The sequence below is a fragment of the Kineococcus xinjiangensis genome (assembly GCF_002934625.1).
GTDB classification, from domain to species: domain Bacteria; phylum Actinomycetota; class Actinomycetes; order Actinomycetales; family Kineococcaceae; genus Kineococcus_A; species Kineococcus_A xinjiangensis.
Genome location: NZ_PTJD01000003.1, coordinates 341,322 through 398,992, shown reverse-complemented (window position 1 = coordinate 398,992; position 57,671 = coordinate 341,322). Strand labels below are relative to the sequence as shown.

The 57,671-nt window shown below is 76.0% G+C and carries 50 protein-coding genes and 1 tRNA gene (1 of these 51 only partly in view); 20 read left to right on the top strand and 31 right to left on the bottom strand.

Features of this window, described 5'->3' with window-relative positions; all coding sequences use genetic code 11:
• Both CLV92_RS06575 and CLV92_RS06570 read left to right on the top strand, forming a co-directional pair.
• On the top strand, positions 1-605 hold the 3' portion of the coding sequence (locus CLV92_RS06575; protein WP_104431959.1) for a LysM peptidoglycan-binding domain-containing protein. It extends 124 nt beyond the left edge of the window; only the last 605 of its 729 coding nucleotides appear in the window; its start codon lies beyond the left edge, outside the window; its stop codon occupies positions 603-605.
• A 122-nt stretch (positions 606-727) separates the two neighbouring features.
• Positions 728-1,288, top strand: coding sequence for an Rv3235 family protein (locus CLV92_RS06570; protein WP_211290916.1), 561 nt, complete (start codon positions 728-730; stop codon positions 1,286-1,288).
• Positions 1,289-1,364: 76 nt separating this feature from the next.
• On the opposite strand, the gene secA is transcribed toward CLV92_RS06570, so the two are convergent.
• The 9 genes from secA to mtrA form a co-directional block, all read right to left on the bottom strand.
• A complete protein-coding gene (secA, locus tag CLV92_RS06565; protein ID WP_104431958.1) occupies positions 1,365-4,034 on the bottom strand; it encodes a preprotein translocase subunit SecA in 2,670 nt (889 codons plus the stop codon).
• Positions 4,035-4,109: 75 nt separating this feature from the next.
• A complete protein-coding gene (locus CLV92_RS06560) occupies positions 4,110-6,449 on the bottom strand; it encodes a putative bifunctional diguanylate cyclase/phosphodiesterase (protein ID WP_104431957.1) in 2,340 nt (779 codons plus the stop codon).
• Between the two features lie 54 nt (positions 6,450-6,503).
• Positions 6,504-7,769, bottom strand: coding sequence for a winged helix-turn-helix domain-containing protein (locus tag CLV92_RS06555; RefSeq protein ID WP_104431956.1), 1,266 nt, complete (start codon positions 7,767-7,769; stop codon positions 6,504-6,506).
• A 13-nt stretch (positions 7,770-7,782) separates the two neighbouring features.
• Positions 7,783-8,520, bottom strand: a complete 738-nt coding sequence (locus CLV92_RS06550) for a response regulator (RefSeq protein WP_104431955.1) — start codon at positions 8,518-8,520, stop codon at positions 7,783-7,785.
• Between the two features lie 56 nt (positions 8,521-8,576).
• A complete protein-coding gene (gene hpf / locus CLV92_RS06545) occupies positions 8,577-9,314 on the bottom strand; it encodes a ribosome hibernation-promoting factor, HPF/YfiA family (RefSeq protein WP_104432036.1) in 738 nt (245 codons plus the stop codon).
• A gap of 258 nt (positions 9,315-9,572) precedes the next feature.
• A complete protein-coding gene (locus tag CLV92_RS06540) occupies positions 9,573-10,265 on the bottom strand; it encodes a ComF family protein (RefSeq protein ID WP_104431954.1) in 693 nt (230 codons plus the stop codon).
• A gap of 152 nt (positions 10,266-10,417) precedes the next feature.
• Positions 10,418-12,226 carry an LpqB family beta-propeller domain-containing protein gene (locus tag CLV92_RS06535; RefSeq protein ID WP_146099433.1) on the bottom strand — a complete coding sequence of 603 codons (1,809 nt, stop codon included), beginning with the start codon at positions 12,224-12,226 and terminating at the stop codon, positions 10,418-10,420.
• A complete protein-coding gene (gene mtrB, locus CLV92_RS06530) occupies positions 12,223-13,911 on the bottom strand; it encodes an MtrAB system histidine kinase MtrB (RefSeq protein WP_104431952.1) in 1,689 nt (562 codons plus the stop codon). The genes CLV92_RS06535 and mtrB overlap by 4 nt, the downstream gene beginning before the upstream one ends.
• A gap of 34 nt (positions 13,912-13,945) precedes the next feature.
• Positions 13,946-14,623, bottom strand: coding sequence for an MtrAB system response regulator MtrA (gene mtrA / locus CLV92_RS06525; protein ID WP_104431951.1), 678 nt, complete (start codon positions 14,621-14,623; stop codon positions 13,946-13,948).
• Positions 14,624-14,759: 136 nt separating this feature from the next.
• Between mtrA and CLV92_RS21330 the strand changes: the two genes are divergently transcribed.
• The 6 genes from CLV92_RS21330 to CLV92_RS06500 all read left to right on the top strand — a co-directional run bounded on the left by CLV92_RS21330 (position 14,760) and on the right by CLV92_RS06500 (position 21,887).
• Entirely contained in the window at positions 14,760-15,920 is a 1,161-nt protein-coding gene (locus tag CLV92_RS21330) for a hypothetical protein (protein WP_158257152.1), read from the top strand.
• Complete coding sequence (locus tag CLV92_RS21325; protein ID WP_158257151.1) at positions 15,917-16,570, top strand: DUF4129 domain-containing protein; 654 nt, start codon at positions 15,917-15,919, stop codon at positions 16,568-16,570. Before CLV92_RS21330 ends, CLV92_RS21325 begins: the two co-directional genes overlap by 4 nt.
• A complete protein-coding gene (locus tag CLV92_RS06515) occupies positions 16,567-17,913 on the top strand; it encodes a DUF4350 domain-containing protein (RefSeq protein WP_104431950.1) in 1,347 nt (448 codons plus the stop codon). Before CLV92_RS21325 ends, CLV92_RS06515 begins: the two co-directional genes overlap by 4 nt.
• A gap of 59 nt (positions 17,914-17,972) precedes the next feature.
• Positions 17,973-18,968 carry an AAA family ATPase gene (locus CLV92_RS06510; protein ID WP_104432034.1) on the top strand — a complete coding sequence of 332 codons (996 nt, stop codon included), beginning with the start codon at positions 17,973-17,975 and terminating at the stop codon, positions 18,966-18,968.
• Between the two features lie 41 nt (positions 18,969-19,009).
• Positions 19,010-20,338 (top strand): DUF58 domain-containing protein, encoded by a 1,329-nt coding sequence (locus CLV92_RS22815; RefSeq protein ID WP_104431949.1) that lies wholly within the window; start codon positions 19,010-19,012, stop codon positions 20,336-20,338.
• A 76-nt stretch (positions 20,339-20,414) separates the two neighbouring features.
• On the top strand, positions 20,415-21,887 hold the full coding sequence (locus CLV92_RS06500; RefSeq protein ID WP_245886490.1) for an AAA family ATPase: 1,473 nt from the start codon (positions 20,415-20,417) through the stop codon (positions 21,885-21,887).
• A gap of 22 nt (positions 21,888-21,909) precedes the next feature.
• Here the strand turns inward: CLV92_RS06500 and CLV92_RS06495 are convergent, their stop codons facing one another.
• Positions 21,910-22,908, bottom strand: coding sequence for a stage II sporulation protein M (locus tag CLV92_RS06495; RefSeq protein ID WP_211290914.1), 999 nt, complete (start codon positions 22,906-22,908; stop codon positions 21,910-21,912).
• A 136-nt stretch (positions 22,909-23,044) separates the two neighbouring features.
• On the opposite strand from CLV92_RS06495, the gene CLV92_RS06490 reads away from it, so the two are divergent.
• Entirely contained in the window at positions 23,045-23,911 is an 867-nt protein-coding gene (locus tag CLV92_RS06490) for an RDD family protein (RefSeq protein WP_104431946.1), read from the top strand.
• A gap of 61 nt (positions 23,912-23,972) precedes the next feature.
• Here CLV92_RS06490 and ahcY read toward each other — a convergent pair whose 3' ends face one another.
• On the bottom strand, positions 23,973-25,469 hold the full coding sequence (ahcY, locus tag CLV92_RS06485) for an adenosylhomocysteinase (protein WP_104431945.1): 1,497 nt from the start codon (positions 25,467-25,469) through the stop codon (positions 23,973-23,975).
• 256 nt (positions 25,470-25,725) lie between these two features.
• Here ahcY and CLV92_RS06480 point away from each other — a divergent pair, with 256 nt between their 5' ends.
• Entirely contained in the window at positions 25,726-26,688 is a 963-nt protein-coding gene (locus CLV92_RS06480; RefSeq protein ID WP_104431944.1) for a DUF808 domain-containing protein, read from the top strand.
• Between the two features lie 118 nt (positions 26,689-26,806).
• Here CLV92_RS06480 and CLV92_RS06475 read toward each other — a convergent pair whose 3' ends face one another.
• From CLV92_RS06475 to CLV92_RS06455, 4 genes are all read right to left on the bottom strand, one after another.
• Positions 26,807-27,991 (bottom strand): SIS domain-containing protein, encoded by a 1,185-nt coding sequence (locus CLV92_RS06475; RefSeq protein WP_104431943.1) that lies wholly within the window; start codon positions 27,989-27,991, stop codon positions 26,807-26,809.
• Between the two features lie 229 nt (positions 27,992-28,220).
• Positions 28,221-29,741, bottom strand: coding sequence for a phosphomannomutase/phosphoglucomutase (locus CLV92_RS06465; RefSeq protein ID WP_104431942.1), 1,521 nt, complete (start codon positions 29,739-29,741; stop codon positions 28,221-28,223).
• An 86-nt stretch (positions 29,742-29,827) separates the two neighbouring features.
• Positions 29,828-30,136 carry a hypothetical protein gene (locus tag CLV92_RS06460; RefSeq protein WP_104431941.1) on the bottom strand — a complete coding sequence of 103 codons (309 nt, stop codon included), beginning with the start codon at positions 30,134-30,136 and terminating at the stop codon, positions 29,828-29,830.
• Between the two features lie 127 nt (positions 30,137-30,263).
• Positions 30,264-30,632 (bottom strand): DUF3499 domain-containing protein, encoded by a 369-nt coding sequence (locus CLV92_RS06455; protein ID WP_104431940.1) that lies wholly within the window; start codon positions 30,630-30,632, stop codon positions 30,264-30,266.
• Between the two features lie 140 nt (positions 30,633-30,772).
• Here CLV92_RS06455 and CLV92_RS06450 point away from each other — a divergent pair, with 140 nt between their 5' ends.
• Positions 30,773-31,213: a metallopeptidase family protein gene (locus CLV92_RS06450; RefSeq protein ID WP_170112725.1), complete on the top strand. Its 441-nt coding sequence runs from the start codon at positions 30,773-30,775 to the stop codon at positions 31,211-31,213.
• Between the two features lie 37 nt (positions 31,214-31,250).
• Here CLV92_RS06450 and CLV92_RS06445 read toward each other — a convergent pair whose 3' ends face one another.
• Positions 31,251-31,517, bottom strand: coding sequence for a WhiB family transcriptional regulator (locus CLV92_RS06445; protein WP_170112728.1), 267 nt, complete (start codon positions 31,515-31,517; stop codon positions 31,251-31,253).
• A gap of 348 nt (positions 31,518-31,865) precedes the next feature.
• Here CLV92_RS06445 and cofD point away from each other — a divergent pair, with 348 nt between their 5' ends.
• The gene (gene cofD / locus CLV92_RS06440) at positions 31,866-32,885 is read left to right on the top strand and encodes a 2-phospho-L-lactate transferase (RefSeq protein ID WP_104432030.1); all 1,020 of its coding nucleotides are present in this window, start codon (positions 31,866-31,868) and stop codon (positions 32,883-32,885) included.
• Positions 32,882-33,934 (top strand): coenzyme F420-0:L-glutamate ligase, encoded by a 1,053-nt coding sequence (gene cofE, locus CLV92_RS06435; RefSeq protein WP_211290913.1) that lies wholly within the window; start codon positions 32,882-32,884, stop codon positions 33,932-33,934. Before cofD ends, cofE begins: the two co-directional genes overlap by 4 nt.
• Positions 33,935-34,033: 99 nt before the next feature.
• Here the strand turns inward: cofE and CLV92_RS06430 are convergent, their stop codons facing one another.
• Entirely contained in the window at positions 34,034-35,014 is a 981-nt protein-coding gene (locus CLV92_RS06430; protein ID WP_211290912.1) for a DNA-3-methyladenine glycosylase family protein, read from the bottom strand.
• Positions 35,015-35,144: 130 nt separating this feature from the next.
• Between CLV92_RS06430 and CLV92_RS06425 the strand changes: the two genes are divergently transcribed.
• On the top strand, positions 35,145-35,726 hold the full coding sequence (locus CLV92_RS06425) for an RNA polymerase sigma factor (protein ID WP_104431939.1): 582 nt from the start codon (positions 35,145-35,147) through the stop codon (positions 35,724-35,726).
• Positions 35,723-36,694 carry a hypothetical protein gene (locus CLV92_RS06420; RefSeq protein ID WP_104431938.1) on the top strand — a complete coding sequence of 324 codons (972 nt, stop codon included), beginning with the start codon at positions 35,723-35,725 and terminating at the stop codon, positions 36,692-36,694. The genes CLV92_RS06425 and CLV92_RS06420 overlap by 4 nt, the downstream gene beginning before the upstream one ends.
• Before the next feature lie 167 nt (positions 36,695-36,861).
• On the opposite strand, the gene CLV92_RS06415 is transcribed toward CLV92_RS06420, so the two are convergent.
• The 7 genes from CLV92_RS06415 to CLV92_RS06385 form a co-directional block, all read right to left on the bottom strand.
• On the bottom strand, positions 36,862-38,508 hold the full coding sequence (locus CLV92_RS06415; RefSeq protein WP_104431937.1) for a TROVE domain-containing protein: 1,647 nt from the start codon (positions 38,506-38,508) through the stop codon (positions 36,862-36,864).
• A gap of 541 nt (positions 38,509-39,049) precedes the next feature.
• Positions 39,050-39,547, bottom strand: coding sequence for a GNAT family N-acetyltransferase (locus tag CLV92_RS06410; RefSeq protein ID WP_104431936.1), 498 nt, complete (start codon positions 39,545-39,547; stop codon positions 39,050-39,052).
• Positions 39,548-39,644: 97 nt separating this feature from the next.
• The gene (locus CLV92_RS06405; protein WP_245886486.1) at positions 39,645-40,694 is read right to left on the bottom strand and encodes an ABC transporter ATP-binding protein; all 1,050 of its coding nucleotides are present in this window, start codon (positions 40,692-40,694) and stop codon (positions 39,645-39,647) included.
• A complete protein-coding gene (locus tag CLV92_RS06400) occupies positions 40,691-41,671 on the bottom strand; it encodes an oligopeptide/dipeptide ABC transporter ATP-binding protein (RefSeq protein ID WP_104432027.1) in 981 nt (326 codons plus the stop codon). The genes CLV92_RS06405 and CLV92_RS06400 overlap by 4 nt, the downstream gene beginning before the upstream one ends.
• An 86-nt stretch (positions 41,672-41,757) precedes the next feature.
• Complete coding sequence (locus tag CLV92_RS06395) at positions 41,758-42,672, bottom strand: ABC transporter permease (protein ID WP_425433563.1); 915 nt, start codon at positions 42,670-42,672, stop codon at positions 41,758-41,760.
• Positions 42,673-42,719: 47 nt separating this feature from the next.
• The gene (locus CLV92_RS06390) at positions 42,720-43,661 is read right to left on the bottom strand and encodes an ABC transporter permease (RefSeq protein ID WP_104431934.1); all 942 of its coding nucleotides are present in this window, start codon (positions 43,659-43,661) and stop codon (positions 42,720-42,722) included.
• On the bottom strand, positions 43,658-45,196 hold the full coding sequence (locus CLV92_RS06385) for an ABC transporter substrate-binding protein (protein WP_104431933.1): 1,539 nt from the start codon (positions 45,194-45,196) through the stop codon (positions 43,658-43,660). The genes CLV92_RS06390 and CLV92_RS06385 overlap by 4 nt, the downstream gene beginning before the upstream one ends.
• A gap of 180 nt (positions 45,197-45,376) precedes the next feature.
• On the opposite strand from CLV92_RS06385, the gene CLV92_RS06380 reads away from it, so the two are divergent.
• Together CLV92_RS06380 and CLV92_RS06375 are read left to right on the top strand one after the other, a co-directional pair.
• Positions 45,377-46,171 carry a hypothetical protein gene (locus CLV92_RS06380; protein ID WP_211290911.1) on the top strand — a complete coding sequence of 265 codons (795 nt, stop codon included), beginning with the start codon at positions 45,377-45,379 and terminating at the stop codon, positions 46,169-46,171.
• A gap of 47 nt (positions 46,172-46,218) precedes the next feature.
• Positions 46,219-46,845, top strand: coding sequence for a DUF4166 domain-containing protein (locus CLV92_RS06375; protein WP_104432026.1), 627 nt, complete (start codon positions 46,219-46,221; stop codon positions 46,843-46,845).
• A 31-nt stretch (positions 46,846-46,876) separates the two neighbouring features.
• Here the strand turns inward: CLV92_RS06375 and CLV92_RS06370 are convergent, their stop codons facing one another.
• The gene (locus tag CLV92_RS06370) at positions 46,877-47,302 is read right to left on the bottom strand and encodes an ATP-binding protein (protein ID WP_245886483.1); all 426 of its coding nucleotides are present in this window, start codon (positions 47,300-47,302) and stop codon (positions 46,877-46,879) included.
• Positions 47,303-47,521: 219 nt separating this feature from the next.
• On the opposite strand from CLV92_RS06370, the gene CLV92_RS06365 reads away from it, so the two are divergent.
• Together CLV92_RS06365 and CLV92_RS06360 are read left to right on the top strand one after the other, a co-directional pair.
• On the top strand, positions 47,522-50,137 hold the full coding sequence (locus tag CLV92_RS06365; protein ID WP_245886481.1) for a SpoIIE family protein phosphatase: 2,616 nt from the start codon (positions 47,522-47,524) through the stop codon (positions 50,135-50,137).
• A gap of 32 nt (positions 50,138-50,169) precedes the next feature.
• On the top strand, positions 50,170-50,787 hold the full coding sequence (locus tag CLV92_RS06360) for a TenA family protein (RefSeq protein ID WP_245886480.1): 618 nt from the start codon (positions 50,170-50,172) through the stop codon (positions 50,785-50,787).
• A gap of 63 nt (positions 50,788-50,850) precedes the next feature.
• On the opposite strand, the gene CLV92_RS21320 is transcribed toward CLV92_RS06360, so the two are convergent.
• Positions 50,851-50,933: transfer RNA gene (locus tag CLV92_RS21320), tRNA-His, on the bottom strand.
• 89 nt (positions 50,934-51,022) lie between these two features.
• Positions 51,023-51,706, bottom strand: coding sequence for a class I SAM-dependent methyltransferase (locus tag CLV92_RS06355; RefSeq protein WP_342762204.1), 684 nt, complete (start codon positions 51,704-51,706; stop codon positions 51,023-51,025).
• Between the two features lie 169 nt (positions 51,707-51,875).
• Between CLV92_RS06355 and CLV92_RS06350 the strand changes: the two genes are divergently transcribed.
• A complete protein-coding gene (locus CLV92_RS06350; protein ID WP_104431929.1) occupies positions 51,876-53,114 on the top strand; it encodes an alpha/beta fold hydrolase in 1,239 nt (412 codons plus the stop codon).
• Positions 53,115-53,147: 33 nt separating this feature from the next.
• Here the strand turns inward: CLV92_RS06350 and CLV92_RS06345 are convergent, their stop codons facing one another.
• The 4 genes from CLV92_RS06345 to CLV92_RS22810 are packed head-to-tail and all read right to left on the bottom strand — an operon-like array spanning position 53,148 to position 57,659.
• Entirely contained in the window at positions 53,148-54,143 is a 996-nt protein-coding gene (locus tag CLV92_RS06345) for a lysylphosphatidylglycerol synthase domain-containing protein (RefSeq protein ID WP_104431928.1), read from the bottom strand.
• A gap of 1 nt (position 54,144) precedes the next feature.
• A complete protein-coding gene (locus CLV92_RS21315; protein ID WP_158257150.1) occupies positions 54,145-56,118 on the bottom strand; it encodes a glycosyltransferase in 1,974 nt (657 codons plus the stop codon).
• Positions 56,115-57,164: a glycosyltransferase family 2 protein gene (locus CLV92_RS06335; protein ID WP_104431927.1), complete on the bottom strand. Its 1,050-nt coding sequence runs from the start codon at positions 57,162-57,164 to the stop codon at positions 56,115-56,117. Before CLV92_RS06335 ends, CLV92_RS21315 begins: the two co-directional genes overlap by 4 nt.
• A gap of 60 nt (positions 57,165-57,224) precedes the next feature.
• Positions 57,225-57,659 (bottom strand): helix-turn-helix domain-containing protein, encoded by a 435-nt coding sequence (locus CLV92_RS22810; protein ID WP_104431926.1) that lies wholly within the window; start codon positions 57,657-57,659, stop codon positions 57,225-57,227.
• Positions 57,660-57,671 lie beyond the last annotated feature (12 nt).

Sequence of the window (57,671 nt, the reverse complement as noted above, 5' to 3'; positions counted from 1 at the left end):
GCGGGGCGCGGCCGGAGGACATGCTCGTCGCCGCCTGCGCCATGGCCTGCGCCGCGGTGCTCGCGTGGCTGGCCGTCGCCGTGGCGGCCAGTGCAGCGGTCGACCTTCGGGGCGCACGCCCCGGCGGTCCGCTCGCGCGCTGGGAGGACCGCACCAGCCCGGCGGCACTGCGCCGCCTGGTGGCCGCGGCGATCGGGATCGCCGTCGGCGCGGGAGCCGCGACCTCCCACGCCGCGGCACCGGCCGAGCCCGGCTGGGCCGTCGTCACCACCGCCACCGCCGAGGAGCCCACGGTCGTCGGGACCGCCCCCACCGCGACGGCCACCACCACCGCCCCGGCGCCCGGCCCGGGATGGGCCGGGGCGGAGCGGGCCGCGCAGGCGTCGCGCCCCGGCCCGGACGGGGGCTCGATCGTCGTGCACCGCGGCGACACCCTCTGGGACCTCGTGGCCGCACACCTGGGGGCGGGCTCCGGCACGGCACCCGAGGCGCGCCGCGTCGCGGCCGAGGTGCAGCGGTGGTGGGCGCTCAACCGCACCGTCATCGGTGAGGACCCCGACGTCCTGCGCCCGGGCCAGGTCCTCCGGGTCCCCGCCGTGCCCTGAGCCCACGGAGGCACCCCCCGAGCCCACCCCACCGGCACCACCCCCAGCCGCCCCACCCCCAGCCGCCCCACCCCACCGTCGCCGCCGCCACGAGGCCGGCACGACGCCGCGAGGAGGACCCCGTGACCCTTCCCACCGCACTCGCCCCGCAGAGCCCCGAACCCGCCGGAAGGCTGCGACGCGCTCCCGTGCCCGTCTGCGAACCGCCGTTCGCCGGCGAACCGGGCGCCGTGACCACCTCGGGCCCGCTCGTCGGGCCCGGGCAGGGCGTCCTCCCGCTCAACCTCGGCGGCCCCCGCCGCGGCGCCCTCGACGAGTCCTTCGCCGCCCCCCAGCCCACCGCATCCGACCGGCTGCCCGTGGCCCAGGACTGGGGCCGGCGCTACGTGCAGGTGCTGCTGGAGGTCCTCGCCGGGCAGCGCCCCACCACCCAGCTCCTCCGCTGGAGCTCCACCGACGTCTACGCCTCCCTGCAGAAGCGGGCAGCCCTCAGCGCCCGCCTGCGCCGCGGCGCCCGCCCCGCCCGGCCGCCGGCCGTGCTGTCCGTGCGCGCCTGCTCCCCCCGCGACGGGGTGACCGAGGTCGCCGCGGTCGTCGTCGACTCCGGCCGGGTGCGCGCCTTCGCGCTGCGCCTGGAGGGCTGGGACGGCCGCTGGCGGGTCACCGCGCTCGAGAGCGCGTGAGGCCGCCCCCCGCACGCGCGGAGAACGGCCTCACGACCCGACCGGGCACCGCCCGGACCGGTGGATCCGACGACGGTCAGTCCGACTGGCGCTGCCGGGAGCGGCGCTGGGCGCGGTTGCCCACCTCCGCGTCGGTGCTGCCCGAGTCGCCCGAGTGCACCTCCACGTCGCCCTCGGCCGTCGGCGCGATGTACTGCAGCTGCACGCGCTTGGGCTCCAGGCCCGTCTGCACCTGCGGTGCCTGACCGCCCTGGGTCTGCACCTCCAGGTTGAACAGGTAGCCGACGGACTCCTCCTTGATGGCCTCCGTCATGGCCTGGAAGAGCGTGTAGCCCTCGCGCTGGTACTCCACCAGCGGGTCGCGCTGCGCCATCGCCCGCAGGCCGATGCCCTCCTGCAGGTAGTCCATCTCGTAGAGGTGCTCTCGCCACTTGCGGTCCAGCACCGAGAGGATCACGCGCCGCTCCATCTCGCGGGTGACCTCCGGCCCCAGCTTCGCCTCGCGCTCGTCGTAGCAGTGCTGCGCGTCGGAGGTGAGCTCGCGCACCAGGAGATCGGCGGTGATGTTGCCCCGGCCCTTCGCCGCCGTCTCGACGTCCTCGATCGAGATGGAGACGGGGTAGAGCGCGCGCAGGGCCGTCCAGAGCTTCTCGAAGTCCCAGTCCTCGGCGAAGCCGGACGCGGTGGCCTCGTGCACGTAGCCCGTGACGACGTCGTCGATGAAGTGGCGCACCTGCTCGTGCAGGTCCGCGCCCTCCAGCACCCGGCGGCGCTCGGCGTAGATCACCTCGCGCTGGCGGTTGAGGACGTCGTCGTACTTCAGGACGTTCTTGCGGATCTCGAAGTTGCGGCCCTCGACCTGCGACTGCGCGCTCTGGATGGCGCGCGTCACCATCTTCGACTCGATCGGGACGTCGTCCGGGATGCCCGCCCGGGTGAGGAACGTCTCGACGAGGCCGGCGTTGAACAGTCGCATCAGGTCGTCGGTCAGCGACAGGTAGAACCTCGACTCACCCGGGTCGCCCTGCCGGCCCGAGCGGCCGCGCAGCTGGTTGTCGATGCGCCGGGACTCGTGCCGCTCCGTGCCCAGCACGTAGAGCCCGCCGAGCTCCCTGACCTCGTCGTGCGCGGCCTTCACCGACTGCTTCGCCGCCTCCAGCACCTCCGGCCAGGCCGCCTCGTACTCCTCCGGCGACTCGTCCGGGTCGAGGCCGCGCTCCCGCAGGGCGTTGACAGCCATGAACTCCGCATTGCCGCCGAGCATGATGTCCGTCCCGCGGCCGGCCATGTTCGTCGCCACCGTCACGGAGCCCCTGCGGCCCGCCTGGGCGATGATCGAGGCCTCGCGCTCGTGCTGCTTCGCGTTGAGGACCTCGTGCTTGACGCGGCGCTTGGTCAGCAGCGCGGAGAGGTGCTCGCTCTTCTCCACGCTGGTCGTGCCCACCAGGACGGGCTGGCCGGCGGCGTGGCGCTCGGCGATGTCCTCGACGACCGCCTCGAACTTCGCCTCCTCCGTCTTGTAGACGAGGTCGGGCTGGTCCTGGCGCAGCATCGGCCGGTTCGTCGGGATCGGCACGACGCCCAGCTTGTAGATCTGGTGGAACTCCGCGGCCTCGGTCATGGCCGTGCCGGTCATCCCGGAGAGCTTGTCGTACATGCGGAAGAAGTTCTGCAGGGTGATGGTCGCCAGCGTCTGGTTCTCGTTCTGGATCGTCACCCCCTCCTTGGCCTCGATGGCCTGGTGCATGCCCTCGTTGTAGCGGCGGCCGGCGAGGATGCGCCCCGTGTGCTCGTCGACGATCATGACCTCGCCGTTCATGACGACGTAGTCCTTGTCCCGCTTGAACAGCTCCTTCACCTTCACGGCGTTGTTGAGGAAGCCGATGAGCGGGGTGTTGACGCTCTCGTAGAGGTTCTCGATGCCGAGGAGGTCCTCGACGCGCTCGATGCCCGTCTCGAGGATGCCGATGGTGCGCTTCTTCTCGTCGACCTCGTAGTCGCGGTCCTTCTTGAGGTGCCGGACGATCTTGGCGAACTCCGTGTACCACTTCGTCGCCTGGTCGGCCGGGCCGGAGATGATCAGCGGGGTCCGGGCCTCGTCGATGAGGATCGAGTCCACCTCGTCGACGATGGCGAAGTTGTGCCCGCGCTGCACCAGCTCCGCCGACGACCACGCCATGTTGTCGCGCAGGTAGTCGAAGCCGAACTCGTTGTTCGTGCCGTAGGTGATGTCCGCCGCGTACTGCTCGCGCCGCTCGTCGGGGCGCATCCGGGAGAGGATGCAGCCGCTGCGCAGCCCGAGGAAGCGGTACACCCGCCCCATCAGCTCGCTCTGGTACTCGGCGAGGTAGTCGTTCACGGTGATGACGTGGACGCCCTTGCCGGCGAGGGCGTTCAGATACGCCGGGGCCGTCGCCACCAGCGTCTTGCCCTCACCGGTGCGCATCTCCGCGATGCTCCCGCTGTGCAGGGCCGCACCGCCCATGATCTGCACGTCGAAGTGCCGGTGCCCCAGCGTGCGCCGCGCGGCCTCGCGGACCGCGGCGAAGGCCTCGGGCAGCAGCGCGTCGAGCGTCTCGCCCCCGGCCAGGCGCTTCTTGAAGCGGTCGGTCTCCTCCCGCAGCTCCGCGTCGCTCATGGCGACGAAGTCGTCCTCGAGGGAGTTGACCTGGTCCGCGATGCGGTGCAAGCGCTTGAGGACCCGGCCTTCACCGGCACGGAGGACCTTCTCGAGGATGGCAGCCACGCACCCACTCTAACGAGACGACCACCGCGGCGGGCGCCGCCGCCCCGCCCGCCGCGCCAGGGAGATCCTCCCGAGTCAGCCCGCGCCGGGAGCGCCCTCGGCCCAGGAGCCCCGCATCAGCAGCTCCCCGACCGCCTCCGCCGTGCCCGCCGGCACCAGCAGGTTGCCCTGCGCCGCGGGGCAGCCCAGCTCCCGCAGGGCACGCAGCTGCTCGGGCGTCTCCACCCCCTCCGCCACTACCCCCAGGTCCAGGGCGCGCGCCAGCTCCAGCAGCCGCCGCACCGCCTCCCAGGTCCCCGTGCCCGTCCCGGACCCCAGGCCGGCCACCAGCGAACCGTCGACCTTCACCGCGTCCACCGGCAGCTGCCGCAGCGGCGCCAGGTAGCCCGGCCCCTCGTGCGGGCCCGCACCGAAGTCGTCGAGCGCGATGCGCACCCCCGTGCCCCGCAGCTGGGCCAGCCGGGCACGCAGCACGTCCGGGTCCTGCCCCAGCACCGCGCGCGGCAGGTCCACGAGCACCGCGGACGGCTCCAGGCCGCTCTCGTGCAGCGCCCTGCGCAGGTCCTCCGGGGTCCCCGGCGCCGCCAGCTGGCCCGCCGACAGGTTCACCCACAGCTCCAGGCCAGGCACCACGCAGCGCCAGGCGGCCACCTGCCGCGCCGCCTCCCGCAGCATCCGCGACGTCGAGCGCACCAGGGCACCGCCGTGCTCGGCCAGCGCCAGGAAAGCGCCCGGCTCCAGCAGACCCCGCTGCGGGTGCTCCCAGCGCAGCAGCGCCTCCACCCCCACCACCGCGCCGTCCGGCAGCAGCACCACGGGCTGGAAGGCCAGGCTGAACTCCTCCTCCACCCCCAGCCGCTCCAGGTCGACCTCCAGGGCCCGGCGCAGGTCGTCGGCCTCCAGCATCGAGGAGTCGAACAGGACCGCGCCGTCCCCGCCGCCGTCCTTGGCGCGGTACATGGCCACGTCGGCGAAGCGCAGCAGCTCCTCGGCGCTCTCCTCCCCCGTGGCCACCGCGATGCCCGTGCTGCAGCCCACCCGCACCGAGCGGCCCTCCACGTCGATGGACTGCGCCAGCGCCCGCGTGACGCGCTCGGCGACCCTGCGGGCGGTCACCGCCGGATCGCTGCCGCAGACCAGCACCGCGAACTCGTCCCCGCCGATGCGGGCCGCCACGTCGGCGCCGCGCAGGCAGCGGCTGAGCCGGCGCGCCACCCGCGTCAGGACCACGTCGCCCGCGGCGTGCCCCAGGCCGTCGTTGACCGGCTTGAAGCCGTCGAGGTCGACGAAGAGGACCGCCACGTCGTCCCCGCCGCCCGCGCGGCGGTGCAGCGCGATGCGCAACTGCTGCAGGAAGGTGGTCCGCCCCGGCAGCCTCGTCAGCGGGTCCGTGGAGGCGGCCAGCACCGCCTGCAGCGTCTCCGCCTGCGTCAGCGCCATGCTGGCGTGCTCCGCGAAGGCCTGCACCACCGTGCGGCCCACGTCGTCCAGGGCGTCGGTGCCCGAGGTCTCCACCACGAGGGCCCCGACGGCACGGCCGCTGATGTGGATGCCCACCGCCACCGCGCTGCCGTCCTCGTCGGCCACGTCCCGCGGGCGCTGCGACGTGCCGCCCTCGGTGACCGTCCGGGCCGCGACCAGGGCACGCCCCTCGGCCATCGGCCGGTCACCGGCGGCCGCCACCACCCGCAGGTCCATGTGCGAGCGGGGGTCCGCCAGCACCAGGCAGACGGCGCGCTCCCCGAGCAGCTCCGACGCGCTCCCCGCGATGCGGCGCAGCAGGTCCGGCAGCGGCTGGCGGCTGGAGACGGCCTGCTGGAACTGCAGCGAGGTGGTCAGCACGTGCTCGCGCTGGCTCAGCGCCGCCTGCAGCCGGCTCACCTCCTGCGCGTCGCGCTGCCCCTCCAGGTGCATCCAGCGCTCGCGCTCGGCCCCGTGCAGCGCCAGCACGGTCAGCCCGACAAGGCTGCTCAGCACGTCGAGGAGCTCCGCGTGGCTGCCCGGCGCGGGCGGCTGCACCCAGCCGATGACGCAGTGCACACCCGACAGCGCCGGCATCGGCAGGACCCACGCGCGGACCCGGCCCAGGCCCGGCACGGCCAGGGCCCCGCCGCCGTCGCGCACCACGCGCAGCAGCCCCCGCAGCGGCGGCGCGCCCGTGCCCAGGCCGACACCGCCGTGCAGGTGCTCGCCCTCCAGGAAGGCCACGGCGTCCGCCCCGAGGAAGTCGGCCATCAGCCCGCCCGCGAGACCGAACAGCTCCGCCTCGCTGGCCGCGCCGCCCAGCTCCAGCAGGACGTGGCGCAGCAGCCGCGTCGCGCCGGCCGTCTCCGCCGCGCTCCACGCAGACGCAGCGGGAGACGCCCCGGGCCGCGACCACGGGGCGTGCTCCGGCAGGGCATTCGCAGGGTGCACGATCCTGCATCGTCGTTCCGGGCGCTCCGCTGGAGGGGGCAGCACTCCAAAGGGCTAGGGAGCGCCCAGCGGCTCCTGCACCGGCGCCCCGGCCGCGGCGCACTCCCGGGCGAGGGCGGGCGCCAGGTCGCCGGCTCCCGCCACGCGCACCGCGGCCAGGCCGAGCCAGCCGGCGAGATCCCGCAGCTCCGCGGCGAGCTCCGCGGCCGTCTCCGGCGGCGCGGCCGGCTCCGCCCACGCCGCCTGCACGAGGAGGGCACCGCCCGCCCGGTCCGCCTTGAGGTCCACGCGGGCGACGAGGTCCTCGCCGAGCAGGAAGGGCAGGACGTAGTAGCCGTGCACGCGGGCGTGCGCGGGCACGTAGACCTCCAGCCGGAAGCGGAAGCCCCACAGCTCCTCCGTGCGGGGGCGGTGCCAGACGAGGGAGTCGAACGGGGACAGCAGCGCCCGGGCGCGCACCCGCGGCAGCGCGGCGCCCGCGTAGAGCAGGGCCGGGCGCGACCAGCCCCGCACGGCGACGGGGAGCAGCTCACCCGCCTCGCACAGCTCCGCCACCGCCTGCCGCGACTGCTCCGGGCGCAGGCGGAAGTAGTCGCGCAGGCTCGGCTCCGTCGCCACGCCCAGCGCGCGGGCGGCGATCCCCACCAGCTGCCGCGCCGCCTCCTCCGGCGTCGGGTCGGCAGCGGCCACCACGTGCGGCGGCAGCACCCGCTCCGGCAGCTCGTAGCGGCGCTCGAACTGCTGCGCTCGCCCGGCAGAGGTCAGGGCGCCGGCCCAGAACAGGTGCTCGCAGGCGGCCTTCACCTGCGACCAGTTCCACCCCCAGTGCTCGCGCCGGGCGAGGGGACCCGCACCGATCAGCTCCGCCTCCAGCTGCCGCGCCGTGGACGGCCCGCGCGCGGCCACGGCGGCCAGCACGTCGTCCAGCAGCGCGGGGGCCTCGCGGGCGACCCCGCGCATGCTCGACCAGGCGTCCTGGGCGGCGCGGGCCATGCGCCAGCGCAGCAGCCGGTGCGTCTCGGGGGCGACGAGGGACGCCTCGTGCGCCCAGTACTCGACGAAGCGGCACCCGCCGCGGGTGCGCCGCCCGGCGCCGCAGGCCCGGTCCAGCAGCGCGCGGTCGTAGGGGCCGAGCCGGCTGAAGAACGGCAGGTAGTGGCTGCGTGCGAGGACGTTGACCGAGTCGATCTGGACCACGCCGACGCGGTCCACCACCCGCTGCAGGTGCGCGGGCCCCGGACGCGCGGGGCGGCGGCGGAACCCCTGCGCCGCGAGCGCGGCACGGCGCGCCTGCGCGGGCGAGAGCTCCCCGCGGTTCACGGCGGCGTTCCGGTCAGCTCAGCTCGACGATCTTCTCCCGCACGGCGTACACGACGGCCTCCATGCGGGAGTGCAGCTGCAGCTTCTCGAGGATGTTGCGGACGTGGTTCTTCACCGTGTTCTCGCTGATGGTGAGCTCGCCGGCGATCTCCCGGTTGGCCAGGCCCCGCGACAGCAGCCGCAGCACCTCCAGCTCCCGGGGGGTGAGCCGTGGTGAGCGCACGCCGAGCTCGCGCTCCTCGTCGCGCCGGCGCATGGCGGCGAACTCCCCCAGCAGCAGGCCGGCCATCGACGGGCTGATCAGCGACTGCCCGCCCACGACCGCCCGGATGCCGTCGGCGACCTCCTCGGCAGGCACGTCCTTGAGGAGGTAGCCGCTCGCCCCGGCCCGCACCGCGTCGAAGAGGTCCGACTCCTCGTCGGAGCTTGTCAACATGATGATCTTCGTGGAGGGGGCGCTGGCCTTCACGAGCGCGCAGGCCTCGATCCCGGAGGTCCTGGGCATCCGCACGTCCATGAGCACGACGTCGGGCAGCAGCTCCTCGACCTTGCGCACGGCCTCGTTGCCGTCCGCGGCCTCCCCGACGATCTGGATGTCCTCCTCGGTGGAGAGCACCATCTCCAGCCCCCGGCGGTGCAGGGCGTGGTCGTCGGCCACCAGTACGCGGATCGGCTGCACCGTCTTCCCTCCATCCCACCCGGCGCGCCGCCGGTGCTCGCACCCGGCCCCCGGGGATCGTCCGCCGATCATGGCACGCGGGGGCACCGGTCGCCCGGGGACCGGAGCGGTCCCCGGGCGGTGGCCGGTCAGCCCCCGACCGCCTCCACGGCCCGCTCGGCCGCCGCGGCGGAACCGGCGCCGTTCGACTCCGGGTCGACCACGTCGAGGGTGATCACGCCGTAGCTCCAGCCCTTGCGCCGGTACACGACGCTCGGGCGGCCCGATGCGGAGTCCTGGAAGAGGAAGAAGTCGTGCCCCACGAGCTCCATCTCGTACAGGGCCTGGTCCAGCGTCATCGGGTGGGCCACGTGCTCCTTCTCGCGGATCACCACCGGGCTCCCGGGCGCCTGGTCCTGCTCCGCGCCGCCCGTCGCGCCCGCCACGTCCTCGTCGACGTCGGGAGCGGAGGCGCTGCCGGAGGCCGCCAGCGCCGGGTCGGAGAGCCCGGAGCTCGTGCCGCCGCCCGCGGGCGCGAGGCCGGCCGTCGCGTCGTGCACGGACTTGGGGGTGTGCCGGCCGTGGTGGACCTTCTTCCGGTCCCGGGCGCGGCGGAGCCGTTCGAGGAGCTTCCCGGTCGCCAGGTCGAGCGCGCCGTAGGGGTCGTCGGCACACGCCTCCGCGCGGATCACCGGACCCTTGTCGCGCACGGTGATCTCCACCCGCTCGCAACTGCTGGCCTGTCGCTTGTTCGGCTCGTGCGACAGTTCCACGTCGATGCGCTGAGCGCGGGGAGCGAGGTGGCTGACCTTCTCGAGCTTCTCCTCGACGTGCCGGCGGAACCTGTCCGGAACGTCGGTGCGGCGACCGGTGACCACAACTTCCACGGGATCCTCCTGTTCGAGCGCTCGCGACCGCCACGTCTGCGGCAGCCGCAGGAACTTCACGTCGTGCTCGACATCACCTCCCCGCGCGCGCGCCGCACGTCCCCGGCGCGGGAGGAACAGCAGGGTCCTGCCATGCACCGACGCTAGACCACCACGACGCCCAGCGACCACCCCAGCGCAGCCGGTGCGTGCCCGCGGCCCGCCGTGCCCCGCGCACCGCCGCGCAGGGGGTTCCGCGGCGCCCGCCGGAGCGGCCGCTCAGCGCCGCGCAGCGGTCAGCGCCACCACCGCCCGCACGTCCGCGCCGGCGGCGCGCAGCGCCCGGACCGCCTCCAGCGCCGTCGCGCCGGTGGTCACGACGTCGTCCACCACGAGGCAGGGCCCCGGTGGTACGGGCCCCACCCACCGCAGTGCGCCGGCGAGGTTCGCCGCCCGCCCGGCGCGGTCCAGTCCGGCCTGGTCCCGCACGCGGCGGCGCAGCACCAGGCCCCTGCGCACCCGCACGGCGGCACCGCGCGCCCGGGCCGTGGCGGCCGCCCGCGCGGCGAGGTCCGCGACGAGGTCCCCGCCGCGGCGGCGCCTGCTCGCCCAGCGGGACGGCACGGGCACCAGCTCCCACGCGCCGCCTTCCGGCCCGTCCAGGTCCCGCCCGGCGACCTCGACCACGCGCGCCAGCGGTTCCGCGGCGGCTGGCCGCAGCTCGGAGCGGCCCCCCTCCTTCACCGCCAGCAGCAGACCCCGGGCCGCACCGCGGTAGCCGGCCGCGGCGAGCAGCGGCCACCCCCCGGGCAGCACCGCGCGCAGCGGTGGGCCCGCCAGCTCCCCGGCGCACCGCCGGCACCACGGCGTCCCCTCCGCGCCGCAGCCCGCGCAGTGCGCGGCCCACACCAGGTCCGCCACCGCGGCGAGCAGCCCCGCTGCGCCGCGCCCGGCCCCGCTCCCGGTCAGCACCGGCACTCCGCCCCCAGCACCCGCGCAGACTGCAGCCGCCTCCGGGCCGGCCGCGGCGCGCCGCCGCTGCCTGTGGAGGGCGCAGCCGGACCGCGCTCCTGTGGACGGCGGGCGGGTCCCGGCGCGGCCGCCACCCGGCGACGGACCGGCGCTCAGCCGGGGTAGGCGGGGTGCCTGCCCGCGGCGACGACCATCCAGTCCGCCCCGCTGCGCACCAGCAGCCGGCCGTTCGCCGTCCCCACGACCACCTCACGCTCGGTGTCGCCCGCCGCGACGGACACCCCGCCCGGCACCTGCGGCAGCAGCCGCACGGGGCCGCCGATCTGCGCGATCACCGGCCGCGGCGACGCCTCCCCCGGGCGGCGCACCAGGAGCACGGCGTGCTCCTCACCCAGCCACGACAGGTCGAGCACCTCCGCCGCCCCCGGAGCCAGCACCGGGCCCCGCGCCGTCAGGCGCACCGGGCGCCCCGAGACGTCGCGGTCGACGCCGTGCACGGCCGCCACGGGCGCCCCCTCCGCCTGCTCGGTCACCAGCAGGACGCGACTGCCGTCCCGCGAGACCCGCAGCTGCAGCACCCGCCCCGTCTCCCCGCCGGGCGGTCCCTGCACCTCCACCGGACCACCGGCCGGGGCCGCGGTCGGCACGGCCAGGACGGTGCTCCCCGACGCCGTCCAGACCCATCCGTGGCGGTCGGCGCTCGGCGGGGCGAGGTCGTCCTCGCCGTCGACCGCCACGATCGGCGCGTTGCCCGGCCGCTGCACCAGCAGCCGGCGCCCGCCCGCGAGCATCGCGTAGGGACCCCCGGCGGGGCTGACGGCCGGGTGGGTCACCCCGCGCGCCTCCAGCGCCGCGCCGTCGGGGCCCTGCACGGTGTCGAGCCGGGCCCCGTCGTAGCGGGCGAGCCCCTCCGGGCCCAGGACCAGCAGGCGCCCGTCGCTGCCGGGAGCGCGCGGCTCCGCGCGCAGCCTGCCCTGCGGGCCGGTCAGCTCCACGCCGTTGACGGTGACGCGCACGCTGCCGATGCCCCGCACCCCGGTGAGGCTGGTGTGCAGCTGCGACAGCAGCAGCCGCCGCTCCTGCGGGGTGGTGACCAGCGCGGCGTCGCTGAGGTCGACGGAGGCCACCCCGTCGGCCACCGGCACCGAGCGCAGCCGCAGCTGGGTGCCGGGCGGCGCACCGGAGGTCACCGCCGGCGCCAGCCACGGCGAGGGCCCGTGCAGCAGCTCGCGCACGATCCTCGTCGCCGTGTTGGGACCGTAGGCGAACCAGCGCACCTCGGGCACGAGCCGGGAGCCGTCGGGCGTCGCGAAGGCGAGGGTGAAGGGGCGCAGCGTCCGGGAGGCGTCGGCGGCGCTGATGACCACCCCGTCGGGCAGCCAGTCGATGCGCCACTCACCGCGCTCCCGCAGCAGCAGCAGGCGCTGCGACAGCCGCGCCCCGGGCGGCTGCTCGGCGCGCCGGCCCTGCGCGTCGATGGTGGCGACCACGGGACCCTGCAGGGTCACCGACAGCGCGCCGCCCACCGCGGGGCCGGGGACGACGGCCTCGGGGGCGCCCGGCTCGGGAACGGCCACCCCCGGCGGGGACGGCACCGCCCCCGCGTGCGCCGGGTCCGGGTCCGCCGGCAGCACGATGGAGGGCATCCGCTGGCAGATGGTCGTCGAGGTCTCCGGCCGCCACCGCGCCGCCGCCTGCGCGGTGAGGAAGCTGCGCGCCACCGCGTGGTCGTCGCGCGAGGAGCTCGACGCCCGCAGGAAACCCGCCACCACGTCCGTCGGCGACGCGCCCGCCACCGGCCCCTCGGGGACGAACTGGATGAGGCCGAAGCTCGGGTCGTCGGCCAGGCGGGGGCCGCTGACCACCGGCCCGGAGCTCGGCAGCCGACCGCAGCCCGCGCCCGCACCGGCGACGAGCAGCAGCACCACGGCAGCCGCCAGGCGAGCCCGTCCGCCCCTCACGGGTGCCCGCCCTCCTCCGCCGCGGCCGGCACGGGCGCCGGCGGCAGCGCCGCCCGTCCCGCGGCAGGCGCCACCGGCAGCGGCGACGAGACCAGCTGCCCGCCGGCGCTGCGGGGCAGCGTCAGCACGAAGTGGCAGCCGCGGCCCGGGCGCCCCCACACCTGCAGCCAGCCGCCGTGCAGGCGGGTGTCCTCCAGTGCGATCGCCAGCCCCAGGCCGCTGCCCCCGGTCGTGCGCGCCCGCGCCGGGTCCGCCCGCCAGAAGCGGTCGAAGACCCGCGCGAGGTGCTCCGGCTCCAGACCCACGCCGTAGTCGCGCACCCCCACCGCCACCGCCTGCTGGTCCGACACCACGGTGATCTCGATCGGACGACCCTCGCCGTGCTCCACGGCGTTGCCCACCAGGTTGCGCAGGACCCGCTCGATGCGCCGGGCGTCCACCTCGGCCGTGCACGGGCCCGTCGGCCAGGCCACCCGCAGCTCGCTGCCGCGGCTCTCCGCCAGCGGCCCCGCGAACCCGATGGCCCGGGCCACGACGTGGCGCAGGTCCACCGGCTCCGCCTCCAGCGCCGCCGCACCCGCGTCGAAGCGGCTCAGGTCCAGCAGGTCCGCCAGCAGCACCTCGAAGCGGTCCAGCTGCGTCTGCATCAGCTCCGCGGAGCGGGCCACCACCGGGTCGAAGTCGGTGCGTGCGTCGAAGATGACCTCCCCGGCCATCCGGATCGTGGTCAGCGGGGTGCGCAGCTCGTGGCTGACGTCGGAGACGAACCGCCGCTGCAGGCGCGACAGCTCCTCCAGCTGCCCGATGTGCTGCTGCATCCCGGCCGCCATCTCGTTGAAGGCGCTGGCCAGGCGGGCCAGCTCGTCCGTGCCCCGCACGGGCATGCGCTCGTCGAGGCGGCCCGACGTCAGCCGCTCCGCCGTGCCGGCCGCCTGCCGCACCGGTTCCAGCACGACGCGCGCCACCAGCCACGCCACGGCCGAGATGAGGACGACCAGCGCGATGCCCCCGCCCAGGAAGGTGGTGCGCACCAGGTCCAGCGTCTGCTGCTCCGCCACCAGGGAGTACACGAAGTACAGCTCGTACGTGCCCGCCCGCGGCAGCGTCACCGTCGAGCCCACCATCAGCACGGGCTCCGAGCGGCCCGGTCCGACGGCCACGATCTGCAGGTGCTGCTGCTGCTGGGCGCTGGTCACGGCGCGGCGCAGCTCCGCGGGGACGTCGTCGGCCCGCAGACCCGCGGAGGCCAGGTCGCGCACCACCCGCGCCGGGTCCCCCGCCCCCGGATCGCCCGCGCGCAGCAGCAGCACCCGCCGCACCCGGTCGGGCCCGGTGCCCTCCAGCGCCGCGACCACGTCGGCGGCGAGCTGCTCCAGGGCCGCCGGCTGCTCCGCCTCCGCGGTGCCGGCGGCGGAGAAGGCGTCGAAGCGGGCCTGCGCCTCCCCGGTGCCGCGGGCGGCGTCGGCCATGGCGGCGAACTGGCGCTCCGCCACGAGGCCGTCGCCGATGCCGTCGAGCAGGAAGGACCCCACCCCGCCGATCACGGCGAGGCACAGGGCGGTGGTGAGCAGCACGACGCGCAGCTGCAGCGAGGAACGCCACGAGTGGGCGAGCGCGCGCACCGGCCCCGCGACGCCGCCGGGCCGTGCACCGTCGCGCCGGTGGGCACCGGCCCCCTCCGTCATCCCCGCGCTCCCACCTCCGGCGCCGGCCCGCCGCTCACAGCGGCCCCGCCCGGTACCCGACGCCCCGGACGGTCACGACGATCTCCGGGTGCTCCGGGTCGCGCTCGATCTTCGACCGCAGTCGCTGGACGTGGACGTTGACCAGCCGGGTGTCGGCCGCGTGGCGGTAGCCCCAGACCTGCTCCAGCAGCAGCTCCCGCGTGAACGCCTGCCAGGGGCGGCGGGCGAGCGTGACGAGCAGCTCGAACTCCAGCGGCGTCAGGGGCAGCGTCTGCCCGTCCCGCTTGACGGTGTGCCCCGCCACGTCGATCGTCAGGTCGCCGATGCGCAGCGTCTCCGGCGGGTGGTCCACCGCACCGCGCAGCCGCGCCCGCACCCGGGCCACGAGCTCCTTCGGCTTGAACGGCTTCACGACGTAGTCGTCGGCGCCGGCCTCGAGCCCCAGCACCACGTCGACGGTGTCGCTCTTGGCGGTGAGCATGACGATCGGCACGCCCGACTCGGCGCGGATCATGCGGCACACCTCCATGCCGTCGCGCCCGGGCAGCATGAGGTCGAGGAGGACGAGGTCGGGCCGGGTCCGCCGGAACGCCTCCAGCGCGGAGTCCCCGTCGGCGCAGAAGCGCGTCTCCAGGCCCTCGCCCTGCAGCACGATGCCGAGCATCTCGGCGAGAGCGGTGTCGTCGTCGACCACCAGCACGCGTCCCCTCATGGGCCCATGATGCCTCCCTCCCCCCTCGGCGCGGCCCGTGGCGCGCGAACCCGGAGCCGCGGCGCGCGCCGCGGAAGCCCGGGCGGGCCCTCTGGCACGATTGCCGGTAGCCGACGTGGCGATGATCGGGGGACTGATGAACGAGGGGACGGCCGGCGGGGACGGGCCCGGAGGGGCCTCCTGGCAGCAGCCGCACGACGGGGGGCAGTCGCAGTGGTCGGCCCCTGCCGGCGGAGGGCAGCACGGGACCCACGGCGGGCCCGCGCACGTCCCGGGGGCGCCCACCGGGGCTGGACCGGCGTGGGGGGTCCCGCCCGTCGCGCGACCGGGCATCGTGCCGCTGCGCCCGCTGGGGCTCGGCGAGATCTACGACGGCGCCTTCCGCGCCTTCCGGCAGAACCCCCGGGTGATGGTGGGGCTGTCCGCGATCGTCGTGGCGATCACCACGCTGGTCTCCCTCGTGCCGCTCGCGCTGCTCACCAGCGACCTGGCGCAGCTCGGCGCGGCCGGCGACGTCTCCGACGAGGTCGCCTTCGCGCAGATGACGACCATGGCCACCCGCTCGCTGCCGGGCTTCCTGCTGGCGCTCGTCCTGCAGTTCGTGGCGATCACGGTCCTGAACGGACTGCTCATCGTCGCCGTCAGCCGCGCGGTCCTCGGTGATCGGGTCCCCCTCGGGGAGCTGTGGCACACCGCGCGGGGCCGGGTGTGGGCGCTCATCGGCCTCTCCATGCTGTTCACCCTCGTCTACCTGGTGCTCCTCCTGGTCGCCCTCGGCCCGGGCATCGCGCTGCTCGCCCTCGACCGCGTCGGCGCCGGTGTCGCGGTGCTCCTCCTCAGCTCCCTGGCCGCCCTCGTCGTCGGGGTGTGGGCCTACGTGCGCTGGTGGTCGCTGGCCGCCCCGGCGCTGCTGCTGGAGGGCATCGGGGTGGGGGCCTCCCTGAGCCGTTCCGCACGCCTGGTCCGCGGCAGCTTCTGGCGGGTGCTGGGCGTCCTGCTGCTGACGGGTGTGATCGTCTACGCGGTGGTCACGGCGATCTCGGTGCCCTTCCAGGTCCTCTCCCTCCTCCTCTCGGGAGCGGTGCTGGTGACGTCCGGTGGGGAGACCTCCTTCCTCTCCGCCCTGGTGCAGCAGGCCGTGATCGGCGCGGGCACGATCCTCGGCAGCGCGGTCGCCTACCCCTTCAGCGCCTCGGTGACGGCGCTCCTCTACATCGACCTGCGGATGCGCCGCGAGGGCCTCGACGTGGAGCTGCACCGCGCCGCCGCCGCGCGGCCGGGCCCCGAGCACCGGTGACGAGCACCGCGGCCGCGACGGGGCTGGCGCCCGGACGCGAGGAGGCCCGCCGGTGGGCGACCGGGGAGCTGGCGGGGCGGGAGTACCGCGAGCAGCGCAACTGGCTGCTGGACGCCTGGGCGTGGCTGAACGAGAAGCTCTCCGACCTCGACGTGCCCGCGCTGGGGACGAGCTGGTCGGGACCCGTGCTCATCGCGGCGGTCCTGCTCGTGCTCACCGCCGTGGTCCTGCTGGTCACCGGGCCCGTGCGCCGCACCGCCGCCCGCGCCGAGGAGGACGCCGTCTTCGCCGACACCACCCTCACCGCGCAGGAGCACCGCCGCCGCGCCGAGGAGGCCGCCGCGGCCGGGTCCTTCGAGGTGGCCGTCCACGAGCGCTTCCGCGCCCTCGTGCGGGAGGCGGAGGAGCGCACGCTGCTGACCCGCCGCCCCGGCAGGACGGCGTCGGAGGCGAGCGCGGAGATCGGCTCGTGGCTGCCCGCGCTGCTGCCGGGGCTGCGGGCTGCGGCGCGCACCTTCGACGACGTCCGCTACGGCGGCCGGCGGGCCGACGCCGGCACCTACGCCGCCCTGGCCGCCCTCGACGAGGAGGCGCGCACGACGCGCCCGGTCGAGCCCGCCGGGACGAGCGCCGCGGGGAGCGCGTCGTGAGCGCCCCCGCCGAGACCGGGACGGAGACCGGGACGGGCGCCCCGCCGGACCCGGGGCCGCAGAGCCCGGTGCGGCGGCTGGACCGGCTGCGCTGGCCCCTGGTCGTGGCGGGCGTCGTCGCGGCCGTGGCGGCGCTGCTGGCGCTGCTCGTCTCCGACACCAACCGCCTGCCCATGCACCCCGCGTCCGTCTCCGGGGACGGGGCCCGGGCGGTGGCGCAGATCCTGCAGCGGCAGGGGGTGACCGTGGAGCGCACCGTGCTGCTCGACGACGTCGCCGAGCGGGTGGCGGAGGCGGGGGGACGGGCGACCGTCCTCGTCACGGAGCCGGACGACCTCGCCCCCGAGGTGCTGGCGGAGCTGGCCGGGCTGGACGCCGACCTCGTCCTGCTCGCCCCCACCGACGTCAGCCTCGGCGCGCTGGTGCCGGGCCTGTACGCCGTCGACGACGTGGACCGGCGCGAGAGCGAGCCGCAGTGCGCCTCCGAGCGGGCGCGCCGCGCCGGCCGGGTGAGCGCGGGCGGCCAGGTCTACACCCGTGACGGGGCCGCCGACGGAACCGACGGCGGGACCGACGGCGAGGCTCAGCAGACCGGTGCCCGGGTGCAGCCCGTCGCCGTCGAGGACCTGGTGACGTGCTACCCGGCGGAGGGGGGCAGCTCCTACGCGGAGGCGAGCCGGGACGGCCGGACGATCACCGTCCTCGGCCAGCCGGCGCTGCTGACCAACGACCTCCTCGACGCGCAGGGCAACGCCTCCCTCGCCCTGTCCACCCTCGGGCAGCAGCCGCTGCTGCTCTGGTACGCCCCCGGCCCCGTCGACACGGTGCCCGCGGACGGCCCCTCCCTCGAGGAGCTGACCCCGCGCTGGCTCCTGCCGGGGATCGCCGTGGTGGTGCTGGCCGCGCTGCTGGCCCTGCTCGCTGCGGGGCGCCGGCTCGGGCGGCTGGTGACGGAGCCGCTGCCCGTGGTGGTGCGCGCCGCCGAGACCGTGGAGGGCCGCGGCCGCCTCTACGCGCGCGCGGACGCCCGGGACCGGGCGGCGCAGGCCCTGCGCGCGGGGACCCTGCGCCGCTGCCGCCAGCGCATGCGGCTGGGGCGCAGCAGCGGTCCCGCCGGCTGCGCCGAGGTCGCCGACGCCGTCGCCGCGGCGACGGGCCGCCACCCCCAGGAGGTGCGGGCCCTGCTGGAGGGGCCGCCCCCCGCCGACGACGCCGCCCTCGTCCGGCTCGCGACCGAGCTGGAGCTGCTCGAGGGCCAGCTCACCCCCGGATCCGGCGCAGGAGCCGGGGCGGGCGCCCCCCCGAACCCGTCCACCCCCCTGAGGAAGGCCCGTCGACCGTGAGCGAAGCCACCCCCCACCGCGACGCCCCGCCCGCCGCGACCCCGCACGGCGCGACGGCGGTGGACCCCTCCGCAGCGGGGGCCGCCGACCACGACCCGGCCCGCGCGGCCGCGGCGCGCGAAGCCCTCAGCGCCGTGCGGCAGGAGGTGTCGAAGGCCGTCGTCGGGCAGGACGCCGCCATCACGGGCCTGGTCATCGCGCTGCTGTGCCGGGGCCACGTGCTCCTGGAGGGCGTGCCGGGTGTCGCGAAGACCCTGCTCGTGCGGTCCCTGTGCCAGGCCCTGCAGCTCGACACCAAGCGCGTGCAGTTCACGCCGGACCTCATGCCCGGTGACGTCACCGGCTCCCTGGTCTACGACGCGGCCACGGCCCGCTTCAGCTTCCGCGAGGGGCCGGTCTTCACGAACATCCTGCTGGCCGACGAGATCAACCGGACGCCGCCGAAGACGCAGGCGTCGCTGCTGGAGGCCATGGAGGAGCGCCAGGTCAGCGTCGACGGCATCCCCCGCATGCTGCCGCAGCCGTTCGTCGTGGCGGCCACGCAGAACCCCGTCGAGTACGAGGGCACCTACCCGCTCCCCGAGGCGCAGCTGGACCGCTTCCTGCTGAAACTGACCCTGCCGCTGCCCCCGCGCGAGGACGAGGTGGAGGTCCTGGCCCGGCACGCGGGCGGCTTCGACCCCCGGGACCTGGCCGCGGCCGGGCTGCGGGCCGTCGCGGGCCCGGAGGAGCTGGCGGCCGGCTCCGCCGCGGTGCGCCGGGTGCAGGTCTCCCGCGACGTGCTGGGCTACGTGGTGGACGTGTGCCGGGCGACGCGCTCGTCGCCGTCGCTGGCGCTCGGCGTCTCCCCCCGCGGGGCCACCGCCCTGCTGTCGACATCGAGGGCGTGGGCGTGGCTGTCGGGGCGGGACTACGTCTCCCCCGACGACGTGAAGGCGCTGGCCCGCCCGACCCTGCGCCACCGGGTCCAGCTGCGGCCGGAGGCGGAGCTGGACGGGGTGGACGTCGACGCCGTGCTGGACGGCGTGCTGGGCGCGGTCCCGGTCCCGCGATGAGCCGCGTGCACGCGCGCCCCGCGGCGCGGGGGGCCTGAGCCGTGGTGGTGCTGCCGCGAGCGGCCGTGGTGGCGCTCCTGGGCCTCCTCCCCGTGGTCCTGGTCCCCGGCTGGCGCAGCGTGGTCGTCTGGGCGCTGGTCCTCGTGCTGCTGCTCCTCGTCGACCTCGCGCTGGCGGCGTCGCCGCGGAAGCTGCGGCTGGAGCGGGAGGTGCCGCCCTCGGTGCGCCTGGGCGAGGTGTGCCACAGCCTCGTCACGGTGACCAACGCCGGCAGCCGCCGGGCCCGGGGGCTGCTGCGCGACGCCTGGCAGCCCTCGGCGGGCGCGCGCGGGGAGCGCCACCGGGTGGACCTGCCCCCGGGTGAGCGCCGGCGCGCGGCCACCGCCCTGCGCCCGACCCGGCGGGGGGAGCGCTCCGCGGACCGGGTGACCGTGCGCCTGTCCGGTCCGCTGGGGCTGGCGGCGCGGCAGGCGTCCCTGGTGCTGCCGGGGCGGCTGCGGGTGCTGCCGGCGTTCTCCTCCCGCCGCCACCTGCCGTCGCGGATGGCGCGGCTGCGGGAGCTGGACGGGCGCACCGCCGTGCTGCACCGGGGGCAGGGCACGGAGTTCGACTCGCTGCGCGACTACGTCGACGGCGACGACGTGCGCTCGATCGACTGGCGGGCCACGGCGCGGCGGCAGACGGTCGTGGTGCGGACGTGGCGGCCGGAGCGGGACCGCCGGGTGCTGATCGTGCTGGACGCCTCCCGCACGGCGGCCGCGCGCATCGGGCACGTGCCGGGGACTGGTCCGGACGAGCCCGGGTCGGACGAGGTGCGCCTCGACGCGGCCATCGAGGCGTCGCTGCTGCTGGGGGCGCTGGCCAGCCGCGCCGGGGACCGGGTGGACCTGCTGGCGCACTCGCGCACCGTGCGGGCGCGGGTGAAGGGCGCCTCGCGCACCCGGCTGCTCAACGAGCTGGTGGAGGCGCTGGCCCCGCTGGAGGCGGACCTGGTGGAGACGGACTGGGACGCGGTGGTCGCGGAGGTGCGGGCGACCGCGCGGCAGCGCTGCCTCGTCGTGCTGCTGACGGCGCTGGACTCCGCCGCCGTGGAGGTGGGGCTGCTGCCGGCGCTGGCGCAGCTGACGGCCCGCTACACCGTGGTGCTGGCCTCCGTCGACGACCCGTCCCTGCGGCAGCTGGCGGCGGCGCGCTCGGACATCGACGAGGTGTACGCGGCGGCCGCGGCGGAGGCGGCGGGCGTGGAGCGCGCGGCCACGGCGGAGCTGCTGGCCCGGCTGGGGGTGGAGGTGGTGCACGCGCCGCCGCACGACCTCGCGCCCGCGCTCGCGGACCGCTACCTGGACCTGAAGGCGGCGGGGCGGCTGTAGGGGTCCCGCGCAGCCGGTGCGGTGGACCTGCGAAACCCGCTTCCCGCGCCGCCACCCGGTGGGGAGGATGCGCTGCGTGGATCCCTCGCAGCAGGCCTTCGTCGACATCTTCCGCACCTTCCTCGAGGAGGTCGTCCAGCACGCCCGCGCCGGGCGGGCCGAGGGCGGGCCGAGCCTGCTGCAGGTGGTCACCAAGCACCTCGGCCAGGACCCGCGGCGGCTGCCGGTGCTGCGGGAGGAGGTCCTCGACTTCCGCGCCGCGGACGTCGACATCGCCCTGGACGCCCTCGCGGAGGAGCACGGGCAGCAGCGGCTCGTCGGCGTCTCGGGTGGCGACCAGCGCTTCCACCAGACGTTCGCCGACCTCCTCGACCAGACCTACCACTCCTTCGGCACGGCGGCCCCGGACCACGTGAACCTGCCCACGGGCCCGGACTCCGACCGCCGGGTGGTGGCCTTCGGGGTGCGGCTGCTGCGCTTCGGCGGGGCGCCGGTGGCGGTGCTGCAGCGCAGCGCGAAGCCGAGCCACGGGCAGGGCGCCGCGCTGGAGGTGATCACGGCGGACGAGGACGTCGCGGCGGGGTTGCTGGCGCGGGTGCGCGCACTGGCGGTGGAGCGCAGCGTCCTGCGCGGGCAGGTGCTGTCGTTCTCCGGTTCGCCGTTCGACCCGTCCAGCGGTGGGGTGGCGTTCCTGCGGCGCCCGGACGTGGCGGCCGAGGACGTGGTGCTGCCGCCGGGGGTGCTGGATCGGATCGTGCGGCACGTGGTGCGCGTGGGCGACCAGCGGGAGCGGCTGCTGGCTGCGGGGCAGCACCTCAAGCGCGGGGTCCTGCTCTACGGCCCGCCGGGCACGGGGAAGACGCTGACCGTGCGGCACCTGCTCTCGCGCACGCCGGGCACGACGGTGGTGCTGCTGAGCGGGCAGGCGCTGGCGCACATCACCACCGCCGCGCACGTCGCCCGGGCGATGCAGCCGACGCTGATCGTGCTGGAGGACTGCGACCTCGTCGCGGAGGACCGCGGCCACCACCCGTCGGGGCAGCCGCTGCTGTTCGAGCTGCTGGAGGCGCTGGACGGTCTGGACGGTGACGCGGACGTGGCCTTCCTGATGACGACGAACCGGGCCGACCGCCTGGAGCGCGCGCTGGCGCAGCGGCCGGGGCGGGTGGACCTGGCGGTGGAGGTCCCGCTGCCGGACGTGGGGGCGCGCCGGCAGCTGCTGCGGCTGTACGCGCGCAGCCTGCCGCTGTCGGAGGCGGCCCTGGACGCGGCGGCGGAGCGGGCCGAGGGCGTGACGGCGTCGTTCGCGAAGGAGCTGCTGCGCCGCGCGGTGCTGGACGCCGCGGTGGCGGGCCACGAGGTGGGTGACGCGGACCTGGCGGCGGCGCTGGAGGAGCTGCTGTCGGATGCGGAGGCGCTGACGCGCAGCCTGCTGGGCAGCGGCGCGCAGCAGGCGGACGGCCCCGACGGGGACGGGTTCGACGGGCCCTGGGTCGACGGGAACGGGTTCGGCGGGAACGGGTTCGAGGAGGACCCGCCGCGGCGGTGATCCCGACCGGCGCCGGGGGACGTCAGCCCGCCGTGGGCAGGGCGTCCCCCGCGTCGGTGACGCCGACGTCGCCGGTCTCCCCCTGCGCCGCCGCCCGCCGCCCGAGCACGGCGCCGTAGACCAGGAAGGCGAGCAGGGCCAGCGCTCCGATCGCGATGCGCGCCGCGGTGGGCAGGCCCGACGGGGTCACGAACCCCTCGATCAGCCCGGACACGAACAGCACCACGGCCAGCCCGAGCGCCACGCCCACCATGGCGCGGCCCTCCGCGGCCAGCGCCTGCACGCGGGGGCGCGGCCCGGGCGCCACCCACGCCCAGAACAGCTTCAGGCCCGCGGCGCCCGCCACGAACACGGCCGTCAGCTCCAGCAGGCCGTGGGGCAGGATCAGGCCGAAGAACACGTCCCCCCGGCCGTGGTCGACCATCAGGCCGCCGATCAGCCCGACGCTCACGGCGTTGCTCACCATGGCGTAGACGGGGAAGAAGCCGGTGATGCCGAGCGCGACGCACGTCGCCGCCACCCATGCGTTGTTCGTCCACACCTTCCCGGCGAAGGAGGCGTGGGCGTACTCGGTGTAGTAGCCGGCGAAGTCCTGCTCCACGAGCTGGCGGATCTCCGCGTCGGAACCGAGGAGCGCGCTCTGCCGCACCGGGTCGGCGGCCATCCAGATCCCCGCCGGGACCGCCACCAGCATGAAGAGCAGCGTCGTCGCCAGGGTCCACCACCGCAGCCGCCACAGCGCCGCGGGGAAGGACGTGGTGAAGAAGCGCAGGAACCCGCGCCAGCTGGTGCGCTGCGCGCCGGTCAGCCGGGCCCGGGTCCGGGCCAGCAGGGTGGACAGCTCGTCGACGAGGACGGGGTCGGCGGTTCCGGAGCGCAGCAGGGACAGGTGGGTGGCGGCGCGCTGGTAGAGCACCACCAGCTCGTCGATCTCGGTCCCGGTCAGAGACCTGCGCCGGCTGAGCTCCCGCAGGCGGTCCCACTCGGGGGTGTGGACGGTCCTGAAGGCGTCGACGTCCACGCTTCCCCTCCTGCTGCCGGTGGATCGGGACGCGGGCTCCCGGCCCGGGTCCGTTCGCGTCCCATCCTCCCCCAGCCGGCGGCAGCGCCGCGCCGGGGCGGGGAGCCCGTGCGGCGGCGGGCGGTAGCGTGCCCGCATGGCAGTGGACGGCGCCCCCTCCCCCGGCGCGCTCCGGCGCTCGCCCGCCCCCCAGACGCTGGCCGACCCCTTCGCCGGTGACGTCGTGACGGGCGAGGCGGTGGTGCTGGACCTGCGGGCGGCGTCGTTCGCCTCGCGCATCGTCGCGGCCCTGCTGGACGCACTGGTCCTCGGCCTGCTCCTGGTCGGGTTGCTGGTCGCCGCGTTCGCGCTGGGGAGCGAGCTCGACGAGGCCGCCGCGGCCGCGATCGTGCTGGGCCTGTCGATCCTCGTGCTCGTGGTCGTGCCCGCGCTGGTGGAGTCCCTGACGCGGGGGCGCACGGTGGGGAAGCTGGTCTGCGGGCTGCGCGCGGTCCGCGACGACGGCGGGCCCATCCGCTTCCGGCAGGCGATCGTGCGCTCGCTGCTGGGCGCCTTCGAGCTGTGGGCGCTGGCGGGCAGCCCCGCGATCCTCTGCTCCCTCGTCAACGCCCGCGGGAAGCGGTTCGGGGACCTGCTCGCCGGCACCTACGTGGTGCGGGAGCGCACCGCCGCCCGGCACGTGCCGCTGCCGCCGATGCCCGCGGAGCTGGCGGGCTGGGCGCGGGCGGCGGACATCGGCCGGATCCCCGACCGGCTCTCCGTCGCGGCGCGGCAGTTCCTGGGGCGCACCCACCAGCTCGCCCCGCAGTCGCGGGAGCAGCTGGCCCGTTCCCTCGCGGAGGCCGTCGCCCGCCACGTCGCACCGCCCCCGCCGGCGGGCACGAACCCGGAGCGCTTCGTCGCCGCGGTCCTGGTGGAGCGCCACGACCGCGAGCTGCGCAAGCTGCAGCGGCAGCGGGACCGGCTCGCGGAACTGTCGCGGGCGGTGGGCAGGCCCGCCTGAGGTCGCGCGCAGACGCGACGCGCCGCCCCGCAACTCCTGGGGCGGCGCGTCGCGGACGGGCTCAGTACCGGTAGGCGTCCGGCTTGTAGGGCCCGGCGACGTCCACGCCGATGTAGTCGGCCTGCGACTTCGTCAGCTCGGTGAGCTTCGCACCCAGCGCGTCCAGGTGGAGGCGCGCGACCTTCTCGTCGAGGTGCTTGGGCAGCACGTGCACGCCGATCGGGTAGTCCGCGCCGCGGGTGAACAGCTCGATCTGCGCGATCGTCTGGTTGGAGAACGAGTTCGACATCACGAAGCTCGGGTGGCCCGTGGCGTTGCCGAGGTTCAGCAGCCGGCCCTCGCTGAGCACGATGATGCTGTGCGCCGGGCGCCCGTCGGCCGCCGGGAAGCGCCACTCGTGGACCTGCGGCTTGATCTCGACGCGCTCCACGCCCGGGACCTTCGCCAGCCCGGCGATGTCGATCTCGTTGTCGAAGTGGCCGATGTTGCCCACGATCGCCTGGTGCTTCATGCGGGCCATGTGCGACGCCATGACGACGTCCTTGTTGCCGGTGGCGGTGACGAAGATGTCGACCTCGCCCACGACGTCGTCGAGCCGGACGACCTGGTAGCCGTCCATCGCCGCCTGCAGCGCGCAGATCGGGTCGACCTCGGTGACGAGCACGCGCGCGCCCTGGCCGCGCAGGGACTCCGCGCAGCCCTTGCCGACGTCGCCGTAGCCGGCGACGAGGGCCACCTTGCCGCCGATGAGGACGTCGGTGGCGCGGTTGATGCCGTCGATGAGGGAGTGGCGGGTGCCGTACTTGTTGTCGAACTTCGACTTCGTCACGGCGTCGTTGACGTTGATCGCCGGGAAGGGCAGGACGCCGGCGCGGTGGAACTCCACGAGGCGGTGCACGCCGGTGGTGGTCTCCTCGCTGACGCCGCGGATGCCGGCGGCGATGCGGGTCCAGCGCTGCGGGTCCGAGGCGAGGGAGCGGCGCAGCAGCTCCAGCACGAGGGCGTACTCCTCGGAGTCCTCCGCGTGCACAGCGGGCACCGCGCCGGCCTTCTCGAACTCGACGCCCTTGAGGACGAGCATGGTGGCGTCGCCGCCGTCGTCGAGGATCATGTTCGGACCGACGGGGTTGCCGTCGGCGTCGCTGCCCCAGTCGAAGATGCGCTCGGCGCACTCCCAGTACTCCTCCAGCGTCTCGCCCTTCCAGGCGAAGACGGGCGAGCCGGCGGGGGCGTCGACGGTGCCGTCGCGGCCCACGACGACCGCAGCGGCGGCGGCGTCCTGGGTGGAGAAGATGTTGCAGCTGGCCCATCGCACCCGGGCGCCGAGCGCGGTGAGGGTCTCGATGAGCACGGCGGTCTGCACGGTCATGTGCAGGGACCCGGCGATGCGGGCGCCGGCGAGCGGCTGGGCGTCGCCGTACTCGGCGCGCAGGGCCATCAGGCCGGGCATCTCGTGCTCGGCGAGGCGGATCTCGTGGCGGCCGGCGGGGGCCAGGGCCAGGTCGGCGACCTGGAAGTCGATCGGGCGGCCGTCGGTGGCCGGGACGTACGTGGGCATGGGTGTCCTCTCGCACTGGTGAAGTGGTTCGGACCGGCGCGGTCCCTCTCGACCGTCGGCTTCCCCTTGCGCCGGATCTCTCCAGCGTAACGGCGCGCCCCGGCGGGGTTCTTCCCGGCGGGGCGCCCTCCGCTCCCCGCCCCCGCCCCCGGCGGTCGCGCACGGACCCGTTCACCGGCACCATCGAGGCTGGACACGCGCCGACCGGACGAGGACCTGGTCGGACGCACAGCGCACGAACCGAAGGGAGCCCGCCTTGCCCGGTGGACTCGTGGCCCTGCTCGACGACGTGGCAGTGCTGGCGCGCGCCGCCGCCGCCTCCATCGACGACGTCGGTGTCGCCGCCGCGCGGGCCGGTGTGAAGGCCGCCGGCGTCGTCGTCGACGACACCGCCGTCACGCCGCAGTACGTGCACGGGCTGGCCGCCGAGCGCGAACTCCCGATCATCTGGCGCATCGCCCTGGGATCGCTGCGCAACAAGCTGCTCGTGATCCTGCCCGCGATCCTGCTGCTCAGCCAGTTCCTGCCGTTCCTCCTCACACCGATCCTCATGATCGGCGGGGCCTACCTCTGCTACGAGGGCGCGGAGAAGGTCTGGCACAAGATCCGCGGGCACGGCGGCCACCACGGCGCGGAGGAGGGGGCCCTGCCCGACGAGGACACCGTCGTCGCCGGGGCCGTGCGCACCGACTTCATCCTGTCGGCGGAGATCATGGTCATCTCCCTCAACGAGGTGGCCGCCGAGGCGTTCCTGTCGCGGATGGTGATCCTCATCGTCGTCGCGATCGCGATCACCGTCCTGGTCTACGGCGTCGTCGGCCTGATCGTGAAGATGGACGACGCCGGACTGCGCCTGTCGACGTCGCCGCGGAAGGCGGTGGCCGGTCTCGGCCGTGGCCTGGTCAAGGGGATGCCGAAGCTCCTCACCTTCCTCACCGTGGTCGGGACGGCCGCGATGCTGTGGGTCGGAGGTCACATCCTGCTCGTGGGGATGCACGACCTGGGCTTCCACCCCCTGTACGACGTCGTGCACCACGCGGAGGAGGCGGCGCACGCAGCGGCCGGGTCCCTCGGTGGCCTGGTGGGCTGGCTCGTCAACACGCTGGCGAGCGCCGTCCTCGGGCTCGTCGTCGGTGCGGTCGTGGCGGTCGTGATGGCCCTCACCGTGCACCGGCACAAGAAGCACGGCGCCGACGCCGACGCCGTCGGGTCGCACTAGCCGCGGGGCGCCACGTCCGGACGCCGACGGGCCCCCACCGACCTCGCGGTCGGTGGGGGCCCGTCGGCCTGCATCGGGCCCGCGCCCGCCCGCCGGGCGGCCCGCGCGGGCGCTCCGCTCAGCCGAGCCGGTCCCGCAGGTCGGCGACGTGCGGGGAGGCCGCGGGGTCGATGCCGCCGGCGAGCGCCAGGTAGGTGGCGGCGAAGTCCGTGCGGGCCACGAGCTGCGCCAGGCGCACCAGCGGCGGGCCCGGCTCGGGAACGACCTCGCTGACACGCACCCCGGCGTCGGCCGCGGTCTGGGCCACGGCGTCGACCACCGCACCCGCGGGTGCGGTGGGGCCCACCTCGGGTGCGGCGTCCGGCTCGGTGGGCGCGTCCCGCAGCAGCAGCAGGCGCAGGCGCGCCGCGGCCCCGGCGTCGTCGAGGAAGGGGTCGGCGAAGACGTCGTCGGGCCGGGTCGCGAACGGCCCGCCGAAGGTCGCCACCACGTCACCGGCGTCGTCGGGCAGCGCCCCGCGCACGGCTGGCACCCGGGCGGTGCGGGCGAGCATGGACGCGGCCCGGGCGGCGGCCGCCCCCGCCACGTCGCCGTCGGCGAGGATCACCGGCACGCTGCCCGCGAGGTCCAGCGCGAGGGTCTTGGCGGGGTTGAGGAACGCCTCCGACGCCGGGCGGCACTGCTCCGCCTCCGCGTCCAGGCGGTCGGCCACCTCCGCCAGCACCTCCGGGGGCGTGCGCACGAGCCCGAGGGCGTCGGCGGCGGAGAGCACGGGCACCAGCAGCGACCACAGCGACAGGCGGGAGGAGCGGGCCCGCAGCCCCTCCTCGACGCGGCTGCCGCGGGCCAGCGGCACCTGCACGTTGCCGCGGCCGGCGCCGACCTGCGCCAGGGGGGAGCCCTCGTCGGCCACGGTGACGACCCGCGCGCCGCGGCGGGCGGCCTCGGCGGCCAGCGCCAGCGGCCCCGCGGCCCGACCGGACAGGGACACGGCGACCACCAGGTCCAGGGGTCCCACCCACGCGGGCAGCGGCCCGCCCCGGCGCACGAGCACGGGCACCGGGCAGGCGCGCCCGGCCAGCGCCAGCAGGATGTCGGAGACGACGGCCGAGCCGCCCAGGGAGGCCACGACGACGGCGCGGGGGCGGTGCTCCTCGGCGAGGCGGGTGACGCCCGCCTCGCCGGACAGGGCCGCGGCCTCGCGGACCTGGGCACCGGCGGTGGCCAGCGTGCGCAGGACGCCGGAGTGGTCCGCCGCGGCGAGCGCCTCGGGGTCGTCGAGCAGGGCTTCGTCCACGGTCACGGGGTGCTCCCTCCAGCGGGTGGCGCAGGGTGTGGTGCCCCACCGGCGGGCCGAGCCTCGTCGGTGAGGAGGACGGGGATGCCGTCGACGACCGGGTAGCTGCAGGCGCAGGCTCCGGTGCAGGCCAGTGCCGCGGGGCCGGTCGTGGCACCCGCGGGCACGGGGTCCACGTCCACGAGCTCGCCCCGGCACTGCGGGCAGCGCAGGGCCGCCCGCAGCCACGGCTCCATCACGAGCGCTCGCCGGCGCTCGCGGGTGCGGCGGGGACGGTCAGGGACCCGCCGTGCTCGCCGCGGACCAGGCCGAGGACCCGGTCGCGGACGTGCTGCATGGTGGCGGCGTCGGCGCCCTCGGCGTTGAGCCGCAGCAGCGGTTCGGTGTTGCTGGCGCGGAGGTTGAACCACCACATCGGCTCGGCGTCGGAGGCGGGGTGGGTCACGGTCAGCCCGTCGAGACGGTCGACCTCGACGTCCTCGCCGCGGGCGCGCGCCTCGGCGGTGACGACCTGCTCGACGAACGCGGCCACGGCGGCGGCGTCGGCGACCGTGGAGTTGATCTCGCCGCTGGCGACGTAGCGCTCGTAGCGGGCGCCGAGCTGCGACAGCGGCTGCGGGGCCTCGCCGAGGGCGGCGAGGACGTGCATCGCGGCCAGCATGCCGGTGTCGGCGGACCAGAACTCGCGGAAGTAGTAGTGCGCGGAGTGCTCACCGCCGAAGACGGCACCCTCCTCCGCCATCCGCTCCTTGATGAAGGAGTGCCCGACGCGGGTGCGGACGGGGATCCCGCCCTGCTCGGCGACGATCTCGGGCACGGCCCGGGAGGTGATGAGGTTGTGGATCACCACGGCCTCGCGGCCGGCGGCGCGCTCCTTGCCGATCTCGCGCTCGGCGACGAGGGCGGTGACGGCGCTGGGGCTGACCGGCTCGCCGCGCTCGTCGACGACGAAGCAGCGGTCGGCGTCCCCGTCGAAGGCGAGGCCGAGGTCGGCGCCGTGCTCGCGCACCGCGGCCTGCAGGTCGCGCAGGTTCGCGGGCTCCAGCGGGTTGGCCTCGTGGTTGGGGAAGGTGCCGTCGAGCTCGAAGTACAGCGGCACGACGTCCAGGGGCAGCGCGGGCAGCCCGGCGGCGGTGCCGAGCACGGCGGGCACGGTGTGCCCGGCCATGCCGTTGCCGGCGTCGACGACGACCTTCAGGGGCCGGATGCCGGAGAGGTCCACGAGGGAGCGCAGGTGACCGGCGTAGTCGGCGAGGACGTCCTGCTCGGTGACGGTGCCCGGGGTGACGCCCTGCGGCTGCGGCACCTCACCGGCGTCGAGCCAGGACTGCGCCAGCTCGCGGATCGTGGAGAGGCCGGAGTCCTGGCCGACGGGCCGGGCGCCGGCGCGGCAGAGCTTGATGCCGTTGTACTGCGCCGGGTTGTGGCTGGCGGTGAACATCGCCCCCGGCACGCTCGCGGCACCGCTGGCGTAGTAGAGGCCGTCGGTGGAGGCCAGCCCGATGAGGACGACGTCGATGCCGCGGGAGGCGACCCCCTCGGCGAAGGCCGCGGACAGCTCCGGGGAGGAGGGGCGCATGTCGTGGCCGACGACGACGTGGCGCGCCGCACCGGAGGCGGCCGGCGCCTGCTCGGGCAGGACGACGACGTCGGCGAAGGCGGCACCCAGGGCGCGCACGACGCCCGCGTCGAGCTGGTCGGGGACCGTGCCCCGGACGTCGTAGGCCTTGATGATGGAGGACAGCGCAGGAGGCACTCTCGGAAGCCTAGCCGGGGCCCTGGCTTGCGCCCTCCCGGCGTCGACCGGCCCCCGGGCCCCGGCTGCGCTCCCCGAGCCCCGTCTCAGGCGTCGGCGGCCTTGGGGTCCGACTTGCGCGAGCGGTCGAGGATGGAGTCGACGCTCATGGTGCCGCTGGTGCCGTGCCAGCTGCGCTCCTCGCAGACGTGGCAGGAGACGAACACGACGGGTGTGCCGTCGGCGAGCGACATGGACAGCTGGGTCACGCGGGGACTGCCGCAGGACCCGCACCCCAGGGAGGAGTCGCGGTGCTCCGGCTGCGTCAGCGAGCCCAGGGGCGGCGCGATGCGGGGGGCGCGGGTGCGCCGGGGACGACGGGTGGTGCTGGCGCTGGTGCGGGGCGTGGCGGGCACGGGGCTCCTCCGGAGTCGACAGCTCACAGGCGACACCTGCATCGGCAGGTTCCGGCGTCGGCTTGAGCGCCCGACCGGGCGCAGCGGGAGGATCGCGCCGCCGCGGGCGCGGCTGAAGGCGCCGGCGTCAGACGGCGGGGCCGGCTCCGGGGCGACGACCCGCGCCGTCGCGCAGCACCCGCAGGTGACCGCGGCGGAGCGTGTCGGCCGGGTCCTCGACCGGCGCGGCCGCCGGCTCGCGGACGGCGTCGGCCAGGGCGAGCCAGTCGTCGTGGCGGCGGCCCGGGCCCCCGTCGTCGGGGACGAGCCGCACGACCTCCCAGCCGCGCGGGGCGGTGAGGCGGCGCGCGTGGTCGCCGCACAGGTCGTAGGAGTGCGGCTCGGCGTAGGTGGCCAGCGGCCCGAGCACCGCGGTGGAGTCGGAGTACACGTAGGTCAGGGTGGCGACCGCCACCTGCCCGCATGCGGTGCGCGTGCACCTCCGTCCTCCGGCCACGAGCGCGACGGTACCCGAGGCCGCGCCCGGTTCCGAGCACCTCCGCCGTGTTTCCCGTCCGGTTCGCCCGTCCGGGCGCCCTCGTCCACGGATCGGCGCGGCGAGCCACGCGGGTGATCGGGCGCGAGTAGCCTGCCCCCGTGGCAGGTACCCGGCGCGCGATCGACGGCCCGCGGCGTCGGCGCAGGGACCGGCACGGCCGCGGCCTGCGCGGCCCGCTGCTGCCGTCGACCGTCCCCGGTGCGCGCACCCGCGCGGAGCGCTTCGACGACCTGGTGCTGGACGCCGTGGAGCTGCTGGAGCGGCGCTGGGCCGAGGACCTGGCGGGCGTGGAGTTCGCCGTGGAGGACGTGCCGCCGTCCGACCCCGCGCCGTGGGAGGAGGGCGGGGTGCCGATGGGGCGGTTGTTCCCCGCCGACGGCTCCTCGCCGCCGCGGGTCGTCGTCTACCGGCGCCCGCTGGAGACGCGGGCCCAGGAGGGCGAGCTGGAGGACCTGGTCGCCGACGTGGTCGTGGAGCAGGTGGCCCACCTGCTGAACCTGACCCCCGAAGAGGTCGACCCGCGCTACCGCGGCGACTGACCGGGCGCCCGCCCGAGCACCCGCCCGGGGGCGGTGCTCAGCTGACGCGGCGCTTGAGGCGGCGGCGCTCCCGCTCCGACAGCCCGCCCCAGATGCCGAACCGCTCGTCGTTGGCGAGGGCGTACTCCAGGCACTCGACGCGGACCTCGCAGGAGCCGCAGACGCGCTTGGCCTCGCGGGTGGAGCCGCCCTTCTCGGGGAAGAAGGCCTCGGGGTCGGTCTGCGCGCAGAGCGCCACCTCCTGCCAGCCCGGGTCCTCGGGGGTCAGCGCGGGCTGGGGCGTGATCTGCACCAGGTGCAGGATCCGCTCGCTCCCGCGGCCACCCTCGCCCTCGGTCGCCGTGCTCTCGGTCCCCGTGCCGTCGCCCATGTCATCCACGCCGATGCCGTTCATTGCGCCCCCTGGTGCCGCCTGCCCCTTGCGCCACTGGGCCGCTACCCCGGGTGACGCCGTGATCACTCAGAAGATGTCACTGGTGGAATTACACGCGTGTCATCTGGCAGAGTCAAGCCCAGCGCGAGGCGTCGTGGTAACGGCGTCCGGCAGTTCGCGCTGCCCTGGACGGGGGTTCACAGGCGGGCGCGGCAGGATGCCCCGGTGACTGAGGCAGCCTCTCCCGCACCCGCCGCCCCGCCCTCTCCCCCGGCCGGCCTGCGCGTCACCGCGCTCGCGGGGGGCGTGGGGGGTGCCCGCTTCCTGCGCGGCCTCCTGGCGGCCCTGCGCTCGGCGAGCGCCCCCGACCTGCGCGCGGCGGAGGTCACCGTGGTCGGCAACACCGCCGACGACATCACCCTGCACGGTCTGCGGGTCTGCCCCGACCTGGACTCGGTGATGTACACCCTCGGCGGCGGCATCGACGACGAGCGCGGCTGGGGACGCAGCGACGAGACCTCCGGCGTCGCCGACGAGCTCGCCGCCTACGGGCAGCAGCCGACGTGGTTCACCCTCGGCGACAAGGACATCGCCACCCACCTGGTGCGCACGAGGCTGCTGCGCGAGGGCCTGCCGCTGTCGGAGGTCACCGCCCGGCTGTGCGAGCGCTGGCGGCCGGGGGTGCGGCTGCTGCCGATGACCGACGACGTCGTCGAGACCCACGTCGACCTCGCACCCGTGGACCCCGCCGCCCACGCCGGGGAGGCGGGGGGCCGGCGCGTGCACTTCCAGGAGTGGTGGGTGCGGCTGCACGCGAAGGTCCCGGCGTTGCGCATCGAGCCCCTGGGCGCCGCCGCGGCGCGCCCGGCTCCCGGAGTGCTGGAGGCGCTGTCGGACGCCGACGTGGTGGTGCTGCCGCCGAGCAACCCCGTCGTCTCGATCGGCACGATCCTGCAGGTGCCCGGCGTCCGCGACGCCCTGCGCGCCACCACCGCGCCCGTCGTGGGGGTCTCCCCCGTGATCGGCGGCGCGCCGGTGCGCGGCATGGCCGACGCCTGCCTCGCGGCGCTCGGGGTGCCGTCGACGGCGGAGGCGGTGGCGGGGCTCTACGCCGACTTCCTCGACGGCTGGCTGGTCGCCGAGGCCGACGCCTTCGAGCCCGGCGGCGCCCACGGCGGGCGGTTGCGGGTGCTGCCGCGGCCGTTGCTGATGAGCGGCCCGGACGCCACGGCCGCCCTGGCGCGGGCCGCGCTGGACCTGGGCCTGGCGCTGAGCCCGGCGGGGGCGTCGCGGACGTGAGCACCGTCGAACCCGGCACGCCGGAGGCGCCCGTGCCGGCCGTTCCGGTCCTGGAGGTCCGGGCGCTGACGGGGATGGGCGAGGTCCGCGCCGGGGACGACCTGGCCGCGCTGCTGGTGGCGGCGCTGCCCTGCCCGCCTGCCGACGGCGACGTCCTGGCGGTCTCCAGCAAGGTGTGGTCGAAGGCGGAAGGGCTGACGCGCCCGGCCGCCGAGCGGGACGCCGCCGTGGCGGAGCAGTCGCGCCGCACCGTCGCCGCGCGGCGCACCACGCGCGGGCTGGCGGCGATCGTGGAGTCGGCGGCGGGTCCCGTGATGGCCGCGGCCGGCGTGGACGCCTCCAACACCCCCGCCGGCACGGTGCTCCTGCTGCCCGCCGACCCGGACGAGGCGGCGCGGCGGCTGCGCGCGCGGCTGCGGGAACTCACCGGCGTCCGCCTGGCCGTCGTCCTCACCGACACCGCCGGCCGCCCGTGGCGGGTCGGGCAGACGGACTTCGCCCTGGGTTGCGCGGGGCTGCGGGTCGGCGACGACCTGCGCGGCGGCGTCGACGCCGAGGGCCGCCCCCTGGAGGTGACCGTGCGGGCGCTGGCCGACGAGGTCGCCGCCGCCGCCGACCTGGTCAAGGGCAAGGTGCTGCGGGTGCCGGCCGCGCTGGTGCGGGGCCTCGCGGCGGAGGTCGGCGAGGAGGACGGGCCCGGGGCGGCGTCGCTGCTGCGCGCCCCGGGCGAGGACTGGTTCCGCCTCGGGCACGTGGAGGCGGTGCGCGCGGCCCTGGGCGCGGCCCACCTCGCACCGCCGCCGGTGGCTCCCGGGCCCGTCGGGGAGCGGGTGCGGCGGGCGGTGGCCGTGGCGCTGGCCGCGGGCGGTGGCGGCTGCACGGCTCTGCCTCACGGGCGCGAGGTGCGGCTCGCCGGTGGCGACGGCGTGGCCCTGGGGATGCTCGTCCAGCGGCTGCTGGCGGCGCTGTGGGCGGAGGACCTGCGCGGGGTGCTGCGGCGGGACGGCGACGTGGTGGTGGTCAGCGCGGAGACGGCCCGTCAGAGGTGACCGGCCAGGGGTGACCGGCCGGGGGCGGTCAGCGGGGCGGCGTGCAGCTCCCGCACCGCTGCCCGTGCAGGACGCCGGACCGCCCGGCGACGAGAACCCTCACGGGCGCCCCCGCCGGGCCCGCGCACCGGGGACGGTGCGACTGGGGGTGTGCGTGGGGAACGCCATCCGCGGCGCGGCGCGCGGGCGCCGCACGCCGCTGAGCATCACCAGCCGCTGCACCCGGTAGCGGTGGCCGCGGTAGCACTCGATGACCTCCGCGCAGCCGTAGTCGTCCAGCACCTCGCCGGTCAGCGCGTAGGAGACCTCCCGGGCGACGTGCAGGTCACCGAAGGAGAACGCGTCGGCGTGGCCGTGGGCCTTCGAGCGCACCTCCGCCGACGTCCACACCCCGAGTCCGGGGATGGTGCGCAGCGCCCGGTCGGCGACGGCGGGAGCGAGGTCCAGCGTCTGCTCCAGCCGCCCCGCGCACGGTGCGGCGGCGAGCGTGACGCGACGGCGGCGCAGCTCCACGCCCGCCTCCAGCCACGCCCAGGACGGGATGCGCCGCCACTGCTCCGGGGCGGGCGGCACGAACAGGTCCACCGGGCCGGGGGCGGGCTCCCCGAAGCGGCGCACCAGCCAGCGCCACGACGCGAACGCCTCCCTGGTGGAGACGACCTGCTCCAGGGCGGAGGCGGAGATGCACTCGAACACGGCGCGGCTGCGAGGGACGCGCCAGTCCCGGTGGCGGCGCCACGCCTCGACGAGGACCCGGTGCTCGGGGCGGGGGACGAACTCCGCCGCGTCGTCGTCGCAGGCCCCGAGGAGGCCGGGCACCCCGTCGAGGGCCCACTCCGCTCCGGGGCCCCAGGCGGCGGCCTCGACCTCGCCGTCGCCCGGCACGGCCACGATCCGCAGCGTCGCCGGGCCCTCGGGGGTGCGGGTGGCGCGCCAGACGACACCCCCGGCGGAGGCGAACGCGGGGTCGCTCCCGCCGCGGCGCAGCGCCGACAGGTGCAGGGGGACGTCGACCGGCCGGCCGGGGCGCCAGCGCAGGACCCGCGGGGGGTCGAGCGGCTCGGCGGGCAGCGCGGTCACGGGCCCAGGGTAGGCGCCGGTCGCGCGCCCCGTGGGCGGGTGGGGACGTCGCGGGGCGGCGGAGGGTGCAACGCTCGTGGCCCTCCCGGACAAGGGGCGGTGTCAGACTCCCGCCCGTGGAAGGGGCCCCGTGAGCTCACCGCAGGAGCGGTTCGCCGCGCTGTTCGACCGGACACACCAGCCGTTGCTGGCGTACGCCGTGCGGCGCGTGGCCGACCCCGCCGACGCTGCCGACGTCGTCGCCGAGACGTTCCTCGTGGCCTGGCGACGGCTGGACGAGGTCCCGGCCGGCGACGACGCCCGCCCGTGGCTGTTCGGAGTGGCACGCAACGTGCTGGCCAACCACTACCGCGGCGAGCGGCGGCGCCTCGCCCTCGCCGACCGGCTCCGGCAGGAACTGCCGCACGTGGCGCCCGCCCCGGAGGTGAGCGATCCAGGCCTGGCCGAGGCGATGCGACGGCTGCCCGAGGACGACCGCGAGGTGCTGCGCCTGGTGGCGTGGGAGGACCTGGCGCGGGACGAGATCGCCGTGGCCCTCGGGGTGTCGCGGGCGATGGTCCGGGTGCGGCTGCACCGGGCCCGCAAGCGGCTGCTGCGGGAACTGGCTGCGGTCGAGCACATCGGGTTCTCCGGGCCGCAACGGGAGAGCCGGGCCGGACACGTGGTGGCGGGATGGGCGGACGCCCGTCCCGGGCTGGAGGAGATCCGATGAGGGACGACGTGCTCGCGCGGCTGCGCGCGGCGGATCCCGTCGCGGGGACCGACCTCGCCCGAATGGACCGGGGGGTGCTCGACGCCCTGCGGGAAGGGGTCACCATGACGGAGCGGTCGACGAGGCGGGGCCTGCGACGGCGGCTGGGGCGCGGCGGGTTCGCCACCGCGGTGACGGGCATCGCCGTCCTCGGCGGCGGTGTCGCGTACGCGGGATACGAGCAGTGGTACGTCGGCGGCGGAGCGAGCCACGACGGGGTGAACTGCCGGACGGAGTGGGCCGATCCCACTGCGATGCGCGACACCGTCGGCGGCCCGGAGCTGACCGGCGATCCGCTCGCCGACTGCCGGCGGTACATGGAACTGGTCGGGCGCCCGCCCATCCCGGATCCGGTCGCCTTCCACCACCAAGGAACCCTGTACGTGGCGCCTCGCTCGGAGGTGCCGGAGGGCGCCGAACCGCTGGCGCCACCCGCCCCCGAGGACGACGCGGCGTTCGAGCTCGAGGCGAGCATGCAGGACTACGTCGACGGCCCGCAGTCGCGGTGCTTCTCCGAGGCGGAGACGACGGAGTTCGCCTCGCGGGAACTCGCGCGGCTCGGGCTGAGCGGCTGGACCGTGACGGTGGTTCCCGCCGACAACCCCGGCGGGAACGACGGCCTCCCCTGCGCGGTGGGCTACGCGGATCCGGCGACGCGCCAGGCCCACGTGCTGCCGCATCGCGCGGCGGAGGAGCACGGGGTGGGCGGTGACCTGGCGACGCTGCGCGACACGCTCCGGGAGCGGATCGCCGACCAGTGCGTGGGCCTGCGCGAGGCGGAGGCGATCGCGGAGGAGGCTCTGGGCGTCGAGCACCACTGGCCGCTGAGCGCGATCCCCGATCCCGGCGCGTCGTGCACCCGCGTGGACCTGGTGATCGGCGGCAGCATCCAGGTCACGCTGCGCGGACCGGACGTGGCGGCGCCCTGACGGGGCGGGGACGTTCGGCCGGGCGACACCGGCGCGTCGCCTGCGCAACGTCCCCGCCCCGGTCGAGCACCCCGCGGGGCGGGGACGTTCGGCCGGGCGACACCGGTGTGTCGCCTGCCGAACGTCCCCGCCACCCCGGAGCCCCGTCCAGGCGCACACCCGGCGGGTCAGAAGGGCCAGCCGGCGTCCCGGCCCCCCTCCACCATCGCGATCATCGAGAACAGCTTGTCGCTGAACCCGCCGATCTCGTACCGGTTGCGCTCCGACAGGTCCAGGGCCGCCGGCGCGTACCCGGTGGTGTTGACGCCGTACACCGGCACGTGCGCCGGCGCCGCCGTCGAGACGCTCGCGCCCCGGCCCCACCGAGCGTCCGCGAACGCCTGCATGTCCGAGACGATCACCACCCGGTCGTGCCCGGCGTAGGAGGCCCGCAGCGCCGCCGCGGTCTCCGTGCCGTGCCCGACCGCGCCGATGCGCCCGCGGACGCGCTGCACGGTGCGCAGCACGCCCTCGGCCGGCCGGACCGGCACGCCCTCCCACCCGCTGGCGAAGGCGACGAGGTCGACCCGCTCGCCGCGGCACGCCAGCACCGCGGCGAACAGCGCGCCGACGTCGACGTGCTGCACCTTCGAGCGCTGTGACACCGGCGTGGACATCGACGCGGAGGTGTCGCAGAGGACGAGCGTCCGCCCGCCCAGGGCCGGGACCGCAGCGGTCGAGGCCCGCACCGCCTGCTCCAGCGGCCACGCCCACCGCGGCGACGGGGCCTCCAGCGCCGCGGACAGGAACCGGTACGGGAACATCCGGGAGCGCGCGACGACGTCGGGATCGGCGAGCTTCGCCGCGACCGTCGCCGCCACCTCGTCGGACACACCCGCCTCGTCGAAACCGCGCAGGTTCCGCACGAGCGCCATGACGCCCATGAGGGGGATCACCAGCTCCCACTGCTCGGCGGGGGTGAGCCCGTCCGCAGGCGGCGCCTCGCCGAGCCAGGAGCGCACCCACTCCCACTGCCCCGCCGTGGCCGCCTCGAACTCGGCCGTCGCCGCGGCGTCCCCGGCCCGCACGAGGCGGGCGAGGGCGTGCCGCTCGGCGGGTGCGAGTCGCACGAGACGGTCACGCGCGGACAGCGCACGCACCTCCTCCTGCGGCGCGCTGCGGTCGCCGTGGTGGCGCTCGTCGAGCAGTGCGCGGAACAGCTGCGACTGCCACGGCGCCCGCGGGGTCGGGTGGACCAGCTCGACGACGTCGGCCATCCGGATCGCGCGGGAGTTCCCGTCGTAGCGCAGCACGGCGCGCTCGTCGTAGAGCCGGGTGACCGCGTCCGCCAGGCCGCGCTGGACGCCCTTCGGCATCGCCTTGCCGTAGCGCGACCACCAGTACCCGAGGAACTCCGCGGGCTCGTCCGCGCGCTGCAGCGCGGAGTCCACCATGCGGCGGATCGAGGTGGTCGCCGGGTCCGGGCGGGAGTGCAGGACGGCGAGGTCGCGGCGCGCCCGTGCCGACTCCGCGGCCATCACGACGGCCGCGGTGCGCATGTTCATCTCGTTGCGCAGGAACGGGACGAAGCGCGCGACCCAGTCGGGGTCCTGCACCGTGACGGCGTGGACGAGGCGGCGGAACCGCTCGTCGCGCTCGCCCGCGCCCTCGTAGAAGGAGTCCTGCCCGACCATGTTCACGGCGGCGAGGAGGAACAGGTCGCTCCTCGCGTCGCGCACGAACGCCGCACCGCCCTCGTGGGTGGTGGTGCGCTCGAGGGTGCGCTGGGGGGCGCGCCCGAGCAGGCGCTGCCGGATGCCGCTGAACCGTGCCATGGTCGTCTCCTGGTGCTCCTTCCGGATCCTCCGGGGCACGGTGCCCCGGACGTCGTGTCGGCCACGGCGCTGCCGCGCCGGATGGAGCCGTACCGTCGACCGGGGCGGCGGGGGGCTGCACGTTGCTCTGCCGACTGAGCTACCGGGGGGAACCGGTCCCTCCGGGCTGGACTCGAACCAGCGACACACGTATGAGGAAGGAGTAACCCCCGCCTGCGCATCGGTGCGGCACCATCCGGCGCGGTGGTGTGCACCGGAAACCGCGTCGTCTGCGAACTGCTCGAGAACCCCTCGCCACGGGAACCGCGCACCGAGGTGCGCTACCGGGCGCACGGGAGCGCCCGGCGGGATTCGAACCCGCGAGGACCAGGAAGTATCCCGCGACTGCGCATCGAGCAGCCCGCAGACGACGCGAGGACCAGCCGGCCCGGGTGGGTGTTTCCTCGACAGGGAAGTAACCCGGGCCTTCGCACCGCGTCGCAGGAGCGAACTGTGGCAGCGCGGACCGTCGCCGGGCAATCGAGTTTCCGCTGGGCCCCGATCAGGAGTGCGCCGTCCCCGCGGATTCGTCGAGGCGCAGGATCGTCTCCTCGATCTCCGCTCCCCGGCCGTTGGCGTGGGACACCTCCGTCCCCGTGATCGCGAAGCCCGCTCTCCGCAGCACCGCGAGCGAGGCAGCGTTGTCGCTCGCGACCCGGGCGAACACGGGCCGGACGCGGACCGCCTCCAGGAGCAGCTCGAGCGCCCGGCCGGCGATGCCGCGGCCCCAGCAGGACCTGTCGATCCAGTACGTGACCTCGGTGTCCCCGTCGACCACGAAGGCGGCGATGCTGCCGACGAGCCGTCCGTCGGCGGTGACGGCGCGGGCGGTCACCCCGGGCGACGTCCGCACTCTCGCCATGTGGGCGTCGAACGCGGCGCGGTCGCCGGGATCCCGGACGGTGAACGCAGCCATCCGCACCGACTCGGGATCCCGCATCTGCTCGAACAGCGCGTCGAGGTCGGAGTCCTCGATCGGCCGCAACACCACGTGGACCACGTCAGCCTCCCCGCTGGTCGGACACCGGTCGACGGACGGACGCTTCGGCGACGCCGCGGTCGTGCCGACGGTCCCGCCACCGGCACGGCCGCGCCCCCTACGGAAGGCGCCCGGCCTCGGCGACGTCGGCCGGGACCCGCTCCCCCACCACCCCGTGCAGGTGGCAGGCCGCGAGCTGCCCGTCGCCCCGGTCGGCCAGCGCCGGCGCCACGACCGGGCACGGCTCGAACACGTCGGGGCAGCGGGTGCGGAAGCGGCAGCCCGACGGCACGGCCGCCGCGGAGGGCACGTCGCCGCGCAGCACGATCCGCTCGCGGCCGCGCTCGGCGCCGGGCGAGGGGACCGGCACCGCCGACAGCAGGGCCCGCGTGTACGGGTGCCTGGGCCGGCCGGCGACCTGCGCGGCGGTGCCGACCTCCACGACGCTGCCCAGGTACATGACGGCGATGCGGTCGGAGACGTGCCGGACGGCGGCGAGGTCGTGGGAGACGAACAGGTACGTCAGCCCCAGCTGCCGCTGCAGGCGGCGCAACAGGTTCAGCACCTGCGCCTGCACGCTGACGTCGAGGGAGGCGATGGCCTCGTCGCAGACCACGAAGTCGGGTTCACCCGCCAGGGCGCGGGCGATGCCGATGCGCTGGCGCTGCCCGCCGGAGAACTCGTGCGGGTAGCGGCCGGCCACGCCGGGGTCCAGCCCGACGAGCTCCAGCAGTTCCGCGACGCGGGCGGCCCGGGCCTGGGCGCCCGGGTGCAGGCCGTGCACCTCCAGCGGTTCGGCCACCGTGCGGCCCACCGGGATGCGCGGGTCGAGGGAGGCGTAGGGGTCCTGGAACACCATGACCGCGCGCCGGCGCAGCGAGCGCAGCCCCCGCCGGTCCAGGGCGGTGACGTCCGTCCCGTCGAAGGTGACGGTGCCGGCGGTGGGTTCCACCAGCCGCAGCAGGGCGTTGCCGAGGGTGGACTTGCCGCAGCCGGACTCCCCCACCAGGCCGAGGGTCTCCCCGCGGCGGATGTCGAGGTCGACCCCGTCCACGGCACGCACCGCACCCACCTGCCTGCGTCGCAGTCCCTTGGAGCGGACGGGGAAGTGGACCTTCAGGCCCCGGGCGGAGACGAGCACGTCCCCGCCGCCGTTCTCGATGGTCACGGTCGTCCCTCCGAGCACCACGTCGCGGCGCGGTGCGGGAGCCCTGCCGGGCGCCCGCCCACCTGCGGCCGCGACACCTCCAGCAACGGTGGCTGTTCCCGCTCGCAGCGCGGGTCCGAGCGGACGGGGCAGCGCGGCCAGAACACGCAGCCGGGCGGCAGGTCCGTCGGCAGCGGCGGGGTTCCGGGGATCGTCACCAGCTCCGGCGGCTCCTCGGCGTCGAGCTCGGGCCCCAGTCGCGCGGGCAGGGCGCCGAGCAGGCCGCGGGTGTAGGGATGGGCGGGTGCGTCGAACACGTCGTCGACGACGCCGTCCTCCACGCAGCGACCGCCGTACATCACGAGGACGCGGTCGGCGATGCCGGCGACGACGCCGAGGTCGTGGGTGATCCAGATGACGCCGGTGCCGTGCTCGGCCTGCAGCCGCGCCACCAGTTCGAGGATCTGCGCCTGGACGGTGACGTCGAGGGCGGTGGTGGCCTCGTCGGCGATGAGCAGCCGCGGCCGCCCGGCCAGCGCGATGGCGATCATCACGCGCTGGCGCATGCCGCCGGAGAGCTGGTGGGGGTAGCGGTCCAGCGCGCCGCGCGGGTCGGGGAACCCCACCTCCCCGAGCAGTTCCGCCGCCCGCTCGGTCGCGGCCCGCTTCGGCAGGTCGCCGTGGGCGAGCAGGCCCTCGGTGATCTGCCGCCCGACCGTGAGCACCGGGTTCAGCGAGGTCATCGGGTCCTGGAACACCATGCTGATGCCGTTGCCGCGCACCGTGCGCAGCTGGGCGTCGGACATCCCGACGAGGTCGCGGCCCTCGAACTCCGCGGTGCCGGTGACGGTCGCGGTGCGCGGCAGCAGGCCCATCAGGGCCATCACGGAGACGCTCTTGCCGCTGCCGGACTCCCCCACCACCGCGACGGTCTCGCCGGGGTGCACGTCGTAGTCGAGGCCGTTGACGATCTCCGCGACGCCCCGCGGGGTGCCCATCCGCACCCGCAGGTCCCGCACGGACAGCACCGGCTGCCGGGCCCCCTCCCGGGCCGGCTGCGGGGCCGGCTGCGGGGTCTGCGCACTCACGCCGCCCCCCTCGCGTCCGCAGCGGCCTCCGCCTTGCCACGGGAGCGGATCCGCCGTCTGCCCGCCTCCATCGCGCTGCGCTGCTGCGGGTCGAGCACGTCGCGCAGCCCGTCGCCGAGGAGGTTGAACGACAGCACCAGCAGGAAGATGGCCAGCCCGGGGAACACCGCCATCCACCACGCCTGCTCGAGGAAGCCGCGACCGGAGGCGAGCATCCCGCCCCACGACGGGGCCGGCGGCTGGATGCCCAGGCCCGCGAACGACAGCGCGGCCTCCGCCAGCACCGCGAACGCCAGGCTCACCGACGTCTGCACGAGGATCGGGGGCGCCGCGTTCGGCAGGACGTGGCGCAGCAGCAGCCGCGCGTCCGAGGCCCCCACCGAGCGGGAGGCGCGCACGTAGACCTGCTCCCGCACGCCGAGGACCGCCGCGCGGGACACGCGGGCGAACACGGGGGTGTACGTGATGCCGATGGCGATCATCGCGTTGGTGGCGCCGGGGCCGAGGACGGCGAGGACGGCGATCGCCAGCAGCAGCGCCGGGAACGCGAACAGCACGTCCATCAGCCGCATCAGCAGCGAGTCCACCCAGCGGCCGTAGAAACCGGCCAGGGTGCCGACGAGGGTGCCCACCACGAGCGAGATGCCCACGGCGACGAGCCCCACCCGCAGCGACACCTGCGCGCCGAGGAGAACGCGGGACAGGACGTCGCGGCCGAGGTCATCGGTGCCGAAGGGGTGCTCGGCGCTCGGCCCCTGCAGCCGCGCCTGCACGTCGACGTCGTTCGGCCCCGCGGGCGCGAGCTGGTCGTCGAACAGGGCGACCAGCACCACCGTGAGCAGCACGAGGGCGGCCGCCGCCGCGGTGGGGGTGCGGGCGAGCAGGCCGAGGGTGACCCGCCAACGCGGCACCTCCGCGGTGAGGGCCCGCCCCCGCGCGGGTGCGTCCGCCGCGGCGCTCACGCGCTGATCCGCGGGTCGAGGCGGGAGTACAGCAGGTCCACGACGAGGTTGAGCAGCAGGAACACGAACGCGAAGAGCAGCACCGCGCCCTGCAGGACGGGGTAGTCCCGGTCCTGCACGGCCTGCAGCGCGAGCAGCCCCAGACCCGGCCAGGCGAAGACGATCTCCACGACCACCACGCCCGAGAGCAGGTAGGCCAACTGCACGCCCGTGACGGTGACGAGCGGCAGCAGGGCGTTGCGCAGCACGTGCCAGCGCAGCACGGCGCGTGCGGGCAGCCCCTTGGCGCGGGCGGTGCGGACGTGGTCGGCGCCCAGCGCCTCCAGGACGCTGGAGCGGGTGAACCTGGTCAGCACGCTGCCGGAGACCAGCCCGGTCGTCAGCGCCGGCAGCACGAGGCTGCGCAGCCAGCCCACCGGGTCCTCCGACAGCGGCACGTAGCCCCCGGGCGGGAACCAGTCGAGGACGCCGGCGAACAGCAGGATGAGCAGGATGCCCATCCAGAACTCCGGCACGGAGATGCCGACCTGGCTGACGACGGTGCCGGCGGAGTCCACGAACGAGCGGGGCCGCAGCGCGGACAGGGTTCCCAGCGGCACGGCGATGAGCAGTGCCACCAGGATCGACGCGGCCGCCAGGGACACGGTCGCGGGCAGCCGTTCGACGATGAGCATCGTCACCGGCTCACCGCTGCGGAAGCTCACCCCCAGGTCGCCGGTGACCGCCGAGCCGATCCAGCCGAGGAACTGGACCGGCAGGGGCTCGTCGAGGCCGGCGCGTTCGCGCAGGGCGTCGTAGGCGGCCTGGTCGAAGCGGGTGCCGAGCGCCAGGCGGACCGGGTCGCCCGGGACGAGGTGCATGAGCGCGAAGACCGCGATCGCCACCCCCAGGAGGACGACGGCCGACTGCCCCGCGCGCCGCAGGAGGTAGCCGCTCACTCCGGGAGCTCGACGTTCTCGAAGTTCACCGCCTTGTCGGCGCGGATGGTGTACCCCTGCAGGCCCGGCTTCCACGCCTGCACGACGTCGGGGTTGTAGAGGTAGAGGTAGGAGACGTCGTCGACGATGGTCTTGGCGGCCTCGTCGTAGAGCTTCTTGCGGGCGTCCTGGTCGCGCTCCACGGCGGCGCCGTCCAGGAGCTCGTCGGTGACGGGGTTGGAGTAGCCCTGGTAGTTGTTCGATGCCCCCGTGCGGTGCTGGGAGTGGTAGAAGCCGTACGGGTCGACGTTGCCCACCCAGCCGAGGAGGAAGGCGTCGAAGTCGCCCTCGCCCTGCCGCGCGAGCCAGGTGGCGAACTCCTCCGTCTGGATGTCCACGGTGATCCCGAGGGGTTCCAGCTGGCTGGCGATGACCTGCGCGGCGGTGACGGTCTCGGGGTACTCGGAGGTGACCATGAGCCCCATCCGCAGCGGGGTGCTCACCCCGGCGTCGGCGAGCATCTTCTTCGCGGCCGCGATGTCGGGCTCGAAGGGCTCGTAGTCGGTGTGCCAGAAGCTGCCCTCGGGGATCGCCGTCTGGTTCGGGCGGGCGGCGTCGAACTTGGCCGCCTGCGTCACCGCCTCGCGGTCGATGGCGGTGGCGATGGCGCGGCGGACCTCGCGCTTGTCGAACGGCGGCTTCTCGAGGTTCATCGCCATGTACCAGTAGTCGACGCTGGGCGTCTGCCCGAGCTCGACGGAGTCGTCGGAGGCGAGAGCCTCGATCTGCTGCGCCGGCACGTTGTCCGTCCAGTGCACCTGCCCGCTCCGCAGGGCGGTCAGCGCGGCGGTGGGCTCGGAGACGAAGCGGAACTCGACGGCGGGAACGGTGGGCTCGCCGCCCCAGTGGTCCTCGAAGGCCTTCAGCTCCACAGCGCTCGCCGTGCTGCCCTGGAGGGTGAAGGGGCCGGTGCCGACGGCCTCGGTCGCCAGGTCGTGCTCCTCGGCGGCCCCCTCGGGCAGGATCGCCATGCCCTTGAACTCCCCGACCTGCGACAGCAGGTTCGGCATGGGCTCCTTCAGCTGGAAGACGACGGTGCGGTCGTCCTTCGCGGTGATGTCGGCCACGGAGGTGAACCGGTAGGAGTTCGCGAGCTCCTCGTCGATGATGCGGTTGAAGGAGTACACGACGTCGGCGGCGTCGAGCTCGGAGCCGTCGTGGAACTCCACCCCCTCGCGCAGGGTGAACGTCCAGGTCAGGCCGTCGTCGCTGGTCTCCCAGGACTCCGCCAGGCTCGGCTGCATCGTCTGGTCCTCGGCGGAGGGGACGGTGAGGGTGTCGTAGACGTTCTCCAGCACCTGGAAGCTGGCGTAGGCGGTGGTCTTGTGCGGGTCGAGCTGGTCGGGCTGGGCGCTGATGGCTGCGACGAGGGCGCCGCCGCCCTCTCCGGGAGAACCTCCCGAGCCCTGGCCGGTGTCGACGCCCTCCCCGGCGCCGCACCCGGCGAGTCCGAGGGCCGCGGCCGTCAGGGCTGCGATGGCGGGTAGTGCACGCATGGGGCTCCCCTGTTCGACGCACTCGTGTCCGACGCTGCCACGGCTCGGCGCGCCGCCTGCTCGATGCCTCAGGTCGTCACCCTGTCACGCTGAGTGGCGCGGTCCAGCGGAGCCCGCCAGGGGGCCGCAGATGTGATCGGATCGCAACCTCGCGGCTCGTCGCGCCGGTACGGTTCCCGGGTGCGAACCGCCGCGGGCCGTGCCCCCGTGTACGTGGAGACCTCCGTGCGCTGCGCGGGCCCGGCCGACGCGGAGCGGCTGTGGTTCCTGACGCAGGACCCGCAGGTCCACCCGCGCTGGGACCTGCGCTTCTCCTCCATCACCCCGACGTCGGTGGACGGGCGGGGCAACCGGCACTTCACCTACGCCCTGGCGCTGCCGTTCCCGCGGCTGCCGCTGCGCACCGTCACGGGCACGGGCACCTCGGTCGGCCACCGCCGCGACGGCTCCGGCCGCGGGACGTCGGCGCTGCGCTTCCGCACCGACGACCGCCTCTCGCCGCTGGGCGAGGGGTCGGGGTACTGGCGGTACGTGCCGGTGGGCGACGGCCGGATGCGGTTCCTCACCGGCTACGACTACGAGCCGGGCTGGGGCCGGGTCGGGGCGCTGCTGGACCCGTGGCTGACGCGTCCGGCGGTGGGCTGGGCGACGGCGTGGAGCTTCGACCGGCTGCGGCTGTGGGTGGACGAGGGGCTCGACCCGGCGCTGGCCCGCGACCGGGCGCTGGCGTGGACGGCGCTGCGCGCGCTGGGGGTCGCCGGTGCCGCGGCGCTGGCCCGGCGCTCGTCGTGGGCCGCCGTGGGGGTGGCGGGACTGGCGCTGCTGGCTCCGGTGCCGCCGTCGGTGCCGTCGGGGCGCCGCTGCCTGCGCCGCCCGCCGGACCCGCGGGCGGGGCGGGCGCCCGCGTCGCTGGCCGGGCTGCCGGAGCCGGCACCGGCCCCCGCGGGCGGCGGGCGCGCGGGCGGGCCGGCGTGAGCGTCGTCCTCGACGCCCTGGGCGAGGAGGCGCAGCGGCTGCACCCGATGCTGCGCCGCCGTTTCGGGGTGTCCACGGCGGCCGGCTACTCCTGCGTGGGCCGGGGCGTGATGGACCGCGTCTGGCACGGCCCGGCGTGGACGCTGCCGTTCCTGCACCTCGGCGCGTGGCGCAACATCCTGGTGCCGGACAGCGGCACCGGCGTGCCCTTCACGGTGGAGAACTACGCCTACGTCGACTCCTTCGGCCGCGAGACGGTGACCGTCGTGCGCACCTTCGAGATCGCCCCCGGGCGGCGGCGCCGCTTCGACGCGACGCTGGTGCACGGCGGCCCGGGGCGCATCGTCGACTACCTGGGCACCCACCAGCACCTCGCGGTGGACCTCGAGCCGTCCGTGCTGCCCGACGGCAGCCTGCAGATCCGCTCGGGGGCGCAGCGCTTCCACGAGGGACCGGTGAGCTTCGACTTCCCGCTGCTGCTGTCGGGGACGGCGCTGCTGCGGGAGGGCTACGACGAGGTCCGGGGCTGCTACACGATCGACGTGCGGGTGACCAACCGCCGGTTCGGGCCGCTGGCGGGGTACGCCGGGACGTTCACCTGCGAGTTCCCCGAGGTGGTCGGGGAGGCGGTGCCCCCGGCGGTGAAGCCGCTGCGGGAGGAGCGGCGCGGCTGAACGGGCTGCTGCGGTCGTCGCGGGCAGCGCCCTACGACGCGTCCTCGCGGCCGTCGGCCGACGAGGTGTCCTCGTGGCCGTCGACCCGCAGGGCGTCCTGGCAGCCGTTGGCCTCGAGCTCGAACCAGACGGTCTTGCCGTTGCCGGGGGACGAACTGGAGCCCCACCGGTCGGCCAGCGCGTCGACGAGGGCCATGCCGCGCCCGCCGGTGGCGCCGGTGCCCACGTGCTTGACGACCGGCGGTCGGGGGTTCGCGTCCGCGACGGCGACGCGGACGCACCCGTTGTCGCACGTGAGGTCGATGCAGACCGGGCCGCTGCCGTGCAGGACGGCGTTGGCGACGACCTCGGTGGTGAGGAGCTCGAGGATCCCGAAGTCCACCTCCGCGGAGGAGGAGGTGCACGTGTCGACGACCCAGTGCCGGGCGGTGGGGACGGCGGACGGCTTCGCATCCACCCGGAGCCGGCTCATCCCATCCCTTCGGGTCCTGTCCCCTCCGGCTGACCCGGCGGCGACGGTCGTGTCCTGAGCCACTGTGACCGCCACCCTCCGCTCCGGCAACCCGAGACGGGCGTGCGACCGGCACCCCGGGTGCGGCACCCGCTCGGACGGGTCGCCTATCGTGGCGGGCAGGGCCCCGCCGGTCGGGGCGCACTGACCGAGGCGGGGGTGCACGTGGTTCCTGGGCCTACGCCCGCCCCCGAGGGCGCGGGGGCGGACCCGGCCGGGGCGCTGGCCGGGGGGCAGGAGCGCCAGCGCGCCGCCCAGCGGCTGGTGGCGACCAGCCAGGGATCGGCCGTGGACCGCCTCACCGACCTCGCCGCCCGCCTGCTGGCGACCCCCGCGGCGCAGCTCTCCCTGCTCAGCGACGTGCAGACCATCGGCGCCATCACGGGGGTGTCGGACGCGCAGCCCGGCAGCACGGGGTCCCTGGCGGACTCGCTGTGCACCGTGACCGCGGCCAGCGGCGCACCCCTCGTCGTGACCGACGCGACCTCCGACGAGCGCGTCTCCGGCCTGCCGCCGGTGACCTCCGGGGCGGTCGGCGCCTACCTCGGCGTGCCGCTGACGGGGCGCGGCGGCCACGTCGTCGGTGCCCTGTGCGTCTTCGGTCCCGAGCCGCGCACCTGGTCGCCGGCGGACGTGACCCTGCTCAGCGAGCTGGCCTCGGCCGCCGCGCGGGAGCTGGAGCTGTCGGCGCTGTCGGTGGACTACGCCTCGGGGGAGCTGCGCTGGCAGCTCGCCATCGACGCCGCGGGCATCGGCAGCTGGGACTGGGACCTCCGCACGGGCCGGTTGACGTGGGACGAGCGCCTGCTGGAGCTGTTCGGCCTCGGCGCGGCCGACTTCGACGGCACCATCGAGTCCTTCAACGCCCGCGTGCACCCCGACGACCTGGCCCGCGTGGGCCAGGCGCTCTCCGAGGCCATCGAGTGCTGCGGCACCGTGGACCTGGAGTACCGCACCGTCCTGCCCGACGGCACGATGCGCTGGATCCAGGCGCGGGGCAAGGCCCTGAGCGGGCCGGCGGGCGACGCCGTCCGGGTGCTCGGCGCCGCCTACGACACGACGGCCGGGCGGGAGGCCGACGCCCGTCTGGCGCGCGTCCTGGAGAGCATGTCGGCGGCCTTCTACTCCCTGGACCGGGAGTGGTGCTTCACCTACGTCAACGCGGAGGCGGAGCGCCTGCTCGGCAAGGTCCGCGAGGAGCTGCTCGGCGGCAACCTGTGGGAGCTGTTCCCCGCCGCCGCCGGCTCCGACTTCGAGGTGCACTACCGCGCCGCGGTCGAGTCGGGCCAGCCGACCACGTTCGAGGCCTACTACCCCCCGCCCCTGGACGGCTGGTACGAGCTGCGGGCGTGGCCCACCCCGGACGGGCTGTCGGTGTACTTCCTCGACATCACCGCCCGCCGCGACGCGCAGGAGGCCGCGCAGCGGGCGCAGCGCGCCGCCGAGCGGGCCGCGCAGCGGCTGCGGCTGGTCGCGGCGGTCAGCGCCGACCTCGCCGCCGCCCTCGACCTGGACTCCGCCCTCAGCCGGCTCTCGACGTACGTGGTGCCGACCCTCGCCGACGCCTGCATCGTCAGCCTCGTGGACGAGCAGGGCGGCCTGCGCGACGTCGCCTCCTGGCACGTGGACGAGGAGCTGCGCCCCCTGCTGGAGCGCTACCGCCACGTGCGGCTGCGGGACCTGCCGCCGGACGCGCCGGTGCTGCAGACGGTGCGCACCTCCCGGCCCTACGTCTTCCCCGACCGGGCCACCGAGCGGATCACGTCCATCCTGCGCGACGACGCCGCCCGGCAGATGATCGAGCAGCTCGCCCCCGAGTCCGCCGTGGTGATGCCGCTGCGGGCCAGGGGCCGGACCGTGGGCCTGCTCACGGTGCTGCGCGGGGTGAAGCGCCCGGCACCGCAGCGCGAGGACCTCCTCACCCTGGAGGAGATCTGCGACCGGGCCGGCCTGGCGCTGGACAACGCCCGCCTCTACACCCAGCAGCAGCGCCTCGCGGAGGGGCTGCAGCGCAGCATGCTGACGTCGCCGCCGGAGCCGGACCACCTCCAGATCGTGGTCCGCTACCGCCCGGCCGCCCGGGCCGCGCAGGTCGGCGGGGACTGGTACGACGCGTTCCTGCAACCGGACGGCAGCACCGTCCTCGTCATCGGCGACGTCATGGGCCACGACGTCAACGCCGCCGCGGCGATGGGCCAGATCCGCTCCCTGCTGCGCGGCATCGCCTACTACAGCGGCGCGGGCCCGGCCGCCATCCTCACCGGTCTCGACGCCACCATGCAGGGCCTCGACGTCGAGACCACCGCCACCGCCGTCGTCGCGCGCCTGGAGCAGACGCCGGAGCAGAAGGAGCAGGGCACGACCGTGCTCCGCTGGGCCAACGCCGGGCACCCCCCGCCGCTGCTGCTCCAGCCCGACGGCACGGTCACCACCCTCGACGGCAGGTCCACCCTGCTGCTGGGCATCGACCCCAGCACCGCCCGGGAGGACGCCGAGCGGACCGTGGAGCGCGGGTCCACGGTCCTGCTCTACACCGACGGCCTCATCGAGCGACGCCACCAGAGCGTCGACGAGGGCCTGGAACTGCTGCGCAAGGCCGTCGCGGACCTGGCCGGCACCCCCCTGGACGAGCTCTGCGACGGCATCCTCGACCGGCTGCTGCCGGAGCAGCCCGAGGACGACGTGGCGCTGGTCGCCGTGCGGCTGCACCTGCAGGACCGGCCCCGGCCCCCGGAGGCGGGACCGCGGCGGGTGCCGCGCACTCCCCGACCGCAGCGCTGACGGGCGCCGGGGGCTCGCTAGGGTCGGCGGACGTGACGACCCTCCCCGAGATCCTGTCCCGCACCGCCCCCTCCTGGGCCGCGGCGACCCAGCACCCCTTCCTCGACGCCGTGCGCGAGGGGGACCTGCCCGCGGCTGCGTTCGACACCTGGCTCGTGCAGGACCACCTCTTCGTCACGGACCTGCTGCACTTCCAGGCCCGGCTGCTCGCCCGCGCACCGCGGGAGGCCCGCGCCGTGCTGGCCGCCGGCTGCGTCGCGGTGGTGGAGGAGCTGGCCTGGTTCGAGGAGCAGGCCGGCTCCCGCTCCCTCGACCTGGCCGCCGCACCGCTGCCGGCGACGAGCGCGTACGCGGTGCTGCTGCAGGGGCTGGACGCCGCCGGTCCCGACGAGGCACTGCTGGCGCTGTGGGCGCTGGAGCGCGTCTACCTCGAGGCGTGGACGCACGCCTCGCCGAGCACGGCCTACGGCCCGTTCGTCGAGCACTGGACCACCCCGGGGTTCGCCGCGTACGTCGCGGAGCTCGAGGCGGTGGCGGCCGCGGCCGTGACGCGCCTGTCCGCGGACGAGGCGGTGCGGACGGTGGAGACCGTGCTGCGGCACGAGGTGGACTTCTGGTCGATGGCCCTGCCGGCGGTCCCCGCCCGGTAGGGACCCGTCGCTGCCCGGCGGCACCCCGGGCCGGGGTTCCCCCAGAACCCCGGCCCGCTCCGGTCGTGGTGGCGGGAGTCGAACCCGCCTACCGGCGGCACAGGGCCCGTGCGTCCCCGTGCCGCCGCCAGTTCCACTGCACCACGTCAGCGCGGCGCCGCCGCCCGGCGCAGGCGCGTCGCCGCCTCCAGAGGGTGCCCGGGCACGGCTTGCCGGGCAACGGGATTTCGCCGGCTCAGACGCGGGGCGGCGGGAGCCGGTAGACGGACACGTGCGACCGCGACTCGGCGGTGAACTCGGCCCCGGAGAAGTCGGCGCACCTGCTCTCCAGCTCGAAGCCTGCCAGCTGGGCCATCAGGTCGAGCTCCGCCGGCCACACGTAGCGGTGGGGGCTGCGGAACAGCTCCGCCTGCCGGCCCTCGCCGAAGCGGACGTGGTGCGAGACGACGCGCTGGCGCAGGACGTCGTAGGTGTCCAGGCCGATGGAGCCGGGCTCGCAGTGCCACACGGTGGCCTGCCGGCCGGGTGGGAGCGCACGCAGCTCGGGAACCCACAGTTCGACGAGGAACCGGCCCCCCGGCACGAGGTGGCGGGCGGCGTTGCGGAAGCAGGCGACCTGCTCGGCCTGCTCCAGGAGGTTGGAGATCGTGTTGAAGACGAGGTAGACGAGGGTGAACTCCCCCGGGACGCGGGCGCTCGCCATGTCCCCGACGACCACGGGGATCGCCGCCTCGTCCACCTTCGTCCGCAACCGCTCGACCATGGGCGGCGACAGCTCGATGCCGGCGACGGGCACTCCCCGTTCGGCGAGGGGAACGGCGACCCTGCCGGTTCCGACGGCGAACTCCAGCGCCCGGCCGTCGCCGGCCAGCCCGGCCAGGCGCTCGACCGTCGGCCCGAGGACCTCCGGCGCGAACATGCCGGTCCCCGGGGTGTCGTAGCTGCGGGCGGCCTCGGCGTCCCAGATCTGCTGCACGCGTTCCACGATCGTTCGCGGCGCACGGCCCGTCCAACGGTTTGACCGTCGCACGCGGCGCGCGGCGGGGCACTCGCCGGAACCCCCGCCCGGCGCGGCCCGTTGGCCGGGCATGCGCGCGCAGCGGGAGGACGCGATCGCCCGTCGGGGCGCGGACCAGGACGAGCACGTCGTGCTGCGCCCGGTGCTGCCGGGCGCACCCGGGCGGTTCCCGCTGACCTACGTCCGCGCCCGGCCCCGCACCGCAGCGGGGGCCGCGGCCGGGCGGGTGCCGGTGCTGGTCCTGCCCGGCGGACCGGGCCTCGCCTCGGCCGCCCCGTACGTCCGCTTCCGCGCGCTGGCGAGCAGGCGCGGACTGGACGTCCTCATGGTCGAGCACCGCGGCATCGGCCTGTCCCGCCGCGACGAGCACGGCGACGACCTGCCCCGGGAGGCCGTCACCGTCGAGCACGTCGTCGAGGACCTCGCCGCGGTGCTGGAGCACGCCGGCGTCCCCCGCGTCGTCGTCTACGGCTCCTCCTACGGCACCTACCTGGCGCAGGCGTTCGGCGCCCGCCACCCCGGGGCCGTCGAGGCGATGGTGCTGGACTCGCCCATGCTGTCGGTGCAGGACCTGGCCATCGTCCGCGCCCACCGCCGGCGGCTGTTCTGGCACGGCGAGGACCCCACCCTGGCGCCCGTGGCCGCCACCGTGCGCGCGCTGGCCGCCGACGGGGTGCCGATGGCCGAGCTCAGCCAGGTCGTGCAGGTGGTGCACGAGTTCGCCGGCCCCGAGGTGCTGCACCGGCTGCTGCTGGCCCGCCGCCGCGGTCGCCTGCAGCGCACCTGGCGGCGGATCAGCCGCCTCGGCCTCGCCGAGCTCGACGGCCCCGGCGCCCCCTACTTCATGGAGCCCGACCTTGTCGCCGGCATCGCCTACGGCCAGCTCGGCTTCGGCCTGCCGCCCGACGGCGGGCCCCTGGACCCCCAGCTCCCCTTCGCCGAGGTCGCCGCGCACCGACCCGCCTACGCCGGTGAGCCCTTCGACCTGCCCGCGGAGCTGCCGGGGTTCACCTGGCCCACGGTCGTCCTCTCCGGCGAGCGCGACCTGCGCACCCCCCGGCCCGTGGCCGAGCGCGTCGCCGGGCTCGCCCCCGGCGGGGTGCTCGTCCCGCTGGCCGCGACCGGGCACAGCGCACTCGACACCCACCGGCTCGCCGCCCTGCACGTCGCCGGCGCGGCCGCCGCCGGGACCGTGCACCGGTTGCCGGGGCTCGCGGACCGCATCGCCGCCCTGCCCCGCCGCGGTCCCTCCCGCCTCCTCGGCGCCGCCATCACCGCCGCGGTCACCACCGGCGCCGGCCTGCCCTGAGCGCGGCCGGGGATCCCACTCCCCTGGCACCGCCTACTCCCCCGGCACCGCCCGCTCCTCCACCGCGTTCCCCCGGGCTCCCAGCAGCGCCGCGCCCGCCAGCAGCAGGTCCGCCACGGTGAGCAGCACCCGCGACAGCAGCGCCACGACCAGCGCGCCGCCACCGCCCAGCGCGCCCGCCGCCCCGGCCGTCAGCACCGCCACGAGAGCCGCTTCCCGCGCTCCCGCCCCGGCAGGGGCGATCAGCACCAGGAAGCCCACCACCCAGGCGAGGGCGTAGCCGCCCACCGACAGCGCCAGCAGGTGCGCACCGGTCCCCGCGGACGGCCCCGCCGCAGCGACCGCCGCAGCGACCGAGGAGACCAGCACGAAGACCTGCCCCCCTACCGCCAGCCACGACGCCAGCGACCACCCCGCCGCGGCCAGCAGCCCACGCGCCGAGAGCCCCTGCTCCAGCGGCGGCTGCCGGGCCGCACGCAGCAGCAGGCCCAGCAGCGGGTTCAGCACGCGCGGCACCAGCAGCAGGGCCAGCACCGGCACCGCCCACGGCAGCCACCGCGTCCACGCGAACCCGCCCGCCCCCCAGCCGAGCGCCAGCGGCAGCACCGCCACCACCAGCAGCGCCGCCGTCGTCATCGACACCAGCAGCGACACCCCCAGCGCCGAGGCCGTGCGCCGACGCGGCACCCCGTGGTCGCGACCCAGCTCGGCCTGGGCGAGGAACTGCCACACGGTGCCCGGCACGTAGCGGCCGAGCTGCCCCACGAGGAACACCCGCGCCGCCGGGCGCCACGGCAGCGGGGACCCCAGGTCCGCCACCACCGCCCGCCACGCCGCCCCCGTCAGGGCCACGTTCGCCGCCGACAGCAGCAGCGCCAGCAGCGCTGCTCCCGCGTCCAGGCGCGCCAGCGCAGCCGAGACCGCGGCCCGCTCGCTCAGCACCGCCGCCACCGCGAACCCCAGCGCCAGGACGAGGAACCCCCCGCGGACGCCCCGCGAGCGGGTCAGGCGCAGCAGCCGCTGCAGCACCTCAGCCCCGGCGGCGGAACGTCAGCAGCACGAACGTGTAGTCCAGCCCCGTGCGCTTCCAGTGCACCGGCCGCTCCGGGTGCGCGAGGACCCCGTCGTCCAGCTCCCCCACCAGCTCCAGCCCCGCCGCCGCGGCCTGCGCGACCAGCTCCCGCACGTCGGCCGGGGAGAAGATCCGCACCGGCACCCCGTAGGCGGTGACGCCCGTGGTGTCCGGCGGGTCCTGGTCGTAGTCGGTGGACACCACGAGGATCCCGCCCGGGCGCAGGATCCGCGCCGTCTCGGCGAGGAACTCCCGCACCGGGACGCCGTGCTCGAGAACGGACATGCACGTCACGGCGTCCAGGCTGCCGTCCGGCAGGCCCGTGCGGGTCACGTCGCCGTGGCGGAACTCCACGCCGTCGCGGTGCACCGGCGCCCCGAACTCCAGGTTGATGCCCGCCAGGGACCCGCGCTCGGCGCCGAGGCCGTACAGCCGCAGCCACGGCAGCACCGGCGAGTAGCGGGCGCTGCCGGCGTCGAGGACCCGCGCGCTGCGGGAGCCGTCGTCGGCCAGGGTGAGCACCGCCGCCACCGCGCCGAGGGCGTCCCAGTTCTTCGGGGCGTCGACGTGGGCGGGCAGCCGCAGCCGCTTCGCCTGCGCCACGGCGTCGGCGACCTCCGCGGCGTCGTGCAGCACCCCCGTGCGGGGAACCCCGCTGGGCACCGGCCGGTACGGCGCCGACCCCAGCCGCTCCGACACCCTGCGCTGGACCGAGACCCGGCCCCACAGGGCGTGCTCGGCGCCGCGCTTGGCGACCTCCAGCAGCCGCCCGCCCGGCGGCGCCGCGGCCGTCCCGCCGTCCGCGGCGGCGTCCACCGCGGCGAGGTAGCGCTCCCAGGGGGAGTCCAGGTCCGGCACCCGCACCCCCGCGCGCAGCCGCTCCCGCTCCGCCGGGTCGGTGAGGCGCCGCAGCGCGGCCACCAGCGCCGCCACGTCCCCCGGCGGCACGAGCAGGCCGTCCACGCCGTCGCGCACCTGCTCGCCGAAGCTGCCCGTGCGGCTCGCCAGGACCGGCAGGCCGTGCGCGAACGCCAGCAGCGCGTTCTGCGACGCCGTGCCGCTGCGGTAGGGCAGGGCGAGCACGTCGTGCGCGGCGAGCAGCTCCGGCAGCTCCGGAGCGGGCACGTACCCCGCGCGCAGCTCCACCCGCGGGCCGAGCTGCGCCGCCAGCCCCGCCACCCGCTGGCCCGCCGCCCCCCAGAACTCCCCCGCGATCGTCAGCCGCACGCCCGGGACGTGGCCCATCGCCTCCAGCAGCAGGTCCAGGCCCTTGTAGTCGCGCACCACCCCGAGGCTCAGCAGCCGCAGGTCACCGTCGTGCGGGGCCGTCCCGTGCGGCTGCCGCGGCGCGGGTGCGCCCCCCGGCAGGTGCGGCGGCAGCGGCGCCACCTCCACGCGGCGGGCGCCGTGGGCCCGCGCCAGCTCCGCCTGCTCCTGCGAGTGCACGACCACGCCGTCCACCGCCGACAGCAACCGCCGCACCAGGACGGCGTCGGCCGGTCCCGGCTCGTGCGGCAGCACGTTGTGCGCCACGACCACCGTGCGCGGCGACGGCCCGCCACCCGAGCGCGCCCCCGCCAGCACCGCCAGCAGCGCCGGCACCTGCAACGGCACCACGTGCGCGAGGAGCAGGACGTCCCGCCCCGCCACGCGCCGCCCCGCGCGCCACCAGGAGTCCGGCCGGTCCCACCGCAGCGGGTAGGACGTGCGCGGGAACAGCGGCACGTCGGGGGTTCCGCCGGGCACCGCCAGCTCCCCCGGGTACAGCAGCGCCGGGTACAGCTTCGACCAGGACACCACCTCGACGGTGCCGCGTTCGCGGGCCTCCAGCCGGTGCGCCAGCTCCGTGGTGTGGGCGACGACGCCGCCCTTGGCCGGGTGGGCCGGGCCCACCAGCGCCGTGCGCACCCGCGCGCCCCGCTCGCCGCTCACGCGCCGTCCCGGGAGCGGACGACGAGGTCGGCCAGCAGCGCCACCGAGCCGATCAGCAACCCGGACACCAGCAGCAGCACCGTGTTCGCGGGGAAGTAGAACGGGTGCCGCACCATGTCGACGACCGCCTTGAGGAACCCGGTGCCGAACAGGAACAGCGCCAGCGGCATGAGCACCCGCAGCGGCTCGAAGTACATGACCATCCGCAGCACCTGCAGGATGTAGCGGTAGGCGTCCTTGACGAAGTGGAACTTCGAGCGGCCCGAGCGCTTGGCGTACTCGATCGGCACGTACTTGATGTCGTGCTGGTTCGACAGGAACGACAACGTGATCGTCGTGACGCAGCTGAACCCCGCCGGCAGCAGCCGCAGGTACGGCAGCGCCACCGAGCGGCGGAACGCGCGCAGGCCGGAGTTCAGGTCGGGGATGCGCTCGTTCGTCAGGGTCTCCGCCACCTTGCGGATCACCCACTTCGCCGGCACCCGCAGCACCTTGTGCGAGCCCTCCTCGCTGGTGCGCGCTCCCACGACCTGGTCGTAGGAGTCGTCCTCCAGCAGCATCCGCACCAGTTCGGGGATGCGCTCGTTCGGGTAGGTCAGGTCGGCGTCCGTCCACACCACCACCTGCCCGCGCGCCATCTGCGTGCCGATGCGCCGGACCGTGCCCGAACCGCCGTTGCGGCGGAAGGCCACGACCTTCACGTGCGCCATCACCCGCTCCGCCTCCCGCAGCACCGCCAGGGTGGAGTCGGTGGAGGCGTCGTCGATCGCGAGGAGCTCGTAGGGCATGCCGTCCGCGTCCATCGCCGCGGTGATGCGCCGCAGCTCCGCGAGGACGTTCTGCTCCTCGTTGAAGCAGGGCAGCACGATCGTGGCGACGGGCGCGGGGCCGTCACCGGCCGCCGCGGCGGCCTGCAGGGACCCCGTCGGCTCGGCGGCGGCCGCGATCTCCGCAGTGGTGTCGCGGGCAGCGGTGTCCCGGACGGCGGGCAGGGGTCCGGCCGCCGCGGGGGCGGGCGCGCTCTGGGCGGGAAGTTCGGGTGCCATGGCGGGGGCGAGCTTAGCCGCCGGGCCCGCCCCCGCCGGGCGCCGCGCGGCGGCTCCTCCTCACGCGGCCAGCCGCACCACGGGAGCGCTGTCCGCGACCTCGCGCACCGACCGGGCCGGAGCCGCGCCCTGCCGGGCGCTGGGGCGGGCGGCGGGACTGAGCTGGGTGCGGGCCAGGCGGTGCCGGGTCACCGAGGCGGGCTGCACCCCGGCGAGCTGGTGCACCACGAGCTCGCGGCGGCGCTGTTCCCGGCGCAGCAGCTCCTCCGCCTCCAGCTCCACCTGCGCGGCGAGCAGCAGGTCCGACAGCCGCAGGCCGAGCGCGGCGCAGATGGCGGCCAGCACCTCGCTGGAGGGTTCCTTCTGCCCGCGCTCCACCTCGGAGAGGTAGCCGAGGGACACCCCGGCGCTCGCGGCGACGTCCCGCAGGGTCCGCCGCCGGTCGCGCCGGGCGCTGCGCAGCGCGGCGCCGAGGAGGGATCGCAGGAGCACCATGGACCGACGGTA

What these genes read in the sequence shown, in the direction of transcription:
- CLV92_RS06420 (WP_104431938.1), top strand. Translation starts at nt 35,723, where the DNA reads ATGAGGGACGACGTGCTCGCGCGGCTGCGCGCGGCGGATCCCGTCGCG.
- mtrA (WP_104431951.1), bottom strand. Translation starts at nt 14,623, where the DNA reads ATGAGGGGACGCGTGCTGGTGGTCGACGACGACACCGCTCTCGCCGAG.
- CLV92_RS22810 (WP_104431926.1), bottom strand. Translation starts at nt 57,659, where the DNA reads ATGGTGCTCCTGCGATCCCTCCTCGGCGCCGCGCTGCGCAGCGCCCGG.
- CLV92_RS06415 (WP_104431937.1), bottom strand. Translation starts at nt 38,508, where the DNA reads ATGGCACGGTTCAGCGGCATCCGGCAGCGCCTGCTCGGGCGCGCCCCC.
- CLV92_RS06550 (WP_104431955.1), bottom strand. Translation starts at nt 8,520, where the DNA reads ATGATCGGCGGACGATCCCCGGGGGCCGGGTGCGAGCACCGGCGGCGC.
- CLV92_RS06385 (WP_104431933.1), bottom strand. Translation starts at nt 45,196, where the DNA reads ATGCGTGCACTACCCGCCATCGCAGCCCTGACGGCCGCGGCCCTCGGA.
- CLV92_RS06335 (WP_104431927.1), bottom strand. Translation starts at nt 57,164, where the DNA reads ATGGCACCCGAACTTCCCGCCCAGAGCGCGCCCGCCCCCGCGGCGGCC.
- CLV92_RS21330 (WP_158257152.1), top strand. Translation starts at nt 14,760, where the DNA reads ATGAACGAGGGGACGGCCGGCGGGGACGGGCCCGGAGGGGCCTCCTGG.
- CLV92_RS06375 (WP_104432026.1), top strand. Translation starts at nt 46,219, where the DNA reads ATGCTGCGCCGCCGTTTCGGGGTGTCCACGGCGGCCGGCTACTCCTGC.
- CLV92_RS06350 (WP_104431929.1), top strand. Translation starts at nt 51,876, where the DNA reads ATGCGCGCGCAGCGGGAGGACGCGATCGCCCGTCGGGGCGCGGACCAG.
- CLV92_RS06400 (WP_104432027.1), bottom strand. Translation starts at nt 41,671, where the DNA reads ATGGGCACCCCGCGGGGCGTCGCGGAGATCGTCAACGGCCTCGACTAC.
- CLV92_RS06355 (WP_342762204.1), bottom strand. Translation starts at nt 51,706, where the DNA reads ATGTTCGCGCCGGAGGTCCTCGGGCCGACGGTCGAGCGCCTGGCCGGG.
- ahcY (WP_104431945.1), bottom strand. Translation starts at nt 25,469, where the DNA reads ATGCCCACGTACGTCCCGGCCACCGACGGCCGCCCGATCGACTTCCAG.
- CLV92_RS06490 (WP_104431946.1), top strand. Translation starts at nt 23,045, where the DNA reads ATGGCAGTGGACGGCGCCCCCTCCCCCGGCGCGCTCCGGCGCTCGCCC.
- mtrB (WP_104431952.1), bottom strand. Translation starts at nt 13,911, where the DNA reads ATGACGGAGGGGGCCGGTGCCCACCGGCGCGACGGTGCACGGCCCGGC.